Annotated in this window: 54 protein-coding genes (1 of these 54 only partly in view); 32 read left to right on the plus strand and 22 right to left on the minus strand. The window is 69.0% G+C overall.

All coding sequences use genetic code 11. The features are described from left to right. The 7 genes from AC1RVW_RS17530 to AC1RVW_RS17560 all read left to right on the plus strand — a co-directional run. The coding region (locus AC1RVW_RS17530; protein WP_493201409.1) for an AmpG family muropeptide MFS transporter at positions 1-1338 on the plus strand (1338 nt) is incomplete at its 5' end. 121 nt (positions 1339-1459) lie between these two features. Next, positions 1460-2668 (plus strand): beta-ketoacyl-[acyl-carrier-protein] synthase family protein, encoded by a 1209-nt coding sequence (locus AC1RVW_RS17535; protein WP_493201411.1) that lies wholly within the window; start codon positions 1460-1462, stop codon positions 2666-2668. Next, on the plus strand, positions 2665-3507 hold the full coding sequence (locus AC1RVW_RS17540) for a beta-ketoacyl synthase chain length factor (protein ID WP_106936087.1): 843 nt from the start codon (positions 2665-2667) through the stop codon (positions 3505-3507). Before AC1RVW_RS17535 ends, AC1RVW_RS17540 begins: the two co-directional genes overlap by 4 nt. Positions 3508-3509: 2 nt before the next feature. Next, complete coding sequence (locus AC1RVW_RS17545; RefSeq protein ID WP_493201413.1) at positions 3510-5162, plus strand: NAD(P)/FAD-dependent oxidoreductase; 1653 nt, start codon at positions 3510-3512, stop codon at positions 5160-5162. Between the two features lie 53 nt (positions 5163-5215). Then, complete coding sequence (locus AC1RVW_RS17550) at positions 5216-5938, plus strand: response regulator (RefSeq protein WP_081270008.1); 723 nt, start codon at positions 5216-5218, stop codon at positions 5936-5938. A gap of 10 nt (positions 5939-5948) precedes the next feature. Beyond that, positions 5949-7148: an ATP-binding protein gene (locus tag AC1RVW_RS17555; RefSeq protein ID WP_081270009.1), complete on the plus strand. Its 1200-nt coding sequence runs from the start codon at positions 5949-5951 to the stop codon at positions 7146-7148. 71 nt (positions 7149-7219) lie between these two features. Continuing rightward, the gene (locus AC1RVW_RS17560) at positions 7220-8467 is read left to right on the plus strand and encodes an O-antigen ligase family protein (protein ID WP_493201416.1); all 1248 of its coding nucleotides are present in this window, start codon (positions 7220-7222) and stop codon (positions 8465-8467) included. A gap of 63 nt (positions 8468-8530) precedes the next feature. On the opposite strand, the gene AC1RVW_RS17565 is transcribed toward AC1RVW_RS17560, so the two are convergent. The 3 genes from AC1RVW_RS17565 to AC1RVW_RS17575 all read right to left on the minus strand — a co-directional run bounded on the left by AC1RVW_RS17565 (position 8531) and on the right by AC1RVW_RS17575 (position 11356). Next, positions 8531-10012: a hypothetical protein gene (locus AC1RVW_RS17565; RefSeq protein WP_493201418.1), complete on the minus strand. Its 1482-nt coding sequence runs from the start codon at positions 10010-10012 to the stop codon at positions 8531-8533. Between the two features lie 172 nt (positions 10013-10184). After that, the gene (locus AC1RVW_RS17570; RefSeq protein ID WP_081270012.1) at positions 10185-10394 is read right to left on the minus strand and encodes a zinc-finger domain-containing protein; all 210 of its coding nucleotides are present in this window, start codon (positions 10392-10394) and stop codon (positions 10185-10187) included. An 8-nt stretch (positions 10395-10402) separates the two neighbouring features. Continuing rightward, positions 10403-11356, minus strand: a complete 954-nt coding sequence (locus tag AC1RVW_RS17575) for a branched-chain amino acid transaminase (RefSeq protein ID WP_081270013.1) — start codon at positions 11354-11356, stop codon at positions 10403-10405. A 118-nt stretch (positions 11357-11474) separates the two neighbouring features. Between AC1RVW_RS17575 and AC1RVW_RS17580 the strand changes: the two genes are divergently transcribed. Next, complete coding sequence (locus AC1RVW_RS17580; RefSeq protein WP_081270014.1) at positions 11475-12491, plus strand: recombination-associated protein RdgC; 1017 nt, start codon at positions 11475-11477, stop codon at positions 12489-12491. 15 nt (positions 12492-12506) lie between these two features. Here AC1RVW_RS17580 and AC1RVW_RS17585 read toward each other — a convergent pair whose 3' ends face one another. Together AC1RVW_RS17585 and AC1RVW_RS17590 are read right to left on the minus strand one after the other, a co-directional pair. Beyond that, positions 12507-13718, minus strand: a complete 1212-nt coding sequence (locus tag AC1RVW_RS17585; RefSeq protein WP_493201421.1) for a M20 aminoacylase family protein — start codon at positions 13716-13718, stop codon at positions 12507-12509. A gap of 29 nt (positions 13719-13747) precedes the next feature. Then, complete coding sequence (locus AC1RVW_RS17590) at positions 13748-15064, minus strand: MFS transporter (protein WP_493201423.1); 1317 nt, start codon at positions 15062-15064, stop codon at positions 13748-13750. A gap of 192 nt (positions 15065-15256) precedes the next feature. On the opposite strand from AC1RVW_RS17590, the gene AC1RVW_RS17595 reads away from it, so the two are divergent. Beyond that, a complete protein-coding gene (locus tag AC1RVW_RS17595; protein ID WP_081270017.1) occupies positions 15257-16204 on the plus strand; it encodes a LysR family transcriptional regulator in 948 nt (315 codons plus the stop codon). Between the two features lie 6 nt (positions 16205-16210). Here AC1RVW_RS17595 and AC1RVW_RS17600 read toward each other — a convergent pair whose 3' ends face one another. After that, the gene (locus AC1RVW_RS17600) at positions 16211-16648 is read right to left on the minus strand and encodes a glycerate kinase (RefSeq protein WP_493201425.1); all 438 of its coding nucleotides are present in this window, start codon (positions 16646-16648) and stop codon (positions 16211-16213) included. Between the two features lie 184 nt (positions 16649-16832). Between AC1RVW_RS17600 and AC1RVW_RS17605 the strand changes: the two genes are divergently transcribed. Beyond that, a complete protein-coding gene (locus AC1RVW_RS17605) occupies positions 16833-17288 on the plus strand; it encodes a hypothetical protein (RefSeq protein ID WP_285411623.1) in 456 nt (151 codons plus the stop codon). 62 nt (positions 17289-17350) lie between these two features. Here the strand turns inward: AC1RVW_RS17605 and AC1RVW_RS17610 are convergent, their stop codons facing one another. The 3 genes from AC1RVW_RS17610 to AC1RVW_RS17620 are packed head-to-tail and all read right to left on the minus strand — an operon-like array spanning position 17351 to position 21357. Next, a complete protein-coding gene (locus AC1RVW_RS17610) occupies positions 17351-18865 on the minus strand; it encodes a BCCT family transporter (RefSeq protein WP_081270020.1) in 1515 nt (504 codons plus the stop codon). 36 nt (positions 18866-18901) lie between these two features. Next, positions 18902-20296: a DNA repair protein RadA gene (radA, locus tag AC1RVW_RS17615; protein ID WP_493201428.1), complete on the minus strand. Its 1395-nt coding sequence runs from the start codon at positions 20294-20296 to the stop codon at positions 18902-18904. Between the two features lie 32 nt (positions 20297-20328). Continuing rightward, positions 20329-21357, minus strand: a complete 1029-nt coding sequence (locus AC1RVW_RS17620) for a Bug family tripartite tricarboxylate transporter substrate binding protein (RefSeq protein ID WP_493201430.1) — start codon at positions 21355-21357, stop codon at positions 20329-20331. A gap of 107 nt (positions 21358-21464) precedes the next feature. Here AC1RVW_RS17620 and AC1RVW_RS17625 point away from each other — a divergent pair, with 107 nt between their 5' ends. From AC1RVW_RS17625 to AC1RVW_RS17705, 17 genes are all read left to right on the plus strand, one after another. Next, the gene (locus AC1RVW_RS17625; RefSeq protein ID WP_493201432.1) at positions 21465-21971 is read left to right on the plus strand and encodes a MarR family winged helix-turn-helix transcriptional regulator; all 507 of its coding nucleotides are present in this window, start codon (positions 21465-21467) and stop codon (positions 21969-21971) included. Between the two features lie 148 nt (positions 21972-22119). Beyond that, a complete protein-coding gene (hpaR, locus tag AC1RVW_RS17630; protein WP_081270024.1) occupies positions 22120-22557 on the plus strand; it encodes a homoprotocatechuate degradation operon regulator HpaR in 438 nt (145 codons plus the stop codon). Further along, a complete protein-coding gene (locus AC1RVW_RS17635) occupies positions 22554-23186 on the plus strand; it encodes a fumarylacetoacetate hydrolase family protein (protein WP_493201434.1) in 633 nt (210 codons plus the stop codon). The genes hpaR and AC1RVW_RS17635 overlap by 4 nt, the downstream gene beginning before the upstream one ends. Next, positions 23183-23965, plus strand: coding sequence for a fumarylacetoacetate hydrolase family protein (locus tag AC1RVW_RS17640; RefSeq protein ID WP_493201436.1), 783 nt, complete (start codon positions 23183-23185; stop codon positions 23963-23965). Before AC1RVW_RS17635 ends, AC1RVW_RS17640 begins: the two co-directional genes overlap by 4 nt. Further along, positions 23962-25425 carry a 5-carboxymethyl-2-hydroxymuconate semialdehyde dehydrogenase gene (hpaE, locus tag AC1RVW_RS17645; RefSeq protein ID WP_493201438.1) on the plus strand — a complete coding sequence of 488 codons (1464 nt, stop codon included), beginning with the start codon at positions 23962-23964 and terminating at the stop codon, positions 25423-25425. Before AC1RVW_RS17640 ends, hpaE begins: the two co-directional genes overlap by 4 nt. A 2-nt stretch (positions 25426-25427) precedes the next feature. Then, the gene (locus tag AC1RVW_RS17650) at positions 25428-26396 is read left to right on the plus strand and encodes a tripartite tricarboxylate transporter substrate binding protein (protein WP_493201484.1); all 969 of its coding nucleotides are present in this window, start codon (positions 25428-25430) and stop codon (positions 26394-26396) included. A gap of 3 nt (positions 26397-26399) precedes the next feature. Next, positions 26400-26735, plus strand: a complete 336-nt coding sequence (locus AC1RVW_RS17655) for an aromatic ring-opening dioxygenase subunit LigA (protein WP_493201440.1) — start codon at positions 26400-26402, stop codon at positions 26733-26735. Between the two features lie 85 nt (positions 26736-26820). Continuing rightward, positions 26821-27648: a DODA-type extradiol aromatic ring-opening family dioxygenase gene (locus tag AC1RVW_RS17660; protein WP_493201442.1), complete on the plus strand. Its 828-nt coding sequence runs from the start codon at positions 26821-26823 to the stop codon at positions 27646-27648. A 25-nt stretch (positions 27649-27673) separates the two neighbouring features. Then, positions 27674-28081, plus strand: coding sequence for a 5-carboxymethyl-2-hydroxymuconate Delta-isomerase (locus AC1RVW_RS17665; RefSeq protein WP_493201444.1), 408 nt, complete (start codon positions 27674-27676; stop codon positions 28079-28081). A gap of 13 nt (positions 28082-28094) precedes the next feature. After that, positions 28095-28898, plus strand: a complete 804-nt coding sequence (hpaH, locus tag AC1RVW_RS17670) for a 2-oxo-hept-4-ene-1,7-dioate hydratase (RefSeq protein ID WP_493201445.1) — start codon at positions 28095-28097, stop codon at positions 28896-28898. 11 nt (positions 28899-28909) lie between these two features. After that, positions 28910-29731 (plus strand): 4-hydroxy-2-oxoheptanedioate aldolase, encoded by an 822-nt coding sequence (hpaI, locus tag AC1RVW_RS17675; protein WP_493201447.1) that lies wholly within the window; start codon positions 28910-28912, stop codon positions 29729-29731. Between the two features lie 27 nt (positions 29732-29758). After that, positions 29759-30229 (plus strand): nuclear transport factor 2 family protein, encoded by a 471-nt coding sequence (locus AC1RVW_RS17680; protein ID WP_493201449.1) that lies wholly within the window; start codon positions 29759-29761, stop codon positions 30227-30229. A gap of 40 nt (positions 30230-30269) precedes the next feature. Next, positions 30270-32003: a dihydroxy-acid dehydratase gene (gene ilvD, locus AC1RVW_RS17685; protein ID WP_493201451.1), complete on the plus strand. Its 1734-nt coding sequence runs from the start codon at positions 30270-30272 to the stop codon at positions 32001-32003. 36 nt (positions 32004-32039) lie between these two features. Then, complete coding sequence (locus tag AC1RVW_RS17690; protein ID WP_081270038.1) at positions 32040-33035, plus strand: Bug family tripartite tricarboxylate transporter substrate binding protein; 996 nt, start codon at positions 32040-32042, stop codon at positions 33033-33035. 141 nt (positions 33036-33176) lie between these two features. Next, positions 33177-33968: a class II aldolase/adducin family protein gene (locus AC1RVW_RS17695; protein WP_081270039.1), complete on the plus strand. Its 792-nt coding sequence runs from the start codon at positions 33177-33179 to the stop codon at positions 33966-33968. A gap of 18 nt (positions 33969-33986) precedes the next feature. Next, entirely contained in the window at positions 33987-34976 is a 990-nt protein-coding gene (locus tag AC1RVW_RS17700) for a 2-dehydropantoate 2-reductase (protein ID WP_493201452.1), read from the plus strand. Positions 34977-35069: 93 nt separating this feature from the next. Further along, positions 35070-36083, plus strand: a complete 1014-nt coding sequence (locus AC1RVW_RS17705) for a MerR family transcriptional regulator (RefSeq protein WP_493201454.1) — start codon at positions 35070-35072, stop codon at positions 36081-36083. Between the two features lies 1 nt (position 36084). On the opposite strand, the gene AC1RVW_RS17710 is transcribed toward AC1RVW_RS17705, so the two are convergent. After that, on the minus strand, positions 36085-36999 hold the full coding sequence (locus AC1RVW_RS17710; RefSeq protein ID WP_493201456.1) for a DMT family transporter: 915 nt from the start codon (positions 36997-36999) through the stop codon (positions 36085-36087). A 94-nt stretch (positions 37000-37093) separates the two neighbouring features. On the opposite strand from AC1RVW_RS17710, the gene AC1RVW_RS17715 reads away from it, so the two are divergent. After that, positions 37094-38041, plus strand: coding sequence for a LysR family transcriptional regulator (locus tag AC1RVW_RS17715; protein ID WP_493201458.1), 948 nt, complete (start codon positions 37094-37096; stop codon positions 38039-38041). Here the strand turns inward: AC1RVW_RS17715 and AC1RVW_RS17720 are convergent. Continuing rightward, the gene (locus AC1RVW_RS17720) at positions 37995-38768 is read right to left on the minus strand and encodes a hypothetical protein (RefSeq protein WP_493201460.1); all 774 of its coding nucleotides are present in this window, start codon (positions 38766-38768) and stop codon (positions 37995-37997) included. The two genes, AC1RVW_RS17715 and AC1RVW_RS17720, sit on opposite strands and share 47 nt — an antisense overlap. Beyond that, positions 38765-39868 (minus strand): alanine racemase, encoded by a 1104-nt coding sequence (gene alr / locus AC1RVW_RS17725; protein WP_493201462.1) that lies wholly within the window; start codon positions 39866-39868, stop codon positions 38765-38767. The genes AC1RVW_RS17720 and alr overlap by 4 nt, the downstream gene beginning before the upstream one ends. 178 nt (positions 39869-40046) lie before the next feature. On the opposite strand from alr, the gene lplT reads away from it, so the two are divergent. From lplT to AC1RVW_RS17740, 3 genes are all read left to right on the plus strand, one after another. Continuing rightward, on the plus strand, positions 40047-41351 hold the full coding sequence (gene lplT / locus AC1RVW_RS17730) for a lysophospholipid transporter LplT (RefSeq protein ID WP_081270045.1): 1305 nt from the start codon (positions 40047-40049) through the stop codon (positions 41349-41351). 112 nt (positions 41352-41463) lie between these two features. Continuing rightward, complete coding sequence (locus AC1RVW_RS17735; RefSeq protein ID WP_106936114.1) at positions 41464-42354, plus strand: DMT family transporter; 891 nt, start codon at positions 41464-41466, stop codon at positions 42352-42354. A gap of 12 nt (positions 42355-42366) precedes the next feature. Next, positions 42367-42858, plus strand: a complete 492-nt coding sequence (locus AC1RVW_RS17740; RefSeq protein ID WP_081270047.1) for a glutathione peroxidase — start codon at positions 42367-42369, stop codon at positions 42856-42858. Positions 42859-42873: 15 nt separating this feature from the next. Here the strand turns inward: AC1RVW_RS17740 and AC1RVW_RS17745 are convergent, their stop codons facing one another. The 9 genes from AC1RVW_RS17745 to AC1RVW_RS17785 all read right to left on the minus strand — a co-directional run bounded on the left by AC1RVW_RS17745 (position 42874) and on the right by AC1RVW_RS17785 (position 52474). Then, positions 42874-43320, minus strand: a complete 447-nt coding sequence (locus tag AC1RVW_RS17745) for a carboxypeptidase regulatory-like domain-containing protein (protein ID WP_493201465.1) — start codon at positions 43318-43320, stop codon at positions 42874-42876. Between the two features lie 89 nt (positions 43321-43409). After that, positions 43410-44642 (minus strand): glycolate oxidase subunit GlcF, encoded by a 1233-nt coding sequence (gene glcF, locus AC1RVW_RS17750; RefSeq protein ID WP_493201466.1) that lies wholly within the window; start codon positions 44640-44642, stop codon positions 43410-43412. Between the two features lie 17 nt (positions 44643-44659). Next, the gene (gene glcE, locus AC1RVW_RS17755) at positions 44660-45772 is read right to left on the minus strand and encodes a glycolate oxidase subunit GlcE (RefSeq protein WP_493201468.1); all 1113 of its coding nucleotides are present in this window, start codon (positions 45770-45772) and stop codon (positions 44660-44662) included. Positions 45773-46085: 313 nt separating this feature from the next. Next, positions 46086-47588 (minus strand): FAD-linked oxidase C-terminal domain-containing protein, encoded by a 1503-nt coding sequence (locus AC1RVW_RS17760; RefSeq protein WP_493201470.1) that lies wholly within the window; start codon positions 47586-47588, stop codon positions 46086-46088. 119 nt (positions 47589-47707) lie between these two features. Then, on the minus strand, positions 47708-48592 hold the full coding sequence (locus AC1RVW_RS17765; RefSeq protein WP_493201472.1) for a LysR substrate-binding domain-containing protein: 885 nt from the start codon (positions 48590-48592) through the stop codon (positions 47708-47710). A gap of 26 nt (positions 48593-48618) precedes the next feature. Next, positions 48619-49551 carry an SMP-30/gluconolactonase/LRE family protein gene (locus tag AC1RVW_RS17770; protein ID WP_106936120.1) on the minus strand — a complete coding sequence of 311 codons (933 nt, stop codon included), beginning with the start codon at positions 49549-49551 and terminating at the stop codon, positions 48619-48621. 184 nt (positions 49552-49735) lie between these two features. Continuing rightward, positions 49736-51172 carry an ammonium transporter gene (locus AC1RVW_RS17775; protein ID WP_106936121.1) on the minus strand — a complete coding sequence of 479 codons (1437 nt, stop codon included), beginning with the start codon at positions 51170-51172 and terminating at the stop codon, positions 49736-49738. 29 nt (positions 51173-51201) lie between these two features. Continuing rightward, positions 51202-51540, minus strand: coding sequence for a P-II family nitrogen regulator (gene glnK, locus AC1RVW_RS17780; protein ID WP_007833403.1), 339 nt, complete (start codon positions 51538-51540; stop codon positions 51202-51204). 67 nt (positions 51541-51607) lie between these two features. Next, a complete protein-coding gene (locus tag AC1RVW_RS17785) occupies positions 51608-52474 on the minus strand; it encodes a TorF family putative porin (protein ID WP_081268199.1) in 867 nt (288 codons plus the stop codon). Positions 52475-52690: 216 nt separating this feature from the next. On the opposite strand from AC1RVW_RS17785, the gene AC1RVW_RS17790 reads away from it, so the two are divergent. Next, positions 52691-54232: a YifB family Mg chelatase-like AAA ATPase gene (locus AC1RVW_RS17790; protein WP_493201476.1), complete on the plus strand. Its 1542-nt coding sequence runs from the start codon at positions 52691-52693 to the stop codon at positions 54230-54232. A gap of 25 nt (positions 54233-54257) precedes the next feature. On the opposite strand, the gene AC1RVW_RS17795 is transcribed toward AC1RVW_RS17790, so the two are convergent. Next, on the minus strand, positions 54258-55851 hold the 3' portion of the coding sequence (locus tag AC1RVW_RS17795; RefSeq protein ID WP_493201478.1) for a serine/threonine protein kinase. Its footprint extends 368 nt past the window's final position; only the last 1594 of its 1962 coding nucleotides appear in the window; its start codon lies beyond the right edge, outside the window; it ends in the stop codon at positions 54258-54260.

Below are 55851 nucleotides of genomic sequence, written 5' to 3' on the forward strand. Positions count from 1 at the left end.
CCCCCTTCCCCGCCCTGGCGCGACGCCCTCAAGGTCTACCTGGAGCCCGCCACGCTGCGCATGCTGGCGCTGGGCTTCTCGGCCGGGCTGCCGCTGCTGCTGGTGCTGGGCACGCTGAGCTTTCGCCTGCGCGAGGCCGGCATCGACCGCACCACCATCGGCTACCTGAGCTGGGTCGGGCTGGCCTACGGCTTCAAGTGGGTCTGGGCGCCGCTGGTCGACCGGCTGCCGCTGCCGCCGCTGACCACGCTGCTGGGGCGCCGGCGCGGCTGGCTGCTGCTGGCGCAGGGGCTGGTCATCACGGGGCTGGTCGGCATGGCCATGAACGACCCGCGCCTGGGCCTCACGCCGCTGATCTGGTGCGCGCTGCTGGTGGCCTTCGGCTCGGCCACGCAGGACATCGCGCTCGACGCCTTCCGCATCGAATCGGCCGAGCCGCGCAAGCAGGCCGCGATGGCCGCCGCCTACCAGACGGGCTACCGCCTGGCGATGATCTGGGCCGGTGCCGGCGTGCTGTGGGTCGCGGCCTGGGCCGAGGTGGCGCCCGCCGTGGCCGCCACCGGCGCGGCCGCTTACCAGGACGGCGCCTGGAAGACCGCCTACCTGGTGATGGCGGCTTCGATGGCGATCGGCGTGTTCACGGTGCTGCTGTCGCCCGAGCCGGTGCCGCGCCTGCTGCCCAAGGCCCGCAACGCGGCCGAGTGGCTGCGCAGCGCGCTGATCGAGCCCTTTGCCGATTTCATCGGCCGCTACAAATGGCACGCGGTGCTGATCCTTTCGCTGATCGCCGTCTACCGCATCAGCGACGTGGTGATGGGCATCATGGCCAACCCGTTCTACGTGGACATGGGCTTCACCAAGGACGAGGTGGCCACGGTCAGCAAGATCTACGGCGTGGTCATGACGCTGGTGGGCGCCTTCGTGGGCGGCGTGCTGTCGATGCGCCTGGGCGTGATGCGGGTGCTGATGATGGGCGCCGTGCTCAGCGCCGCAAGCAACCTGCTCTACGCCTGGCTGGCGACGCGCGGGCACGACACCACGGCGCTGATCGCGGTGGTGTCGGCCGACAACCTGGCCGGCGGCATCGCCTCGGCGGCCTTCATCGCCTATCTGTCGAGCCTCACCAACATCAGCTATTCGGCCACGCAATACGCGCTGTTCAGCTCTCTCATGCTGCTGCTGCCGAAATTCATCGCCGGCTATTCGGGTGCCTTCGTCGACGCCTACGGCTACAGCAACTTCTTCGTCGCCACCGCGCTGCTGGGCGTGCCGGTGCTGGTGCTGGTGGCGCTGGCCTCGCGGCTCACGATCATCACGAGCCCCACGGAGCGTCAATAGGGCCGGGGCCTTATAGGAATCCGCCGACGCGCCACGGCGCCTGCTACTGTTAGGCTGTTCCACGTTTACATTCGCCTTTTCCCTTGGTTGTTTCCAGTTGTCAGCAAGCCCGCAAAAGATCGTGCCGTCCCGAATCCCCCCTCTTCAAATCAGCGCCTACACGGCGACCTCGGCCGTCGGCGTCGGCAAGGAAGCGCTCGCTGACGCGCTGGCGCAGTCGCGCAGCGGCCTGCGCGCCAACGACTTCGGCGACGACCCGCTGCCCACGTGGATCGGCCGCGTCGACGGCCTGGAAGAAGTCCGCCTGCCCGAATCGCTCGCCCACTGGGACTGCCGCAACAACCGGCTCGCCTGGCTGGGCCTGCATGCCGACGGCTTCATCGAGGCGGTGTCGGCTGCGCGCGAGAAGTACGGCGCGTCGCGCGTCGCGCTGATCCTGGGCACCTCGACCGCGAGCATCGGCGAGACCGAGCTGGCCTACACCCAGCTCGACGCCGAAGGCATGTTCCCGCCCGACCAGCGCCGCAGCGCGGTGCACACGCCGCATTCGATGGCCCTGTTCGTGCAAGAGGTGCTGGGCATCAGCGGCCCGAGCGAGACCATTTCCACCGCCTGCTCTTCGAGCGCCAAGGTGTTCGCCTCGGCCGAGCGGATGATCCGGCTGGGCCTGGCCGACGCGGCCGTGGTCGGCGGCGCGGACACGCTGTGCGGCAGCGTGCTGTTCGGCTTCAATTCGCTCGAACTGGTGTCGAGCGAACCGTGCCGGCCCTTCGACGCCGGCCGCAAGGGCATCAGCCTGGGCGAGGCCGCGGGCTTCGCGCTGGTGGAACGCGTGCAGGCGGGCGCCGATGCGTCCCCGCTGCACCTGCTGGGCTACGGCGAGGCGAGCGACGCGCACCACATGTCCACCCCGCACCCCGAGGGCCTGGGTGCCGAGCGCGCGCTCGACGAGGCGCTGGCGCGCGCCGGCCTCGCTCCCGAGGCCATCGACTACATCAACATGCACGGCACCGCGAGCCAGAAGAACGACGAGGTCGAGGGCGCGCTGGTGGCGCGCCGCTTCCCGGCCGGCACGCACGCCAGCTCGACCAAGGGCTTCATGGGCCACACGCTGGGCGCGGCGGGCATCGTCGAGGCCGTCATCAGCCTGCTGGCGATCGAGCGCGGCCTGAAGCCGGGCACGGTCAACACCCGCACGCTGGACGAGGCCTTCGGCCCGCAGATCAAGCTCGAGCCGGCGCACGGCGAGGTGCGCTACGCGCTGTCCAACTCCTTCGGCTTCGGCGGCAACAACTGCTCGCTGGTGTTCGGCAAGGCGGCGGCAGCATGAGCACGAGCACGACCGCCACCATGCCGCCGACCCTGTACATCGAAGGCCCCGCCTTCTGGACCCCCACCCTGCCCGGCTGGGATGCCGCGCGCGCCGCTTTCCGCGGCGAAGGCGCGCTGGCCGACCCTCCCGCCAAGCGCCCCGCGCCGCAGGTGCTGGCGCCGGCCGAGCGGCGCCGCGCGCCCGACACGGTGGCGCTGGCCCTCGAAGTGGCCGCCGCCGCCATGGCCGGCGCGGGCCGCAACGCGGCCGACGTGCCCTGCGTGTTCACCTCGGCGCACGGCGACCTGTCGATCAACGACTACATGTGCGGCACGCTGGCGTCCGACCCCAAGATGCTGTCGCCCACCAAGTTCCACAACTCGGTGCACAACGCGGCCGTGGGCTACTGGACCATCGGCACCGGCTGCATGGCGGCGAGCAACGCGGTATCGGCCTTCGAACACAGCTTCGCCTCGGGCCTGCTCGAGGCGGCGGTGCAATGCGCGGCCGACCAGGAACCGGTGCTGCTGGTGGGCTACGACACGCCCACCGTCGGCGCGCTCACCTCGGTGACCGACAGCCGCGGCCTGCTGGCGGTGGCGCTGGTGCTCGCGCCCGCGCCCAGCGAGCGCACGGTGGCGGTGCTGCAGTGGTCGCTGGACGGCAGCGCCACGCAGGCCACACCGCCGCAGTCTGACGCGGCGAAATCGCTGGCCGGCATCAACCCGATGGCCGACGCGCTGACCCTCTTCGAATCGCTGGCACGGCTGGACGCGGGCACGCCCGCGCCGGTGGCGCTGCCGCTGTCCCCCACCCTTTCACTTCGGCTGCAGCTGCAGCCCATCGACCGGAGCTGACCATGACCGACACTGCGCCCGACACTTTTGACGCAGTGATCATGGGGGGCGGGCTCGCGGGCCTCACGCTGGCGCTGCAGCTGCGCCAGCGCTTTGCCGACCTGCGCGTGCTGGTGCTGGAGCGCCGCGCGCACCCGGTGCCGCACGCGGCGCACAAGGTGGGCGAGTCGTCGGTGGAGATCGGCGCGCACTACTTCGACACGGTGCTGGGCCTGAAGGCCCACATGGACGCCGAGCAGCTGCGCAAGTTCGGCTTTCGCTTCTTCTTCAGCGAGGGCCGCAGCGACATCGACAAGGTGACCGAGATCGGCGCGAGCCGCTACCTGTCGGTGCCCAGCTACCAGATCGACCGCGGCATCTTCGAGAACTTCCTGGCCGAGGAGGCCGTGCGGCGCGGGGTGCAATTCGTGGACGGCGCGCTGGTGCGACGCATCACGCTGGCCGACGACCCGGCCACGCCGCACCGCATCGAATGGACCCGCGGCGAGCACACGCACCATGCGCAGGCCCGCTGGGTGATCGACGCCTGCGGGCGCGCCGGCATGCTCAAGCGCAAGCTGGGCCTGGCCGAGTCGAACGCGCACGACGTCAACGCGGTGTGGTTTCGCATCGGCGAGCGCATCGCCATCGACGAATGGAGCGACAACGAAGCCTGGCGCACGCGCTGCGACCCGCAGGCGCGCTGGCTGTCGACCAACCACCTGGTGGGCGCGGGCTACTGGGCCTGGCTGATCCCGCTGGCCTCGGGCTCGCACTCGGTGGGCATCGTGGCCGACCCGAAGCTGCACCCGCTGGACACCATCGACACCTTCGACAAGGCGATGGCGTGGTTCGCCACCTACCAGCCGCGGCTGTTCGAGGCGCTGGACGGCAAGCGCCACCTGCTGCAGGACTTCGCCTTCCTCAAGCACTTCTCGCACGGCTGCAAGCAGGTGTTCTCGGGGCGCCAGCGCTGGGCGATGACCGGCGAGGCGGGGCTGTTCCTCGACCCGTTCTATTCGCCGGGCAGCGACTTCATCGCCATCGGCAACACCTACATCACCGACCTGATCGCACAGGACCGCGCGGGCCGCCCGATCGACAAGCGCGCGCAGCTGTACGACCAGCTCTACCACTCGTTCTACGAAAGCACGCTGGCGCTCTACCAGGACCAGTACCCGCTGTTCGGCGACCCCGAGGTGCTGCCGGTGAAGGTGATCTGGGACTACGCCTACTACTGGGGCGTGCTGTCGCAGATCTTCTTCCAGCACCGCCTGACCGACCTGCACGCGCTGGGCAGCCTGAAAGCCGAGCTGCAGCATTGCCAGCGGCTGAATCTCGAGGTGCAGGCGCTGATGCGCCGCTGGTCGGCCAGCAGCCGGCGCGCCAACCCGGCCGTGATGCTCGACCAGGCCGCGATGCCGTGGTTCGCCGAGCTCAACCGCAGCCTGCGCGACATGCTGGACGACGCCGCCTTCCGCGCGCGCATCCGCGCCTCCACCGCGCAGCTGCGGCAGCTGGCCGGCGAGGTGCTGGCGCGCGCGCGCGCCGCCGACCCCGGCGTGGACGCCGGCGCCCTGCCCGCGCTGCTGGAGGAGAACCTCGGCCTCCCTCCCGTGAGCGCCGACGCCGGCGCCATGCTTTTCGAAGCCGATACGGTTGACGCCGCCGGCTGAGGTTTACCCAACTTTACGGAGCGTTCAAGCCTGCTTGCCGCCCGTGGACGACCATGAAGCGCATGAGCACCCCCCAACTCCTGATGATCGAAGACGACACCCGCCTGGCACACATGGTGGGCGAATACCTGACGCAGTCGGGTTTCGGCTTCAACCACGCAGGCGACGGCGCCACGGGCCTGGAGCAGTTGCAGCAGCACGCGCCCGACCTCGTGATCCTCGACCTGATGCTGCCCGACACCGACGGCCTGGAGGTCTGCCGCCGCATCCGCGCGCTGCCAGGGCCCATCTCCAAGGTGTCGGTGCTGATGCTGACGGCCAAGGGCGACCCCATGGACCGCATCATCGGCCTGGAGATCGGCGCCGACGACTACCTGCCCAAGCCCTTCGAGCCGCGTGAGCTGCTGGCGCGCATCCGCGCGGTGCTGCGCCGGCGCAGCGAGAACGCCACCGAGGCCGAGGTGTCCACCGTGATGCGCTTCGGCACGCTGGAAATCGACCGCAACGCGCGCACCGTGTCGGTGGCCGGCGCGCTGGCCGACCTCACCTCGTACCAGTTCGACCTGCTGGTGGCCATGGCCGAGCGCGCGGGCCGCGTGCTCACGCGCGACCAGATCATGGAAGCCGTGCGCGGCCGCGAGCTGGAAGCCTTCGACCGCTCCATCGACGTGCACATGGGCCGCATCCGCGCCGCCATCGAGGTCGATGCCAAGAACCCGAAGCGCATCCTGACGGTGCGCGGCGTGGGCTACGTTTTCGCGAAACAGCAAGACTGAGCGGCAATAGATGCTGCGCAGCCTTTATTCCCGCCACCTCTACGTGCGCATATGGCTCGCGGTGGTGGGCGGCGTCGTCATCCTCACGCTGATGGCCAACTGGATCGTGCGCGAAGCGGCACAGGCCGAGCGCGAACGGCTGGCACCGGTGCCGCGCGAGGTGATCGTGCTCGACGCGCAGGACCGGAAGATCGGCACCGGCACCGCGCTGCGCGTGCCGGGCCAGGGGCTGGAGTTCGACGTGACGCTCAGCGACGGCAAGGACATCACGCTGCGCGTGGCGCCGCGCGAGCGGCCGACGGGCGCATCCGGCTTCGCGCCGTGGCGCACGCCCTTCGGGCTGGGCTGGATGATCGCGCTGGTGGGGGTGGCGGTGGCGCTGGGCGTCTACCCGATCGTGCGGCGCATCACGCAGCGGCTGGAATCGCTGCAGCGCGGCGTGCAGCGGTGGGGCGAGGGCGATCTCTCGGTGCGTGTGACCGAAGAAGGGCAGGACGAAGTGGCTGATCTCTCCAAACGATTCAACGCGTCGGCCGAGCGCATCGAACAGCTGGTGCGTTCGCACAAGTCGCTGCTGGCCAACGCCTCGCACGAGCTGCGTTCGCCGCTCACCCGCATCCGCATGGGCCTGGAGCTGATGGGCGAGCGCCCGAGCGCCACGGCGCGCGAGGAAATCTCGCGCAACATCGGCGAGCTCGACCAGCTCATCGACGAGATCCTGCTGGCCAGCCGGCTCGACGCCAGCGAGGCCGACATGGGCACCATCGAGCCGGTGGACCTGACCGGCCTGGCGGCCGAGGAATGCGCTCAGGTGAATGCCGAGCTCGACCTGGCCGAAGGCACCGACAACGCGAACCTGACGGTGCCGGGCGTGTCGCGCCTGCTGCGCCGCGCCATCCGCAACCTGCTGGAAAACGCCCGCCGCTACGGCGCGGGCGAAATCGCGGTGGAACTGGGCAGCGCCGACGGCTTTGCAACGGTGCGCGTCAACGACCGCGGCCCGGGCGTGCCGGCGGCGCTGCGCGAACGCATCTTCGAGCCCTTCTACCGGCTGCCCGGCGCCAGCGAGCGCAACGGCGGCGTCGGGCTGGGGCTGTCGCTGGTGAAGTCGATCGCCGAGCGGCACGGCGGCACGGTGCGCTGCGAAGACCGCCCGGGCGGCGGCGCGAGCTTCGTCATCCGCCTGCCCACCACAGCGCGCGGGCACTGAATCCATTGAGCCCGGCACGGCCGGGGCGAAGTCAGGCTCGGCTGGCGGGGGCCACCTAAAATCCCGCCCCTATGCAGAGATCGCACATCGTTCGGCCCGCGGCCATGTTCTGGGGGCTGGTGGTGTTCATGCCGGTCGGCGTCACCTATCTATCGGCCTTGCTGCTGCTCGCCACCATGCTGGTGGCCGGCGGAGGGCGGGAGCGCCTGGCGCGGCTTCGCGCCAATCCGCTGTGGTGGCCGGTCATGGCCTACCTGGCCTGGATGCTGATCGTGCTGGCCATCAGGCCGCACTACCCCGAAACCCCCTCCAACCTGTTCCACGGGCTGCGCATCGGCGTGACGATGCTGATGGCCATGGCGCTCACGCGCGAGGAAGCCCTCTGGGCGCTGCGCGGCTTCCTGCTGATCGCGGCGCTCAACGTGCTGCTGGTCATCTTCTTCTATGCGGTGGGCGGCTTCCACATCTGGTTGCCGCTGCGCGCGGTGGTCATGGAGGTGGGCAACAAGTCGATCAGCAACGCGCTGCTGTTCAGCGTGGTGGCCTCCACGGCGGCGGTCTGGGGCATCGCGCAGATCGCGGCGCACCGGCCGCTGCGCGCCATTCCCGCGTTCGTGCTGGTGCTCGGGCTGGGGCTGGTGGTGGCCTTGCCGCTGACCTCGCGCACCTCGGTGCTCGCGCTGCTGCTGGTGATTCCGGCGGTGTGCGTCCACCAGTGGCGCAACCACCTGAAGATGCTGGTGGGCGCGCTGGTGCTCGGCACCGTGGTGCTAGGCGCCGGGCTCTACCAGCTGCCGCAGCTGCAGAAGAAGGTCGAGACCGGCGTGCAGGAACTTGAAGAGGCGCAGGCCGGCGCAGTCTTCAAGGGCAGCTGGGTCATCCGCTACTACATGTACCGGGACACCGGCCTCATGATCGCCGACCGCCCGCTCGCGGGCTGGGGCATCGGCGGCTGGACCGAGCAGTGGCACAAGCGCGGCCCCGCGCTCTTCGCCGATTCGAACATGCCGCACAACGACTTCCTGTGGGTGGGCGCGCAAGGCGGCGTGCCCGCGCTGCTGAGCCTGCTGGTCATCATGATGGCGGCCGTGTGGCAGGCGTGGAAACGGCCGGACATGGCCGGCCGCTACGCGCTGGGCGCCACGCTCATCGCGCTGATCGCGTCGAGCGTCAACTCGGCGCTGCGCGACGCGCAGATCGGCCTGGCGCTGCTGTGGATCGCGATGGTCTACCTGCGGCTCGCGCAGGAAAGGCAGGACCCGGACCCGTGGCGCGGCCTGTGGCCGCGGCGGCTGACGAACCCGAGCGAAACACCGTAATCCATCCGAGTGCTCCCGCCGCCCTCCCGCGGCAAGCACGGGATTCGGCCGGCCGGCAGTTCGCTACCCGAAGCGGAAGGTCTGCTTGCGCTTCGCCTCCACCTTCACGCGCTTGAAGCTCCATAGCGACGCGGTGGTGCTACCGCTGTCGCCCAGGACCAGGATCGGCCCCGTGTAAGCCGCGCCGCACACCGCAGGCGCCGAGCCCGGCAGCGCCGCGTTGGTGGCGCAGCTGGCGTCGGCCGAGGCGTTGCGCGGCATGCCGCCATCCCCCGTGATGCCGTCGACGATGCAGGCGTCGGGGTAGGCCGTGTAATCGAAGCCTTCGAGCGTCTCGCTGCCGTTGTAGGCAGGGTTGACCGCCACCGTGCCCACCGGCGTGCCGCCGGAGATGCGCCAGCCCGGCGTGGCCGGCGTGATGGCGATCGAACTGAACTCGCTGGTCGAGATCGCGTTCGTCGCCTGCATGAAGTGGTAGTACGTGTCGAAGATCAGGATGCGGCGGCGCGCACGAACGTCCGCCAGCGTGGCGTTGGCCGGCAGGGGCGTGGCGTCGCAGTGCAGGTCGACCGTGAAGTTGAGGTATGCATACGGCAGCCCCTGCCCGATGCCGCCGGCATCGCCCTTGAGCTCGAGCTCGATGCGCTTCAGATCGCTCACTTTCGTGCCCGCCAGGCCCGGCAGTTGCAGCACGGCCTTGTTGCCCGCGCCGCCGCCCACATAGGCACCGACCGCGTTGGAACCCGCGTCCAGCCTCATCGACAGCACGCCCGCGGCGCTGGCCAGGTGCGCCTTGTTGAGCTGCGGCTGCGCCGCGAGCTCGTCCGGCTTGAAGGTGTGCGTGAGCGGCAGGTCGAAGCCGTCGTCTTCGGCTGCGGCGATCAGCGCGGCGACGAGGCCGTCGAGCGTGGTGTCGCCATCGGCCAGCGATTGCGCCAGGTGCTCGAGCAGGTCATCGTAGGCGTCGCCCGCAACGGCCTTGAATTCGTCCGTGAAGGGGTTCGGCGCGAATGCGCCGTAGCCCGACTCGTTCAGCAGCGCGACGATATCGGCCTGGGCCGCGTCGAGCTTGCCCGCCAGCGCTGCCAGCGCGGCGAGCCCGGCCTGTTCGATGCCGCCGGGCGCCATGCCGGCCGCGCGCGCCAGGATCAGTTCGGTCAGCGGCGTGATGTTGACGTAGCCCGCCGCGCGCAGCATGGAGTGCAGCTTCTGCCCGGCGGCCAGCGAACCGCCCGAGGCCGTGACTAGGCAGGGGAACACAGGTGCATCGAGCTTGGCGGACCACTTGCCGTCGGCGGCCGTGGTGGCCGTGCCGGAGGTGCCGTTCGCGCAGCGCAGCGCCACGTTGCTGCCGGATGCCGGCGCGCCCGTGGCCACGGTGCCGGAGACGGCGACGCTGGTGTCGGCCGCAGGCGGCGTGGTGGGGGAGCCACCACCGGAAGGAAGCAGGCTGAAGCCGCTGCTGCTGCCGCCGCCTCCGCAGGCCGAAAGGCCCAACGCGAGCACGAGCGTGCCAGTGGCAAAACTGAAAGATCTGATCCCCACAATCGACTCCTCACCTGGTCTGAACGCCAGTGGGTCGATGCTAGAAACGGGCCCCGCGGGGCACCATCACCGGGATCCGTAGTTCGAAGGCGGGAACACCCGCGGTTCAAACCGGAGAGTCAGCAGGCCGGAGCCGGCGCGCCGTGCGGCGGCTCCGCGCGAGCGTCAGGCGTCAGTGCCGCGCCGACACCGTTTCGCCGGCCTTCAGGCGATACACCGTGCCGCAGTACGGGCACTTGGCTTCGCCGGTGCGCGCCACGTCGAGGTAGACCTTCGGGTGGCTGTTCCAGAGCTTCATGTCGGCCTTGGGGCTGGGGCAGAAAACACCGCCCTGATGATTGAGCTCCTTGGCCAGGAGTTCGACGACTGCATTGGTGGACATGGTTTTTTTCAGACTTTCGTGAGCCAGTGGGCGTACTTGGGGTTCTTGCCGTTCACGATGTCGAAGAAGGCAGACTGGATTTTCTCGGTGATCGGGCCACGGGCGCCGCCGTCGCCGCGGTTGCCGATCTCGACGCGGTCGAGTTCGCGGATGGGCGTGACCTCAGCGGCCGTGCCGGTGAAGAAGGCCTCGTCGGCGATGTAGACCTCGTCGCGCGTGATGCGCTTTTGCACCAGCTCGAGGCCCAGGTCCTTGCACACGTGCAGGATGGTGTTGCGGGTGATGCCGTTGAGCGCGCCGGCCGACAGGTCGGGCGTGTACACCACGCCGCCCTTGACCACGAAGATGTTCTCGCCCGCGCCTTCCGACACGAAGCCGCTCGCGTCGAGCAGCAGTGCTTCGTCGTAGCCGTCGTCCAGGGCTTCCATGTTGGCCAGGATCGAATTGGTGTAGTTGCTCACCGTCTTGGCCTGCGTCATCGTGATGTTGACGTGGTGGCGGGTGTAGCTGGAGGTCTTCACGCGGATGCCGCGCTTCATGCCTTCTTCGCCCAGGTAGGCGCCCCAGGACCAGGCCGCGACCATGGCGTGGATCTTGTTGCCCTTGGGGCTCACGCCCAGCTTCTCGGAGCCGATCCAGATGAGGGGGCGCAGGTAGCAGCTCTCGAGCTTGTTCTCGCGAACCACCTGTTTCTGGGCCTCGTTGAGCTGTTCCTGCGTGAACGGGATCTTCATGCGCAGGATCTTGGCGCTGTTGAACAGGCGCTCGGTGTGCTCGGCCAGCCGGAAGATGGCCGTGCCGCCGTCCGCCGTCTTGTAGGCGCGCACGCCCTCGAAGGCGCCGCAACCGTAGTGCAGCGTGTGGCTCAGCACGTGGATCTTGGCGTCGCGCCAGTCCACGAGTTCGCCGTCCATCCAGATCTTGCCGTCACGGTCGTCCAGCGAGGGGGGGATCGAGCTCATTTCCTGATTCCTTTGGGAGCGATGGGGGAAGTCGCAAAAGCTTTCGATTTTACGGCCGGCCCCGGAACGGGGTGCCTGACAATGGCTGGTTGTCCAAACCAGTGGAAAAAGGGTTTCCGTGTCCGTATTCAAGAACGTCATCGTCTATCGCATCGAACCTGCCTGGTCCCAAACACTGGCCGAGGCGGAAGAAGGGCTCGGAAAGCAGCGCTTCGTGCCCTGCGGCCCCTCGCAGGAAAAGTCCGCCGGCTGGGTCGAGCCCCGCGGCGAGGCCAACGGCCCGCTGGTCGAATCCATCGACGGCCAGTGGCTGGTCGAATACATGATCGAGAGCAAGCAGGTGCCCGGCTCCGTGGTGCGCCGCAAGCTCGACGAGCGCTGCGCCCACATCGAGGCCACCACCGGCCGCAAGCCCGGCAAGAAGGAAAAGAAAGAGCTGAAGGAAGACATCACGCTCGAGCTGCTGCCGATGGCCTTCACCCGCAGCGCGCGCGTGACGGTGTGGATCGACAAGGCGGAGAACCGCCTGGTCATCAACAGCGGCAATGCATCGCGCGCCGACGAGGTCGTCACCAGCCTCGTTAAGTCGCTCGACGGCTTCGCGGTGGCCCTCATCAACACGCAGATCGAGCCGGCCGCGGCCATGGCCAACTGGCTGCTGACGCAGGAGCCGCCGGCCGGCTTCACCATCGACCGCGAGTGCGAGCTCAAGGCCTCCGACGACTCCAAGGCCGTGGTGCGCTACGCCAAGCACCCGCTGGACATCGACGAAGTCAAGCAGCACATCACCGACGGCAAGCGCCCCACGCGGCTCGCACTGACCTGGGACGACCGCGTGTCCTTCGAGCTCACGCACGGGCTGCTGATCCGCAAGATCACCTTCCTGGAAGGCACGGGCGACGGCGCCGCCGGCGGCAAGAAGGAAGACAACTTCGACGCCGACGTGGCCATCGCCACGGGCGAGCTGGGCCAGCTGGTGCCGGCGCTGCTTGATGCGCTGGGCGGCGAGGCCGCGTTCTCGGCCGCACCGGCGGACGACTCGGTGAAGCCTGCAACCGCACCTGCAGCAGCGCCCGCCACGACGGCACCGGCAGACGCGGCAGACGCGGCAGAGGAAGAAGACGCGCCGTTCTGACGCGTCGCGGAAAGCTCAGGCGACCAGGTAAGTCTGCGCGAGGCGCACCCAGCAGGCGGCTCCCAGCGGCAGCACCTGGTCGTTGAAGTCGTAGCCGGGGTTGTGCACCATGCAGCCCCCGAACTCGCCCTCCCCGTTGCCGAGCATGAAGTAGCAGCCCGGCAGCGCGGCTAGCATCCAGGCGAAGTCCTCGCTGCCCGCGAAGCCGCGGGGCACCTGCGTGAGCACGTTCGACTCGCCCACGATCTCGGTGCACACCTGCGCCATCAGCCGCGTCTCGGCCGCGGTGTTGACCACCGGCGGCACCAGCTGGCGGTAGTCGATCTCGGCCTCCACGCCGTGCGCCTGCGCGGTGAGGCTCACGATCTCGCGGATGCGCTGCTCGACCAGCGCGCGCGTCTCGGGCCGCGCCGCGCGCACGTTCAGGCCCAGCGACACCGACTGCGGAATCACGTTGTGCGTGGCGCCGCCGCGGATGAAGCCGACCGACACCACCGCCGTGTCGTCGGGCGCCACGTTGCGCGCCACCACCGTCTGCAGCGCCGTCACCACCGCCGCGGCCGCGGCGACGGGGTCGCGCGCGCGATGCGGCATGGCACCGTGCCCGCCCACGCCCTTGATGGTGACGTCGGCCACGTCGGACGACAGCGTGACCGGGCCCTCCACCGCCAGCACCGTGCCCACAGGCACGCCGGGCGCGTTGTGCAGCGCGTACACCGCATCGCAGGGGAAGCGCTCGAACAGGCCGTCCTCGATCATCGCGCGCGCGCCGCAGAGGTTTTCCTCGTCGGGCTGGAAGATCAGGTTCAGCGTGCCGTCGAAGCTGCGCGCCGCCGCCAGCGCCTTGGCCGCGGCCAGCAGGATGGCCGTGTGGCCGTCGTGGCCGCAGGCGTGCATGCGGCCGGGGTTGCGGCTCGCATACGGCAGGCCCGTGGCCTCTACGATGGGCAGCGCGTCCATGTCGGCGCGGATGCCCAGCCGGCGCGTGCCGCTGCCGAGCTTGAGCTGCGCCACGATGCCGGTCTTGCCGATGCCCGTGTGCACCTCGTAGCCCCAGCTGCGCAGCAGGTTGGCCACCAGTTCGCTGGTGGCGCTCACCTCGAAGCCGAGCTCGGGGTTGGCGTGGATCCGGCGGCGGATGTCGACGAAGGCCTGCGTGTCGACATCGGCCTGCGGCAGCAGCCGGGACAGCAGCCTGGTGGTCTGGGGGCTGAGTTCGCGTGTCATGTGATGGAAGTCGTTGTTCGTGGGGAGGGTCAATCGGCCTTGTGCTCGCGCAGGCTCAGCAGCGCGCCGAGGCTCAGCAGCCCGCAGGCCATCATGTAGAAGGCCGGCGCCATCGGGCTGCCGGTGCTGGCGAGCAGCCAGGTCACGATGAACTGCGACGAGCCGCCGAACACCGTCACGCCGATGCTGTAGACCACCGAAATGCCGCTGGCGCGCACGCCGGCCGGCAGCATCTCCAGCAGCATGAGGAACATGGGCGTGGTGCCGATGTTCACGCTCGCGGTCAGCAGCGCCGACAGGCACAGCACCAGCGGCACGCTCGGGTAGTGGCTGATCAGCCAGAACGCGGGGTACACCGCGACCACGCTGAACAGCAGCGAGCCGACGACCAGCGGCTTGCGCGCCGGCAGCCGGTCGGCCAGCCGCCCCGCCACCAGCGACACCACGAACAGCGTGATGCCGGTGACGCAGCCCGACAGCAGCGACAGCGACGGCGGCATGTGCAGCACGCGGATCATGTAGGTGGGCATGAAGAACACCACCAGGTACATCGTCGCCGTGCCCGCCGTGGTGGCCAGGATGCCCTTGAGCACCAGGCCGCCGTGGTTGCGCAGCAGCCGTCCGATGGGGCTGGACTCGTGGCTTTCGGCAACGTGCGTTTCCTCCAGCTGCGAGCGGATGTACAGCCCCACCGGCGCGATCAGCAGGCCGAGCAGGAACGGCAGGCGCCAGCCCCAGCTCTCGAGCGAAGCCTGCGGCAGCGCCGCATACAGCGCCGCGCCGGTGAGCGCGCCCAGCAGTGCCGACACGCCCTGGCTCGCGAGCTGCCAGCTGACGCGGAAGCCCCGGCCCTTCACGCCGCCGGCCTCCATCAGCATCGAGGTGGCCGCGCCCACTTCGCCGCCGAGCGAAAAGCCCTGCAGCAGGCGGCCCGCCACGATCATCAGCGAGCCGAACACGCCGGCCGAGGCATAGCTGGGCGCCAGCGCGATGCACAGCGTGCCGATCACCATGAGGCCGATGGTCAGCGTCATCGCTGCCTTGCGGCCCTTGCGGTCGGCGTAGTTGCCGATGATCACGCCGCCCAGCGGGCGCATCACGAAGCCGATGCCGAAGGTGGCCACGGCCAGCAGCAGCGAGCCGTAAGGGCTGTCGGAGGGGAAGAACAATTTGCCGATCAGCAGCGCGAAGAAGCTGTAGACGGTGAAGTCGTACATCTCCAGCGCGTTGCCCAGCGAGCAGGCGGCGATCAGGCGGAACTGGCTGTGCTTTTTTCCCGTGCCTTGCGCAGCGGTGGCCGGTGAATGGGCCCGGATCGGGCTTGCGGGCAATGCGGCTTCGCTCATCTAATGTCACTCCACGAACAGGTTGCTGGGGGTCGGACCGGCCCCTTGGCGGCGGAGTATTCAGGCAAAGCGCCCTGGCAAAGAATCACAAATTTTCATGCTGATAACCAAATGGCATCCCCGTCATAAACAGGCACGAGAAGCCATCGGGACAACCACCAAGACGCACTTTTCCATGAGACCGGCACCACGATGAAGCTGCAACAGTTGCGCGTTTTGCTGGCGGTGGCGCAGCACGGCAGCATCCACGAGGCGTCGCGCAGCCTGCACACCACGCAGCCGGCGCTGTCTAAGGCCATCTCCGAGCTGGAGCGCGAACTGGGCGTGACGCTGATGTCGCGCTCCACGCGCGGAGTGAGCCTCACGCCCTACGGCGTGGCGCTGGTCAAGCGCGCGAGCCTGGTCGAGCAGGAGCTGCGGCATGCGCTGGAAGACATCGAGGCGATCCGCGGCCACGACGAGGGACAGCTGCACATCGGCTTCACCGCGGTGGCGTCTAGCGGGCCGCTGCCCGACGCGATGGCGTCGTTCCGCCAGCGCTTTCCCAACGTGACGATGCGCGGCTTCGAGCTGCGCCCGCAGCAGATCTTCGAGGGCCTGCGCGAGGGCCGGCTCGACCTGGGGCTGATTTCCACGTGCAACGGGCCGGGCACCGGCGCCTTCCAGTGGGAGCCGCTGTTCTCGGTGGCAATGCACCTGTCGGTGCGCGCCGGCCACCCGCTGCGGCGCGTGCGCCGGCTGCAGCCGCTGGTGGACGCCGACTGGCTGGTGCTGGACCCGATCGACGACGCCGGCAGTCCGCTGGTGAGCATGATGAACATGCACGGGCTGCAGATGCCCCGGCGCATGGTGCACAGCGCATCAAACCTGCTGGGGCTGCAGCTGGCCACGCAGACCGACCTGATCAGCATGTGGTCGGACTTCGTGTTCCACGGCGCCGGGCCGCTGCGGCTGCAGCCCGGCCTGCTCGAGAAGTTGCCGATCACCGACGAGGTGCCGGACTTCGAGGTGTTCCTGGTCTACCGATCCGCAGACCTCATGACGCACGTGTGCGCCGAATTCGTGAAGGAAGCGCGCCACCACGCCAAGGCCAATCCCCCGTGGCGGCAGCCCAGTCGCAAGGGCGGCGCGGGTGCTTAGGCGAGGTCAGGCCGCGGGAGTGGCGCCGTCTTCCCCGTCGACGGGGTTCTCGGGCCGCGTCATGGTCCAGCTCTGCAGCTTGCCGCCGTTGAACACCGCATCGACGTACGAGCCGCCGCCGTCGGTCCAGCGGTACACCTCGGGCTGCGTGTCCTTGAGCGAGCGCAGTTCGCCGAGGGCGCGGGTCATGGCAATGACGTGCATCAGCGTCACGTTCGGCTTGAGCTTGGCATTGAGCATCACCGCGCTGCCGACGTAACCCACCGGCCGTTCGGCCGCACGCTTGAGCACCTGCATCGCGCGGTTGAAGTGCAGCAGCAGGAACATCACGATCGCGCCGCCGGCCAGGGCGACGCCGCCCCACCCGCCGCTGCGCCAGGCCAGCCCGAGAACGACGATGGCGCCCACGGGCACCAGAAATTTCTTGAAATTCATGGCGCGCATTGTCGCCGCCCGGCCGGGGGTGTCGGGCAAAAGGCCTCAGCCCGCGCCGCACGGCCCGACGCGGTAGCCGCCCTGGCTACCGCCAGGCGCGCAAGGCGGTACTCGCCGCGAAAAGCGCGCGCGGCGATGGGCGGCGCCGGCACATTTCACCGCACGGGCATCTGCCCGGGCCGCTGAAAAGCATATGAACATTCCGCGCTCCGTCACTTTCGTTCGTCTCACGCTCGTCACCGCGCTCGCGGGCACCGCGCTCAGCGGCTGCTACGTGGTACCGCTCGGCCAGCCCGCACCGGTGGCGCCGCCCTCGCAGGCGTATGCCGTGCCGCCGGGCCCGGTCGCGCAGACCTTCAGCGCGCGGTTGTATCCGTCGAATGCCGAAGCCGCGCGCTACGGGACCATCGCCGGCACCGTGACCAACGACATGAACGGCCGCGGCCACTTCAGCGCGCAGATCGGCAATGAACAGTTTCAGGGAGAGGCAACACGGGTCGCGGGCTCACGGGGAGCAGGCCTGGCGAACGCCGCCGGCAGCCGCGGCGGCAACCTGAGTTGCCAGTACACGATGAACTCGGCCACCTTGGGCAGCGGCCAATGCGTGCTCAACGGCGGACCGGCGTTCACGATGCACATCGGGGGTTAGGGAGGGTAGGCCCGGCGCGCCTCGCTGGCGCGCCGGGCGTTTTTTCCGGCCGCAGGGCCGGGTCACGACACGAGCTGCCGCATCTTGCGCCTCAGCTCGCGTTCGCGTTTCTGCTCGGCGTTCCAGTCGTCGCGGATGGCCAGCGTGACCGACAGCGCCATCAGCAGGATCACGAATGCGAACGGCAGGGCGAACACGATGGTCGCCGTCTGTATGGCCTTGAGGCCGCCCGCGAACAGCAGGCTCAGCGCGATGGCCGCCACCAGCACGCCCCAGGTGATCTTGACGCGGGCCGGCGGGTTCGGGTTGCCGCCGGTGCTCATGGTGCCCAGCACCAGCGTGGCGGAGTCGCCCGAGGTCACGAAGAACACGAACACCAGCAGCGTCGCGACCATCGACAGCAGCGCCCCCATGGGCATGGCCTTGAACATCACGAACATGGTGGTCGACACGTCGGCCTTCACCGCCTCGACCAGCGGCACGCCCTGGAAGATCTGGAAGTTGAGCGCCGCGCCGCCGAACACCGAGAACCATGCGAAGCCCACCAGCGTGGGCGCGATCACGGTGCCGAGGATGAACTGGCGGATCGTGCGGCCGCGCGACACGCGCGCGATGAACAGGCCCACGAACGGCGACCACGCCAGCCACCAAGCCCAGTAGAAGAGCGTCCAGTCGCCGACCCACGAGCTGTTGCGGAACGGGTTCATGCGCAGGCTCATGCGGACGAACTCGGCGATGTAGGCGCCCAGCGTGTTGGTGAAGGTCTCGACGATGGCCACCGTCGGCCCCAGGACCAGCACCACGAGCGCCAGCAACGCCGCCAGCACCAGGTTGCCCATCGACAGCCACTTCACGCCGCGCTCGACGCCGGAGACCGCCGAGGTGACGAACAGCACCGTGGTCACCACGATGATCGCCGCCTGCGTTCCCTGCCCGATCGCCGTGCCGAAGGCCGCGTGCAGGCCGCTGTTGATCTGCGTGGCGCCCATGCCCAGCGAGGCGGCCACGCCGAAGGCCGTGGCCACCACCGCCAGCACGTTGAAGGCCGGCGAAAGCCGCCGCACGAAGCGCCAGGGCAATGCCTCGGTGGCCGAACTCACCAGCGCCAGCGTCTTGCGGCGGAATGTGAAGAAGGCGATCGACAGCCCCACGATGCCGTAGATCGCCCAAGGATGCAGCCCCCAGTGGAAGAACGCATAGCGCATGGCCACGCCGGCGGCGTCGGGCGTGCCGGCGACCACGCCCGGCGGCGGATTCGCATAGTGCGAGATCGGCTCGGCCACGCCCCAGAACACCAGCCCGATGCCCATGCCGGCCGCGAAGAGCATCGAGAACCAGGCGCCGAGAGAAAACTCGGGCTCGTCGTCTTCCTCGCCCAGCTTCAGGTCGCCGAAGCGGCTGAACGCCAGGAAGAAAGCCAGCATCACCAGCCCCAGCACCACCCACAGGTAGAACCAGCCGAAGTTGCGTGTGATGCCCGACAGCGCGGTGCTGAACACGCTGTCCAGCGACGCCGGCGAGAGCAGCCCCCACAGGACCACCGCGGCGATCAGGCCGGCGGAAACAACGAGTTGCATGACGTTTTCTCCTCTCAGGGGTTGCCGGCGGATGAATCAGTCGAGGCGGCGGACCACGTCCATGGCCTCTTCGATGCGCTCGACGGCGTGGATCGTCAGCCCTTCGATTTCCTTGGTGCCCTTGCGCGGCGCATTCGCCCTGGGCACCACGGCCACGCTGAAGCCCAGCTTGGCCGCTTCGCGCAGGCGCTCCTGCCCGCGCGGCGCCGGACGCACTTCGCCGGCCAGGCCCACTTCTCCGAATGCGATGAAGCCCTTGGGCATCGGCTTGCCGCGCAGGCTGGAAGTGATGGCCAGCATCACCGCCAGGTCGGCCGCCGGCTCGCTGATGCGCACGCCGCCCACCGCGTTGACGAACACGTCCTGGTCCATGCAGGCCACGCCGGCATGGCGGTGAAGCACCGCCAGCAGCATGGCCAGGCGGTCGCGGTCCAGGCCCACCGACAGGCGGCGCGGGCTCGGGCCGCCGTTGTCGACCAGCGCCTGGATCTCGACCAGCATCGGCCGCGTGCCTTCGAGCGTGACCAGCACCACGCTGCCGGGCACCGGCTCGGCATGCTGGCTCAGGAAGATGGCGCTGGGGTTGGTCACGCCCTTCAGGCCGCGCTCGGTCATGGCGAACACGCCGATCTCGTTGACCGCGCCGAAGCGATTCTTGATGGCGCGCACCAGGCGGAAGCTTGAATGCGTGTCTCCCTCGAAGTACAGCACCGTGTCGACCATGTGCTCCAGCACGCGCGGGCCCGCCAGCGCGCCTTCTTTCGTGACATGGCCCACCAGCACCACGGCCGTGCCGCTGGTCTTGGCAAAGCGCGTGAGGTGGGCCGCGCATTCGCGCACCTGCGCCACCGACCCCGGGGCCGAGGTGAGCTGGTCGGAGTACACCGTCTGGATGGAGTCGATCACCGCGATCGCCGGGCGCGTGGCGTCGAGCGTGGCGATGATCTTCTCGAGCTGGATTTCGGCCAGCACCTGCACCTGCGAGTGGTCGAGGCCCAGCCGCCTGGAGCGCAGCGCGACCTGCGAGCCGCTTTCCTCGCCCGTCACGTAGAGCGCGTTCTGCCCCGCCCTCTGCAGCGCATCGACCGCCTGCAGCAGCAGCGTCGACTTGCCGATGCCCGGGTCGCCGCCGATCAGCGTGACGCCGCCCGAGACGATGCCGCCGCCGAGGACGCGGTCGAGCTCGTCGAGCCCGGTGGGCGTGCGCGCGACATCGGTCGCCTCGATTTCAGACAGCGTGGCGAGCTCCGATGCGCCCGCGAGCGACGCGAACTGCGTGCCGAAGCGGTTGTTGGCCGTGCCGCCGCCGGCGGGGCCCGCGACCTGTTCAATGAGTGTGTTCCACGCGCCGCAGCTCGGGCATTTGCCGAGCCACTTGGGGCTGGTGCCGCCGCATTCGCTGCAGACGAAAGTTGTTTTGTCCTTGGCCATCCTTCGAGTTTAGGTGGCCCGACAGTCGCCGCTCAGTCGTTCGCCTGGAAGTTCACTGCCTTCATGATCGCCGCCCAGCGCGCCGTGTCCTCGCGCATCGTCTTCAGCAGTGCCTCCGGCCCGTCGGCCACCGGGTACATGCCGTTCTGAAGCAGTTGCTGGCGCACCTCGCGGGAGTTCACGGCGCGCATGAATTCGGCGCGCAGCTGGTCGACCACGGGCTTGGGCGTCTTCGCCGGCGCGTAGTAGGCGAACCATGCGGTCGCGACCACGTCCTTCAGGCCGGCCTCGACGAAAGTAGGCACGGCGGGCATCAGCGGCGAACGCTTCTCGCCGCTGGTGGCGATCACCTTGACGCGGCCGCTCGGCAACATCTGAAGCGCACCGCCCACGGTGTCGAAGTAGGCGGGAACGGTGCCTCCCATCACGTCCTGGCGTGCCGGCGTGGAGCCGCGATAGGGCACGTGCACCATCGACAACCCGGTTGCGCGGTTGAGCATCTCGCCGAGGAAATGCGAAGGCGTGCCCGCGCCGTACGACGCGAAACTCGCACCTCCCGGCTGCTTCCTGGCCCAGGCGACGAACTCGGACAGCGTGCTGGCCGGCACGTCCTTGTGCACCACCAGCGCGAGCTCGAAGCGCGCCGCATTGACGATGGGCTGGAAATCCTTGATCGGGTCGTAAGACAGGCTTTTGTAGGCGCTCGGGAACATGGTCATCATGCTGGCCGTGCCCAGGAGCAGCGTGCGGCCATCGGGCGCCGAAGTCTTCACGGCTTCGACCGCAATGCGCCCGGCGGCGCCGGAGCGGTTGTCGACGATGAGCGGCCCGAGCGACTCGCGCACTTCCTGCGCGATGGCCCGCGTCAGCACGTCCTGCGTGCCGCCGGCGGGCACACCTATCAGCACGCGGATGGGGGTTCCCGGCGCGAGCGCCAGTTGTGCCGGTTGCGTCTGCTGCGCCCATGCCGCGGAGGCAAGCGGCGCGAGCGCCACGCCGCCGAGCGTGGCGAGCACGCTGCGGCGACTCGGGTGATACAGGGGCTGTGGGGTTGCTCTCATCCGTCTTGTCTCCGTTGTCGTCGGCAGTGGGTCTGCGCCAATGTGCGCGGCCACTTTAGAGCGCCGACAATTGATTCATCAAATCAATCATCGCCGGGACAAACCCTATGCACGCACCGCCGCGCACACTCGACGACCTGCTGCTCTACCGCACCAGCCGGCTGCTTTCGGTGGCGGGCAGCCTGGTCATCCGGCTGTGCGAAGGGCGCTTCGGCATCACGCGGCGCGAATGGCGGCTCATTGCCACGCTCGCGGGGCACGGTGCGCTGGGCTCGTCGCAACTGGCGGAGCAAGCGCAGCTCGACCGCGCGCGCACATCGCGCGCGGTGACTTCGCTGGTCGGCAAGGGGCTCGTTTCGCGCGAGCAGCCCGCGGGCGACCGGCGGCACGTGCTTCTCAGCCTCACCGCGCCGGGCAGGAAGCTCCACGCGCAGCTCTATCCGCTGGTGTCGTCGATCAACGCAGAACTGCTGGGCGCGCTGGAGGCCGACGAGGTGGCGCTGCTCGACAACATGCTGCAGCGCCTGCACGCGCGCGGCGAGGCGATGGTCGCAGCCGCGGCCGACCTGCCCAGGGCCGACCGGCGCCGCCGCGAAGCATCCGCCCCGCGCTGAAACGCCGCGCGATGCACAGCGCCGGCGGGCGTGCAATCTGCACGCCTCATCCGTGCATACCCTAGGTTCTTCGAATCGACGGAACCACCCACTAGGAAAGCGCCGACCATTCATTTAACATGTTAAGTAATTTCGGAAGAGACAAGCCTTGAGCACGACATTCACGCACCGCAATTTGCCGCGCCTGCTGCTGCAGGCCCGCGAAGCCGTGATGGCCCACACCCGGCCCAGCCTGCGCGAGCACGCCCTGTCCGACCAGCAATGGCGCGTGCTGCGCGTGCTGGGCGAACACGGCGCGGTCGACACCGGACGCGTGGCGCGCGAGGCCTTCATCCTCGGCCCCAGCCTCACCGGCGTGCTCGCGCGCATGGAGCGCGACAACCTCATCACCCGCGCCCGCGACCCGGCCGACCAGCGCCGCACCGTGGTCGAGGCCACGCCGCACGGCATGAAGCTGGTGAAGCGGCTGTCGACCAGCATCGAGGCGCACTACGAGTGGATGGAAACATCGCTCGGCAAGGCCAAGCTCACGCAGCTCTACGGGCTGCTCGACGAACTGATCGCACTGGAGCAACCCTCGCCATGAGCACTCCCCATTTCCTGCCCGCGGGCACGGTGTACGGCACGCTGCTGAACTTCCGCGCCGAAGTCGAGGCGCTCGCGCCGCAGATGACCCAGCCGCCCTACAAGGCACCGCCCGTTGCACCCGTGCTCTATGTGAAGACGGCCAACACCTGGAGCCCGCACGGCAGCGCCATCACGGTGCCCGCCAGTGTGCCCGAGGTGGAGATCGGCGCCAGCATCGGCATGGCGATCGGCGCCGAGGGCGACGTCGAAGGCTTCGTGCTGCTGAACGACCTGTCGATTCCGCATGCCAGCTTCTTCCGTCCGCCGGTGAAGTTCAAGTGCGTCGACGGCTTCCTCGGCATCGGGCCGGCACTGCGCGACGCGCAAGAGGTGGCGGACCCCGCCAACTTCCGCGTCGAGGTCCGCATCAACGGCGAGCTGAAGCAGTCGATCGACTTCTCTCGACTCGTGCGCCCTGCCCGGCAGTTGCTGGCCGACGTCGGCGACTTCATGACGCTCGCGCACGGCGACGTGCTGATGCTGGGCTGCGGCCCGGGCCGCCCGCTGGCGCGCGCCGGCGACCGCATCGACATTTCCGCGCCGGGCTTCGAGACCCTGAGCAACACGCTGGTGAAGGAAGCCGCATGAAGCACGCACGCGTCATCTTCGAGGGCCGCGAACACACCGGCACCGCCCACGAACTGAACGGCCAGCAGGACGCCGCCGTGCGCCTTAAAGACGGCCGCATCGTGCCGCAGGAGCAGCTCACCTGGCTGCCGCCGCTCGCGCCCACGGCACGCCCGCGCACCATCCTCGCGCTGGGCCTGAACTACGCCGACCACGCCAGGGAACTCGAGTTCAAGGCGCCCGAGGAACCGCTGGTTTTCGTCAAGGGCCAGAGCGCGCTCATCGGCCACCGCCAGCACACGCATCGCCCGGCCGACGTGCAGTTCATGCACTACGAATGCGAGCTGGCCATCGTGGTCGGCAAGACCGCGAAGAACGTGAAGCGCGACGACGCCTACGACTTCATCGGCGGCTACACCGTGGCCAACGACTACGCCATTCGCGACTACCTCGAGAACTGGTACCGCCCCAACCTGCGCGTGAAGAACCGCGACACCTGCACGCCGCTGGGCCCGTGGTTCGTCGATGCGGCCGACGTGCCCGACCCCATGGCGCTCGCGCTGCGCACCACCGTCAACGGCACGGTCACGCAGCAGGGCAACACGCGCGACATGATCTTCGACGCGCCCTTCCTCATCGAGTACTTCAGCCGCTTCATGACGCTCTCGCCGGGCGACCTGATCCTCACGGGCACGCCCGACGGCGTGGTCGACTGCAAGCCGGGCGACGTCGTCGTCACCGAGATCGAGCGCATCGGCGCGCTCATGAACACCATCGAGATAATCCAAGGAAAAGCATGAGAGTCGATCACCTGATCAACGGCAAGAGCGTCGCCGGCACCGACTACTTCGAGACCGTCAACCCCGCCACGCAGGAAGTGCTGGCCGAAGTCGCCTCCGGCGGCGAAGCCGAGGTGAACGCGGCCGTGGCCGCCGCCAAGGAAGCATTCCCCAAGTGGGCCGGGATGCCCGCGCCCGAGCGCGCCAAGCTCATCCGCAAGCTCGGCGACCTGATCGCCAAGAACGTGCCCGAGATCGCGCAGACCGAGACCAACGACTGCGGCCAGGTCATCGCGCAAACGGGCAAGCAGCTCATTCCACGCGCGGCCGACAACTTCTACTACTTCGCCGAGATGTGCACGCGCGTCGACGGCCACACCTACCCCACGCCCACGCACCTGAACTACACGCTGTTCCATCCGGTGGGCGTGTGCGCGCTCATCAGCCCGTGGAACGTGCCCTTCATGACGGCCACCTGGAAGGTCGCGCCCTGCCTGGCCTTCGGCAACACGGCCGTGCTGAAGATGAGCGAGCTGTCGCCGCTCACGGCCGCGCGGCTGGGCGAACTGGCGCTGGAGGCCGGCATTCCGCCCGGCGTGCTGAACCTGGTGCACGGCTACGGCAAGGAAGCCGGCGAGCCGCTGGTGGCCCACCCTGACGTGCGCGCCATTTCCTTCACCGGCTCCACGGCCACCGGCAACCGCATCGTGAAGAGCGCGGGCCTGAAGAAATTCAGCATGGAACTCGGCGGCAAGAGCCCCTTCGTGATCTTCGACGACGCCGACCTCGACCGCGCGCTCGACGCGGCCGTGTTCATGATCTTCAGCAACAACGGCGAGCGCTGCACGGCCGGCTCGCGGATCCTGGTGCAGCAGTCGATCTACGCCGACTTCGCCGCCAGGTTCGCCGAGCGCGCCAAGCGCATCACCGTGGGCGACCCGCTGGACGAGAAGACCATCGTCGGCCCGATGATTTCGCAGGCCCACCTGGCCAAGGTGCGCAGCTACATCGAGCTGGGCCCGAAGGAAGGCGCGACGCTGCTGTGCGGCGGCCTCGATGCGCCGGCTAACCTGCCCGAGCGCGTGAAGAAGGGCAACTACGTGGTGCCCACGGTGTTCGCCGACGTGGACAACCGCATGAAGATCGCGCAGGACGAGATCTTCGGCCCCGTGGCCTGCCTGATTCCGTTCAAGGACGAGGCCGATGCCATTCGCCTGGCCAACGACATCCAGTACGGCCTGAGCAGCTACGTGTGGACCGAGAACATCGGCAAGGCGCACCGCGTGGCCGCGGCCGTGGAAGCCGGCATGTGCTTCGTCAACAGCCAGAACGTGCGAGACCTGCGCCAGCCCTTCGGCGGCACCAAGGCCTCGGGCACGGGCCGCGAAGGCGGCACCTGGAGCTACGAGGTGTTCTGCGAGCCGAAGAACATCGCGGTGTCGATGGGCTCGCACCACATCCCGCACTGGGGCGTGGCGTGAGCATGCGACGTCGCACGCTGCTGCAAGGCGCGGCTGCACTCGCGGCCCTGCCCTCGCTGGCGCGCGCGCAGGCGGCTTGGCCCGCCAAGCCGATCCGCGTGATCGTGCCCTTCACGCCCGGCGGCACCACCGACTTCGTGGCGCGCCTGGTGGGCACGGAACTGTCGAAGACCCTCGGCCAGCCGGTGATCGTCGACAACAAGCCCGGCGCGGGCACGGTGATCGGCGTCGATGCCGCGGCCAAGGCCGCGCCCGACGGCTACACCTTCGTCTGCGTGGCCAACAGCTTCACGGCCAACCAGACGCTGATCCGCAAGCTGCCCTACGACACGCAGAAAGACCTGCGCCCGGTGGCGCTCATGGGCATGTCGGAGCACGTGCTCGCCACGCATCCGAACAGCGGCCTGAAGACCCTGGCCGACCTGCGCAACGCGGCCAAGGCCAAGCCGGGTACGCTGAGCTTCGCTTCCTTCGGCAACGGCACCTCGGCGCATCTGTCGGGCGAGATGCTCAAGCAGCAGATGGGCCTGGACATCGTGCACGTGCCCTACAAGGGCCAGGGCCCGGCGCTGACCGACCTGCTCGGCGGCCAGGTGACGATGATGTTCGGCAACTGGCCCGAGTTCCGCAGCCACGTGCAGAACGGCAAGCTCATCGCGCTGGGCATGGCGACCGCGCAGCGCTCGCAGTACGCGCCTGCCATACCCACACTGGCGGAACAGGGCGTGGCCATCGAGTCCAATTCATGGAACGGGCTGCTGGCGCCCGCCGGCACGCCCGATGCCATCGTGCAGCGCATGAACGCCGAGGTGAACCGCGCGCTCGCGGGGCAGGTGGTGGCGGACGCCTTCCACAAGGGCGGCATCGCGTCGCTGTCGGGCACGCCGGAGCGCTTTGCGGCTTTCATCCAGAGCGAGATCGCGAAGTACGGCGACGTGATCCGCAAGGCCAACATCCAGATCGAGGGCTGAACCATGAGCCTCTATGCGATGCAGAAATTCCTGTTCGCGCTCAACCGCGACCAGGACGTTCAGCGGCGCTATGCCGAAGGCGGCGACGCGCGCACCGCGCTGCTCGCCGGCTACGAGCTCGACGACGAGGAGCGCGAAGCCATCGACACCGGCGACATCGGCAAGCTCTACGTGCTCGGATGCAACGGCCAGTTGCTGATGCACTTCGCGCCGCTGCTGGGCATTGCATGGGCCGACTACCTCGAAGCCATGCGCGAAGGCGTGCGCAAGTACGGGCCGGTGCGCGCCGGCATCTACGCAATGACGACAGGAACCGACGAGAAGGTGGCAGGAATATGAAGACCCCCACGCTCCCCACCTTGTGTGGTTCGCTGCCCCCCGAGGGGGCGCTCGATGCCCTTCGGGCGGCCGGGCGGGCATCGAGATGAGCCTGGTTTTCGCAGGCGTGTGCAGCCACGCCCCCGGCATCACGGGCCGCGCCCATCTGGCCGACCCTGCCGTGAAGGACGAGTTCCACGCGCAGTTCCACCGCTTCGGCGAGGCGATGCGCGCGACGAAGCCCGACGCGGTGATCGTCATCGCGGCCGAGCACTTCGCGAACTTCTTCATGAACAACATGCCGGCCTATGCCATCGGCATGGCCGACAGCTACGAAGGCCCCATCGAGGACCCGAAGTGGCTGGGCATCGAGAAGACGAAGGTGCCCGGTGACGCCGCCCTCTCGCAGCGCCTGATCCGCGAAGTGATGCAGACGGTGGACGTGGCCTACGCGGAAGAATGGAAGTTCGACCACGGCATCATGGTGCCGCTGAACTTCCTCACGCCGAAGTTCGACACCAAGGTCATCCCCGTGAACATCAACTGCCAGGGCCCGCCGCTCACGCCGCTGCACCGCGCATGGGCCTTCGGCGAGGCATTGCGCCGCGCCTGCGACAAGGCGCCGGAACGCATCGCGCTGGTGGGCACGGGCGGCATCTCGCACTGGCCGGCCACGCCCGATTCGGGCAAGGTCAACGCCGAATGGGACGCCGAGTTCATGCGCCGCTGGTGCGCCAACGACCGCGACGCGCTGCTTTCGCAGGCCGACTACAACGACGAGGCCACCTACCGCGAAGCGGGCCAGGGCGGCTTCGAGATCCGCACCTTCCTGAGCGTGGCGGCCGCCGCGCGCGGCAAGGGCGAGATCTTCCACATGAAGGCCATTCCGATCTTCGCGGTGACCTGCACGGCCGCCGTGATGTCGGTGGAATGAACAACAAGAGGAACGGAGCCGCGACATGCCGCACCTGGTGATCCTGTACACCCCCAACCTCGAGGCCGAGACCGACATGTCGGCGCTGTGCCGCACGCTGGCCGACACCATGCTCGAGCAGCGCGACGAGGCCGGCAAGCCGGTGTTTCCCGTCGGCGGCACGCGCGTGCTGGCCTACCCCGCCGCGCACTACGCCGTGGCCGACGGCAAGGCCGACTACGCCTTCGTCTACCTGAACATCCGCATGGCCGCGGGGCGCTCCGAGGCGGTGAAGAAGAAGGCCGGCGACGCGCTCCTGGCCGACGTGCGCGCGCATTTCGCGCCCATCTTCGACAAGCGGCACATCGGCATCACGCTGCAGATCGACGAAAGCCCCGGGCAGGTGTACGACGGCAAGCACAGCAACCTGCATCCCCTGTTCAACAAGTCATAAGTAGCGAGCCGACATGCTGTCCAAAGCCACCATCGCCCAACTGGCCGCCGAACTTCACGAGAGCGAGAAGTCGCGCGTGCAGGTCGAGCATTTCTCCAAGCGCTTTCCCGAGATGACGATCGAGGACGGCTACGCCATCTCGCGCGAATGGGTGAAGAACAAGATCGCCGAAGGCCGGATCGTGAAGGGCCACAAGATCGGCCTCACGTCGCGCGCCATGCAGCAGGCCAGCCAGATCACCGAACCCGACTACGGCACGCTGCTGGACGACATGTTCTTCGAGCAGGGCGGCGACATCCCGTTCAAGCGCTTCATCGCGCCGCGCATCGAGGTGGAGCTGGCCTTCATCCTCGGCAAGCGGCTGCAGGGCCCGAACGTGACCATCTTCGACGTGCTGGCCGCCACCGACTACGTGGTGCCCGCCATCGAGATCATCGACGCGCGCATCGAGCAATTCGACCGCCACACCAAGGCCATGCGCAAGGTGTTCGACACCATCGCCGACAACGCGGCCAATGCGGGCATCGTGATGGGCGGACGGCCGGTGAAGCCCAATGCGGTCGACCTGCGCTGGGTGAGCGCGCTGCTCTACAAGAACGGCGTGATCGAGGAATCGGGCGTGGCCGCGGCCGTGCTGAACCACCCCGCCACCGGCGTGGCCTGGCTCGCCAACAAGCTCGCGCCCTGGGACGAGTGCCTGGAAGCCGGCGAGGTAGTGCTGGGCGGCTCGTTCACGCGTCCCACCAACGCGGTACCGGGCGACACCTTCCATGCCGACTACGGCCCGCTGGGCTCTATCGCCTTCCGCTTCGTCTGAAAGCCATCTTCATGCAAACACCCACCAACACCTTCAAGCAGGCCCTGCAGGCCGGCAAGCCCCAGATCGGCCTGTGGGTCGGCCTGGCCGACGGCTATGCGGCCGAGATCCTGGCCGGCACCGGCTACGACTGGCTGCTGGTCGACGGCGAGCACGCGCCCAACGACGTGCGCTCGGTGCTGCAGCAGTTGCAGGGCATCTCCAGCGCATGGTCGGCACAGGCCGAGTCGGAGCGCTCGCACCCCGTCGTGCGCATTCCGGTGGGCGACACCACGCTGATCAAGCAGTACCTGGACATCGGCGCGCAGACGCTGCTGGTACCGATGGTCGACACGGCCGAGCAGGCGGCGCGGCTGGTGCAGGGCATGCGCTATCCGCCCGAGGGCATCCGCGGCATGGGCAGCGCGCTGGCCCGCGCCTCGCGCTGGCAGGCCTACCCCGACTACCTGCACGAGGCCAACGCACAGACCTGCCTGCTGGTTCAGGCCGAGACGGTGGAGGCGATGAGGAACCTCGACGCCATCGCGGCCACGCCGGGCGTGGACGGCGTGTTCATCGGCCCGGCCGACCTGTCGGCCTCGATGGGCTTCGTGGGCCAGCCCAACCACCCCGAGGTGCAGGCCGTGATCGCCGACGCCATCGCGCGCATCCTCAAGGCCGGCAAGGCGCCGGGCATCCTGTCGACCACGGAGGAGCAGGCGCGCAAGTGGCTCGCGGCCGGCGCGCTGTTCGTGGCGGTGGGCGTGGACACCATCGTGCTGGCGGCTGCGGCGAAGCAGCTGCTGGCCAAGTACAAGACCGCGCCGGGCGCGGCCTCGCCCAGCGGCTACTGATTTCCTTCACGCACAGGAGCACCCTCGATGCAACGCATGACCTTGGCGGCCGCAGCCGCGGCAGCCACCCTGTTCCTCGCCGCCTGCGCCCCGATGGGCGCCGGCAAGCCAGGCCCCACCGCCCAGCAGGAAGCCAACCGCCAGGCCGTGCTCGCCTTCTACGAGAAGGGCCTGAACCAGAAGGACGCCGACGCGGCGCTGCAGTACGTGGGCAACCGCTACGTGCAGCACAACCCCACCGCGGCCGACGGCCCCGAGGGGTTCCGCAAGTTCGTCGCCTTCCTGCGCGAGAAATTTCCTAAATCGCACAGCGACATCAAGCGCAGCTTCGTCGACGGCGACTACGTGATCCTGCATGTGAACGCGGTGCGCGAGCCCGGCACGCGCGGCAGTGCCATCGTCGACATCTTCAAGCTGGAGAACGGCAAGATCGTCGAGCACTGGGACGTGGTGCAGCCCGTACCCGAGACCGCCGCGAACAAGAACGGCATGTTCTGACGCCCCCCCGACGACAACCCAGCCAGCCCACGCCAGCCGAATGACCACGCCCACCGACCCGACCAAGCGCTTTCGCTCCGCCACCATCCGCGAGGGCACGATCCGTGCGACCACGCGCAGCTTCCTGCATGCGCTGGGCCAGGACGACGAGGACATCGCGCGCCCGCACATCGGCGTGTTCCACACCGGCGGCGAGATGAGCCCGTGCAACCTCAACCTGCGCGAGCAGGCGCAGCACGCCAAGACCGGCATCTACGCCGGCGGCGGCACGCCGCACGAATGCCCGGTGGTGTCGATCAGCGACGGGCTGACGATGGCGCACTCGGGCATGCGCTTCTCGCTGGTCTCGCGCGAGCTGATCGCCGACAGCGTGGAAGCCTCCACGCGCGGCCACCAGTGGGACGGCATCTTCGCCATCGGCGCGTGCGACAAGAACCTGCCGGGGCTGATGATGGGCATGGTCCGCTGCAATGTGCCGAGCGTGTTCGTGCACGGCGGCTCCGCGCTGCCGGGGCAGATGCCGGGACCGGACGGGCGCGACCTGAATGTGGTCGACACCTACGAGACCATCGGCAAGGTGCTGGCCGGCACCGCCACGCACGACGAGCTCGACGCCATGAGCCGCGCCTGCCTGCCCACGGCCGGTGCCTGCGCCGGGCAGTTCACGGCCAACACCATGGGCATGGTGTCGGAAGCGCTGGGCCTGGCGCCCATCGGCTCGAGCATGGTGCCGGCGGTGTTCAGCGAGCGCGCGCCGCTGATGCGCCGCGCCGCGAAGAACCTCATGAAGGCGGTGATGGGCGACAGCCCGCTGCCGCGCGACATCGTCACGCGCAAGGCGCTGGAGAACGCCTGCGCGGTGGTGTCGGCCACGGGCGGCTCGACCAATGCCGCGCTGCACCTGCCGGCGATCGCGCATGAGGCCGGCATCAAGTTCCACCTCGACGACGTGGCCGAGATCTTCGCCCGCACGCCGCTCATCGCCGACCTGCGCCCGGGCGGCCAGTACCTGGCGCGCGACGTGTTCTACATCGGCGGCGCGGGCGTCATCCTGCGCACGCTGCTGGAGCAGGGCTTCCTGCACGGCGACGTGCTCACCTTCACCGGCCGCACGATCGCCGAGGAACTGGCCGGCGCCCTGGCGCCCGACGGCCGCGTGGTGCGCGAGGCTGGCAACCCGATCACGCGCGACGGCGGGCTGGCGGTGCTCAAGGGCAACCTCTGCCCCGACGGCGCGCTGCTCAAGACGGCGGGGCTGAAAGGCTTGGTGTTCCGCGGCCCGGCGCGCGTCTTCAATTCGGAAGAAGAAGCCCAGACCGCAGTGCAGAACCGCCTGTACGAGGCCGGCGACGTGATCGTGATCCGCAACGAAGGCCCCAGGGGCAGCCCCGGCATGCGCGAGATGCTGGGCATCACCGCGCTGCTCTACGGCCAGGGCATGGGCGACAAGGTGGCGCTGCTGACCGACGGGCGCTTCTCGGGCGCCACGCGCGGGCTGTGCATCGGCTACGCGGGGCCCGAGGCGGCGGACGGCGGGCCGATCGCGGCGCTGCGCGACGGCGACGTGATCGCCATCGACGCGCGGGCGGAGGCACGCTCGATCTCGGTCGAACTGGGCGCGCAGGAAATCGCCGCCCGGCTCGCCGGACGTGAGGTAAACGCGGGGGTCGCGCGAGGCGGCGTACTGGAAAAATACGCACTCACCGTGCGTCCTGCCCATCAGGGCGCCGTGACCCACTCGGGCGCGGTCACCTGGCTGCGCGACGAGTCCTGACCGACCCTCCATAACCAACGTCCGGAGAGAGACACCATGAGCTTCACGCGCCGCCAGATCCTGCAGACCTCCAGTGCATCCGCGCTGATGGCCAGCCTTGGCCAGAACGTCTTCGCGCAGGCGACGACACACATAGAGACCGCGACCATCGTCACCGGCTTCGCGGCCGGCGGCACGTCGGACACCACCTGCCGTCGCCTGGCGACCAAGCTCAGCCCCGAGTACGCGAAGACCGCCGTGGTCGAGAACCGCACCGGCGCGGGCGGCCAGATCGCGGTGGGCTACGTGAAGGGCCGCCCGGCCGACGGCAGCACCATCCTGCAGACGCCGACCTCGATCCTCACGATCTACCCGCACATCTACAAGAAGCTGCCGTACGACCCGGTGACTGACATCACGCCGGTGAGCCTGGCCTGCGTGTTCGACTTCGGCTTTGCCGTGGGCCCGGCCGTGCCGGCCAGCGTGAAGACCGTGCCGGAGTTCCTGGCCTGGGCCAAGGCCAACCCGGCCGGCGCCAACTACGGCTCGCCGGCATCCGGCTCCACGCCGCACTTCATCGGCGCGCTGCTGGGCAAGAAGGGCGGCGTCGAGCTCAAGCATGCGGCCTACCGCGGCACGCAGCCGGCCATGCTCGACCTGCTGGGCAGCAACATCTCCGCGGTGTCGGGCCCCATCGGCGACATCACGCAGCACCTGCCCACCGGCAAGGTGCGCATCCTGGGCGTATCGGGCGCCAAGCGCAGCCGCTTCGTGCCCGACGTGCCCACCTTCGGCGAACAGGGCCTGAAGGACATGGCGCACAGCGAGTGGTTCGCCTTCTTCCTGCCGGCCAAGGCCTCGCCCGAGCTGGTGGCGAAGCTGAACACGGCGATGAAGAACGCGCTCGCGCAGAAGGACGTGATCGACGGCCTCGGCACCTTCGGCCTGGAAGCGATGTCTTCCACGCCCGCCGAGCTGACGGAACTGTTGAAGAAGGACACCGCCAAGTGGGGCCCGATCGTGAAGGACGTCGGCTTTACAGCGGAGGGATAGGACCACCCCGTTTCTTGCTCACTTCGTGTAGCCGAATCCCCCTCAAGGGGCAACACCAGCGGCCCGGCAAAGCCGGTTCCGCGGTGTTCCCCGCGAAAGCCTCGGAAAGCACAACGAGCAAGCCATTTAAAAGGAACTGCCATGAACACTCTCGCCACCCCGGCCGCCTCGGCGCTGGTCCATCCCTCGATCCACCCCGACGAGCGCGCCGCGCGCGAGGAGCTCGCGGCCTGCTACCGCGTGTTCGCGATGCTGGGCTGGGTCGAGATGATCTACAACCACATCACGGTGCGGCTGCCCGACAGCGTGACGGGCGGCGAGAAGCAGTTCCTCATCAACCCCTTCGGCCTGCACTACAGCGAGGTCACGGCCAGCAACCTGGTGAAGATCGACCTGCGGGGTAGGGTGCTCGACGGTTCGTCTTACCCGGTGAACCCGGCCGGCTTCACGGTGCACGCGGCCATTCACGACGGCCTGCCCGGCGCGCACTGCGTGATGCACACGCACACCACCGCCGGCGTGGCCGTGGCCTGCCTGCAGGGCGGGCTGCAGCAGACCAATTTCTATACCGCCCAGCTGCACGGCATGGTGGCGTACCACGACTTCGAGGGCATCACCATCCATGCCGACGAAGGCCCGCGCCTGCTCAGGAGCATCGGCGACCGCAACGCGGTGATCCTGCGCAACCACGGCCTGCTGGCCTGGGGGCAGACGCTGCCGCAAACCTTCGCGATTTTGTGGACGCTGCAGCGCGCCTGCGAGATCCAGATGGCCACCTTCTCGATGGGCGCGGCCATTCCGGTGAGCGAGGAGATCGCGCAGCGCTGCACGCGCGACGCGCTGCAGTTCAGCCCGGAGCACGGTGCCGGGCAGGATGTGTTCAATGCGCTCGTGCGCCAGGTGGACCGCATCGACCCTTCGTACCGCAACTGAACTGAGGCGAGCTTTCCCATGAAGATTTGCATCTACGGCGCCGGTGCCATCGGCGGATGGATCGGCGCCGGCCTGGCGCAGGCCGGCCAGCGGCTGAACGTGGTGGCGCGCGGCGCGACGCTCGAGGCGCTGCGGCGCGACGGCCTGTCGCTGATGCGCGGCAGCACGGGTGGAGAGGTGCGCACGCGCGTGCCCGTCAACGCGGTGGCAGATCCGGCCGAGCTCGGCGTGCAGGACCTGGTGGTCATCGCCGTGAAGGCGCCCGCGCTGGCCGGCGTGGCCGAGCGCATCGGGCCGCTGATCGGCGCCGACACCATCGTGCTGGTGGCGATGAACGGCGTGCCGTGGTGGTTCCTGGAAGGCGGCTTCGGCGGCGAAATCACCGGCCACCGGCTCGCGGCGGTCGACCCCGAGGGCGCCATCGCCAAGGCCATTCCGTCGCGCAACGTGATCGGCTGCGTGGTGCACGCGAGCTGCTCGCTCGACGGGCCGGGCGTGGTGCGGCATCACTTCGGCAACGGGCTGATCGTGGGCGAGCCTTCGGGCGAGGCCACGCCGCGCGTGCGGAAGCTGGTGGAGCTGCTCAACGCCGCGGGCATCGACACCACGCTGTCGCCGCAGATCCAGAAGGACGTGTGGTTCAAGCTGTGGGGCAACATGACGGTGAACCCGATCAGCGCGCTGACGGGCTGCACCACCGACCTCATCATGGGCGACGACTACGTGCGCGGCTTCATTTCGGCGGTGATGCTGGAGGCCAAGGAAATCGGCCGCCGCATCGGCATCGAGATCACGCAGAGCCCGGAAGACCGGCACGCCGTCACCATGAAGCTCGGCGCGTTCAAGACGTCGATGCTGCAGGACGTGGAAGCCGGCCGCTCGGTGGAACTGGACGCGCTGGTGACCGTGGTTCGCGAGCTGGGTGAACTGACCGGCGTGGCGACGCCGTTCACCGACGCGCTGCTGGGGCTGGCGCGCCTGAGGACGCGGCAGCTCGGCCTGTACTGAGCCGATCCGGGCCCCCGTCGCAAGATCGCTTGACCCGGCCCCTGCGGCCGCCTCGATAAAGGCGCTGTCCGTTCCAAGCCAAGAGGTGATCTCGTGAATTCTCCAGCCGCCCGATTCCTGAACCCTGCCGAGGCCGCCCGGCGGCTCGGTGTTTCCGCCAAGGCGCTGCGCCTGTACGAGCAGCGCGGGCTGTTGACGCCGGCCCGCACCGAGGCCGGCTGGCGCTCCTACGGACCCGGCGAAATGGCCCGGGGCGCGGAGATCGCCGCGCTGCGCAAGCTCGGCCTGAGCCTCGCGCAGGTGGCGCGCGTGCTGCAAGGCGACGCCGCGGGACTGGAGCCGGCGCTGGCGGCGCACCAAGCGATGCTCGAGGGGCGCGTTCGCCAGCTCGGCGACACCATGGAGAAAGTGCGCGGCCTGCGTGCCGGCCTCGCGCGCGGGCAGGCGCCGGCAGCCGGCGAGCTGGCACGCCTGCTGAAGCCGGCCGAGGGGCTTTGCATCGCCTTCGACCTGCCGTGGCCCTGGGGCGGGGAGCGCTTCGAGCTGCGCGGCATACGGCCGCTGAACTACATCGTCGGCCCGTTGGGCAGCGGCAAGACACGGCTGGCGATGCGTCTGGCCGAGACCATTCCGGGCGCCACGTTCCTCGGGCTGGACCGGACGGCGAGCCCCGGCGCAACGCCTGCACCGGCAGTCGCCGAAGCACTGGCGTGGCTGGTGGAGGACGGCGCCACAGCCTCCGACGCGCTGGCCGCCCTGCTGGCCGGGCTGGCGGCAGAAGGACCCTCGGCGCTGGTGGTCGACCTGGTGGAACAGGGGCTGGACCCTGCGACCCAGCAGGCGCTCATCGCGCACCTGCGCCGGCGCGGCCCAGGCGGCAGGCCGCTCTTCATGCTCACGCGCTCCTGCGTGATCCTCGACCTGGCCGCGGTGGGCGACGACGAATCGATCATCCTCTGCCCCGCCAACCACAGCCCGCCGTCGCTCGTCGCGCCGTACCCTGGCGCCGCCGGCTACGAAGCCGTTGCCAGCTGCCTCGCCACGCCGGAAGTACGGGCGCGCACGGAGGGCGTCATCGCCTGGCGGCCGAGAAGAGAAGTGGCCTGAATCAACGGCGATCGGGTTGGGGCAGCGTCACCCACCATGCCGCCGCCACGATCAGCAAGCCCCCGGCCCATCCCCATGGCCCGATGCGCTCGCCGAACCCGTGCACCGCGATCAGCGCACCGAACACCGGCTCGCTGCCCATCAGCAGCGACACCCGGCTCGGGCTGGAGCGCGAGGCCGCATGGTTCTGCGCGAAGAATGCGAACACGGTGCACAGCAGCACCAGATACGCCATGCCCCACCAGAAAGACGCGGTGGCCGGCGGCATGTGCCACGCGCCGTTGGCCGGCGAGGCGACCAGCGCGATCGCCGCCGCGCCGAGCGCCATCACGCCGGCCTGCACCGCCGTGAGCGTCAGCGCCGGCAGCGCGTGGCGGCCGGCCAGCCGGCGCGTCAGGCACACCATCACCGCGCGCAGGAAGGCCGCGGCCACCATGAGCCCGTCGCCCCAGCCAAGCGACAGGTCGGCGGGCGAAGTAGCCGACAGCATCGCCGCGCCGAGCGCCGACAGGCCCGCCGCCCAGAACACGCGCCGCGCCGGCCGCCGGCCCAGCAGCCACCATTCGACGAAGGGCGTGATCGCCACGCACAGGCTGACGAGGAAGGCCGCGTTGCTCGCGCTGGTCAGCGACACGCCGAAGGTCTCGCACACGAAGATCGCCAGCAGGTTGGTGCCGAGCAGCCCGCCCACCGCCAGGCCCTGGCGCCATTGCGCCCCGAACAGCGGCCCGAGCGCCGGCAGCAGCACCACGAAGGTCAGCCCGAAGCGCAGCGCGATGAACTCCAGCACCGGCAACTGCTGCGTCGCCTGCTTGGCCACCGCGTAGCTGCCGCCCCAAACGGCCGCCACGAGCAGCAGCATGATCTCGGCCGAGCCGATGCCCGCTCCGAAGCCCGCCCGCGTCTTTGAATCCATACTGTCGGCCCGCCATCGATGAACAACCCAGGGGGAATTGTTCCGGGCATCAACCGGGCCGCACAGCCATCGGCCGGAACAGGACTATTGCGTCGTGGGAACGAATTCATTTCTCAAAGTGCTGCCGGAGATGGTGACCTTCCTGCGGGTCGCCGAGCTGGGCAGCTTCTCCGCGGCAGCCGATCTGCTGGGCATGACGCCGTCGGCCGCGAGCCGGCAGGTGAAGCGGCTCGAAAAGGAGATCGGCGTGCAGCTGCTGCAGCGCACCACGCGCCAGCTGAGGCTGACCGAGCCTGGCGCCGAGGCCTTCGCGCGCTGCCGAGAACTGGTGCTGGCGGCGCAGGGCACGATGGACATCGCGCAGCGCTTTTCGAAGACGCCGGCCGGGCTGGTGCGCATCAGCGCGCCGAAGGCCTTCGCGCGGCGCGTGCTGCATCCGCACATCCTCGACTTTCTCGGGCGCTACCCCGAGGTCGACGTGCAGCTCGTGGTGGCCGACCGCGACGTCGATCCGATCCGCGAGGGCGTGGACCTGGTGGTGCGGCTGACCACCGAGCCGCCCGAAGGGCTGGTGGCACGCCGGCTGATGGCGGTCGAGCACATCCTGTGCGCGGCGCCGGCCTATCTGGCGCGGCATGGCGCCATCGCGCACCCGCTCGATCTGCCGGCGCACAGCTGCCTGTCGCTGGGCGAGCACGAGCGCGACAACCACTGGCGCTTCAGGCAGGGCGACGAAGAGGCCGAGGTGGTGGTGCGCGGGCGCTATGTGTCGAACCACAGCGAGGTGCGGCTCGACGGCGCGCTCGCGGGCCTGGGCGTGGCCTGCCTGCCGGCGTTCATCGCCCGGCCGGCACTGGACGACGGCCGCGTGGTGCGGGTGCTGGCCGATTGGGAGTTCCAGGGCAACTATCGCGGGCACGCCTACATCCTGCACCCGCCCGACCGCTTCATGGCGCCCAAGTGCCGGGTGCTGATCGAGCACCTGCTGGGCGCGCTCAGTGCGTCTTCGTCAGGACGCGAACGGCCTCGGGCAGCGAGTTGACCTGCGGCATGAAGCGGTCGAGCAGCGCACCGAGCGCGACCGCGCAGATCACCGCGCCCAGCAGCGGCTTCCACGTCAGCCGCACGGCGGCCATGAGCCAGCCTTCGCGCGCCACGCGCACCGCGGCGCGCGCCGACACGTAGGAGAACGCGATCTCGATCGCCACCGCCAGCAGCGCGTCCCAGCTGAAGTACAGCAGCACCAGCGACCCCGCGCCGAGCACCACGGCCACGCAGATCAGGAAGACCGCGACGATCGGCACGACGATGATCGCGCCCTCGTCGGCACTGCCAGCGACTTCGAGCGCGCCGCCGGCCATGTCGGAAAGGCCGCCGTCCCCGCCACCACCACCACCTCCTCCTTCGTCCCCCAGGTTCACGTGGCCGTGCGAACCGCTGCCGCTGCCACCGCCGCGTCCGCCGCCGAACTCGACGTCGGGCGCATCGAGGTCGACATCCAGCGTCCGCCCCTCGACCAGCCGCTTGGCCCACCAGCGCAGCACCAGCAGGTAGCCGAGGTATCCGATGCCCAGCGTGAGGAAGTAGCGCACCGCCAGCGAATCGACGTGCAGCAGGTGCATCTGCAGCGCCGACACGCACCACATGAGCAGCAGCGTGAAGCTGCCGATCAGGATGCCGTGCGTGCGCAGGCTGTAGTTGCGGTGCAGGTCGCGTTCGACCTGCGTTTCCCAAAGGCGCACGGAGCGCCAGTTGGAAAGAACCTTCATTCGCCTTGGGTGGCGGCGGCGAAGGGCACGCGCTGGGCCACGGCGCACATGAGCTCGTAGCCGACGGTGCCGGCGGCCCGCGCGACTTCGTCGATGGGCAGCACCGCGCCGGTCTTCGCCGAGTTGCCCCACAGCGTGACCTCGCTGCCGAACCTGGCGTCGGGCACCGGCGTGAGGTCGACGGTGATCATGTCCATGCTCACGCGCCCGACCATGCGGGTGCGCACGCCGTTCACCAGCACTGGCGTGCCGGTGGTGCAGTGGCGCGGATAGCCGTCGGCATAGCCGACCGCCGCGACGCCGATGGTGAGCGGCCCCTCGGCGGTGAAGCTGGAGCCGTAGCCGATGGTGTCGCCGGCCTTCAGCGTCTGCACCCCGATGAGCTGGGTCGACAGCGTCATGGTTGGCTGCAGCTGCCAGTGCGCGGCGTCGTGTTCCGGGTAGTCGGGGGCGCTGCCGTACAGCACGATGCCGGGGCGCACCCAGTCGCCGCGCGTCAGCCTGGCGTGGCGCAGCGTGGCCGCGCTGTTGGCAATGGAGCGCTCGCCCGGCAGGTCGCGCGTGAAATGCTCGAACACCTCGAGCTGGTGGGCGATGCCGCGCGGGCCGTCGGCGTCGCTGAAGTGCGTCATGAGCGAAATCTCGTCGACCTGGGTCAGCGCATTGAGGCGGGTCCAGGCGGAGCCGAAGCGCTCGGGCGTGAAGCCCAGGCGGTTCATGCCCGAATTCATCTTCAGGAACACGCGCTGCGGCTTCAGGGTCTTGTGGGCGGCGAGCATGTCGATCTGCTCGTCGCAGTGCACCGCGTGCCACAGGTCCAGGCGCGAGCACAGCTCCAGGTCGCGCGCGTCGAACACGCCTTCGAGCAGCAGCACCGGGCCGCGCCAGCCGAGCGCGCGCACGCGTTCGGCCTCGGCCAGGTCGAGCATCGCGAAGCCGTCGGCCCCGCGCAGCCCTTCATAGACCCGCTCTATGCCATGGCCATAGGCATTGGCCTTGACGACGGCCCATACCCGGGCTTCGAGGGCCGAGCGGCGTGCGCGCTCGAGGTTGTGACGCAGCGCGTCGGTGTGGACGGTGGCGAGAATGGGGCGCGGCATGGGGGCTCTGGCAAGTCGGAGAAAATGCAGACCACGTTTTAGCACCTTCGGGAATGGGGTCGAACACCGTGGGGATGCGCAATTGCGCGCCGCACCCCCGTGCTATAACCGCCCATTCGCCTCGGACGCGACACTTTTTCACTACCGCCAGCAGACCCTCTGGCCAGCCAGCCCATCGATGAAGCGCGGTTTCTACACGATCATGTCGGCCCAGTTCTTTTCGTCGCTGGCCGACCAAGCGCTCTTCGTTGTTGCGGTCGACCTGATGCGGACTTCGGGCGCACCCGAATGGCAGCGGGCCGCACTGGTACCGATCTTCGCGGTCTTCTACGTGGTGCTCGCCCCGCTGGTGGGCGCCTTCGCCGACGCCTTGCCCAAGGGCAAGGTCATGTTCATCAGCAATGCGATCAAGGTGCTCGGCTGCCTGATGATGCTGTTCGGCTCGCACCCGCTGCTGTCCTACTCCATCGTCGGGCTGGGCGCGGCGGCGTATTCGCCGGCCAAGTACGGCATCCTGACCGAGCTGCTGCCGGCCTCCCAGCTGGTCAAGGCCAACGGCTGGATCGAGGGCCTGACCATCGCCTCGATCCTGCTGGGCATCGTGCTCGGCGGCGCGCTGGTGGGCCATGCGGTTTCCAGCAAGCTGCTGGCCTTCGACTTCCCGTTCATCGACACCGGCATCAACTCGCCGGCCGAGGCGGCGATCACGGTGCTGATCTTCGTCTACGCGCTGGCCGCGTGGTTCAACACGCGCATTCCGCACACCGGTGTCGAGATGCGCCCGCTGCGCTCGAACCCCGAGCACGGCCTGGCGCGCAACATCGCCGCGCTGCTGCCCGACTTCTGGCACTGCAACGCCCGCCTCTGGCGCGACCGCCTCGGCCAGATCTCGCTGGCCACCACCACGCTCTTCTGGGGCGCGGGCGGCAACCTCAAGTACATCGTGCTGGCGTGGGCCGCGCTGGCGCTGGACTACAACACCACCCAGGCCTCGGCGCTGACCGGCGTGGTGACCATCGGCACCGCCGTGGGCGCCATCGTGGCGTCGATGCGCATGCGGCTGGACATGGCCACCCGCGTGATCCCCATGGGCATCGCGATGGGGCTGATGGTGATCGCGATGAACTTCATCGGCAACGTCTGGCTGGCGGTGCCGTTCCTCATCATGCTGGGCGGCCTCGGCGGCTTCCTGGTGGTGCCGATGAACGCGCTGCTGCAGCACCGCGGCCACAACCTGATGGGCGCCGGCCGCTCCATCGCGGTGCAGAACTTCAACGAGCAGGCCTGCATCCTGCTGCTGGGCGCCTTCTACAGCGTGTGCACCGGCCTGGGCCTGTCGGCCTACGGCGCGATCAGCGCATTCGGCCTCGTGGTGGCCGGCTGCATGTGGATCATCAAGCGCTGGCACGAGAACAACCTGAAGAAGTACCCGGAAGAAGTCGAGCACCTGCTGGCCATCGCCCGCAGCGACAAGCATCATTGAACTCCCCCAGGCTGCGCGCACTTCGTGTCGCTTCGCCTACCCCCTCGCCCGGGGCAACACCGGCGGCCCGGCAAAGCCGGTTCCGCGGTGTTCCTGAGAAATACGCGCCGTCATGCCCGCCCTCGCACTGATGTTCAATGCCTTCGTCTGGGGCGTTGCCTGGTTTCCGTTCCGCCAGATGGCCGGCCATGGGCTGCATCCGCTGTGGACCACCTGCCTGATCTACCTGGCCATCGCGGTCGTGATGGGCCTCGTGCGGCGCCACGCCTGGCGGGGCTTCGCGGCTTTTCCGGGGCTGGTGCTGCTGGGGCTGGCGGCCGGGCTCACCAACGTGGGCTTCAACTGGGCGGTGACGCAGGGCGACGTGGTACGCGTGGTGCTGCTGTTCTACCTGATGCCGCTGTGGAGCGTGCTGCTGGGCTGGCTGCTGCTGGGCGAGCGGCCCACCGGCGGCGCGCTGGCGCGGGTGGCGCTGGCGCTCACCGGCGTGGTGGTGGTGCTGAAGGCGCCGGGCACCGACTGGCCGGTGCCGTCGAGCCTGCCCGACTGGCTGGGCGTGGGCGCCGGCTTCAGCTTCGCGGTGACCAACATCGTGCTGCGCCGCCTGCGCGCGGCGCCGGGCGAATCGCGCGCGCTCGCCATGTTCTGCGGCTGCTCCGCAGTGGCGGGCGTGGCGGCACTGGCGGGCACGGCCTTCGGCGCCATCGATTCGCCGATGCTGGCGTCGCCCGGCTGGCTCGGCTGGGCCGCGCTGCTGGGCACGGGCTTCATCGTCGCCAACGTGTGCCTGCAATACGGCGCGTCGCGGCTGGCGGCCAGCGCCACCTCGGTGATCATGCTGTCGGAAGTGCTGTTCGCGAGCGTGTCGTCGGTGGCGCTGGGCGCGGCCACGCTGGACTCGCGCATCCTGATGGGCGGCGCGCTGATCGTGCTGGGCGCCCTCTGGTCGGCGTTTGCGCGAACGCCCGTGCCGCGCGATGATCGCGCTCCCGCTCCCACCTGAGGAAAAACCCGCATGACCAGCATCTACGACTTCGAGGCCAACCAGATCGACGGCAAGCCGGTGAAGCTCTCCGCCTTCAAGGGCAAGGTGCTGCTGATCGTGAACACGGCCAGCAAATGCGGCTTCACGCCGCAGTTCGCCGGCCTCGAGGCGCTGCACGAAAAATACGCGGACCAGGGGCTCACGGTGCTGGGCTTCCCGTCGAACCAGTTCGGCTCGCAGGACCCGGGCACCAACGAGGAAATCGGCGCCTTCTGCACCAGGAACTACGGCGTGAGCTTTCCGATGATGGAGAAAATCGACGTCAACGGCAGCAATGCCGCGCCGCTGTACCAGTGGCTCACCAAGGAAAAGCCGGGCCTGCTGGGCAGCACGGCCATCAAGTGGAACTTCACGAAGTTCCTGGTCGGGCGCGACGGCACCGTGCTCAAGCGCTATGCGCCGCTCGACACGCCGGCTTCGCTCACGCGCGACGTGGAAGCGGCATTGGCGGCGGCGGGCTGACCCGGCCGCAATCCGTCAGAAGCGGAAATCGGCGGTCTTGGAGCCGCCGCTCCCCACCGTCACCGTCTGGGACTTCGCGGCGCCACCGGCCGTGGATGCATCGATGACATAGCGCCCGGCGGGCACGTCGACCAGGCAGACCGGGCCGTTGGCGCGGAACGCCAGCGCCGCGGCGTTGCTGGCGTCGCCGCCCTTGATCGTGACGTCCACATTCGCCAGGTAGGCGCCGTCGGCACGTGCGAACAGCAGCGCCAGCGGATGTTCCTTCATGGCGGCGCGCATCGCCTGCGATTCGTCCGAGCCGATACCGCCGCACACATAGCGTGCCGAGCCGGCGCCCTGCCACGCCGGCATGGCGCCCTGTGCCTGCGCCGCCACGGCGCCGGCTACGCAGATGCCCGCGAGCAGCGCGCGCCGCAGCAGCCTGGAAGAAGAAACGAGGGGGGCGGAAACATGGGACATGGCACTGGCTCCTTGCGAAATCGGTGCCGCCATGATGCGCCGCCACGCGCCTTCGCGCGAGTCGGACCGCGCCCTCCCCTGCTGTGCGATCAGGCCGCGTCCAGCGCGGCGTCCAGCAGCTCGATCCAGTGCCGCACCGGCGTGTCGCCGCTGCCGCTTTGCAGGTGCGTGATGCAGCCGATGTTGGCCGAGGCGATGACGCTCGGCTGCAGCTGCTTCAGGTGCCCGAGCTTGCGGTCGCGCAGCGGGTAGGCCAGCTCGGGCTGCAGCACCGAGTAAGTGCCGGCCGAGCCGCAGCACAGGTGCGATTCGTTCATGGCCACGCGCATGTCGAAGCCCAGCGCGCGCAGCTGCGTCTCGACGCCGCCGCGCAGCTTCTGGCCGTGCTGCAGCGTGCAGGGCGGGTGATAGGCCACCACGCCCGCAGGCGCCTTCACGCGGGCCTTTAGCAAGGGCACGAGGTCGGGCAGCAGCTCGCTCAGGTCGCGCGTGAGTTCGCTGATGCGCGCGGCCTTCAGCGCGTAGGCCGTGTCGTGCTGGAGGATGTGGCCGTACTCGCGCACGGTGACGCCGCAGCCCGATGCGTTCATGACGATGGCCTCGACCTCGTTGCGCTCCACGAAGGGCCACCAGGCGTCGATGTTGGCGCGCATCTGCGCCTTGCCGCCGTCCTGGTCGTTCAGGTGGAACTTCACCGCGCCGCAGCAGCCGGCTTCGGGCGCAATCAGCGCCTGGATGCCGGCCGCGTCGAGCACGCGCGCGGTGGCGCTGTTGATGTTCGGCATCATCGACGGCTGCACGCAGCCCGCGAGCATGAGCACCTTGCGCGCATGCGTGGCGGTGGGCCAGGCACCGGCTTCCTGCTTCGCGGGCACCTTGGCCTTCAGGGCCTCGGGCAGCAGGCCGCGCACAGCCTGGCCGAGCTTCATCGCGGGGCCGAAGAGCGGCGACGGCAGGCCTTCCTTCAACAGCCAGCGCTTCGCAGATTCGGCCGCGGGGCGCGGCACTTTCTCGTCGACGATCCTGCGGCCGATGTCGACGAGGTGGCCGTACTGCACGCCGCTCGGGCAAGTGCTCTCGCAATTGCGGCAGGTGAGGCAGCGGTCGAGGTGCAGCTGCGTGCTGCGCGTCGGCGCCTTGCCTTCGAGCACCTGCTTGATGAGGTAGATGCGCCCGCGCGGTCCGTCGAGCTCGTCGCCGAGCAGCTGGTAGGTCGGGCAGGTGGCGGTGCAGAAGCCGCAGTGCACGCATTTGCGCAGCTTGGCTTCGGCCTCGCGGCCCTCGTCGGTGCCGCGGAATTCGGGGGCGAGTTCGGTTTGCATGGTTGTTCTTGTCGTGCTCAGGAGGACGCGAGCAGGCGGCCGCGATGAAAGAGGCCGTGCGGATCGAACTCGCGCATCAGCGCGCGCTGGATGCGTTCGATGGGCGCGCTCATGCTGTCGAAACGCGGCTCGTGGCTTTGCGCGGCAGCGGCGGGCAGGCGAAACAGCGTGGCATGGCCGCCCGCCGCGCGTGCGATCTCGCGGATGCGCGCGGCCTGCCCGGGCGGCGCCTTGTACCAGCGCTGGCCGCCGTGCCATTCGATGAGCGGCGCGGCGGCGCCGTCGAGCGCCAGCACGGGCGCGGTCTGCGGCACGCTGAGGCGCCATAGCGCATCGCCGCCTTCGTCGGCGGAGAACCACGGCAGCTGCTGGTCGCGCAGCGACTGCCAGTCGGCGGCCGCGCGCAGGTCGTCCTTGCGCTCGCCGCCCAGATGCGCGCATGCGGCCTCCACGGCGGCGACGGCGCCGCGCAGCCGCAGGTACAGCGCGCCCGCGCCGGCGTATTCGAACCAGCAGCTCGCATTCAGCGGCAGCGGCCGGCCGCCCCATTCGTTGAGCAGCCGCAGCGCATCGGCCTGGCCGCAGGCGAATTCGAGCGTGGCTTCGGCCGGCGGAACCGGCAGCACCTTGAGGCTCACCTCCGCGATCACGCCCAGCGTGCCGAGCGAGCCCGCGAGCACGCGCGACACGTCATAGCCCGCGACGTTCTTCATCACCTGCCCGCCGAAGCTCAGCACCTCGCCGCGTCCGTTGACGAGCGTGGCGCCGAGTACGTAGTCGCGCACTGCCCCGACGCTGGCTCGCGCAGGCCCGCTGAGCCCCGCCGCGACCATGCCGCCGACGGTTCCGTCGTTGCCGAAGCGAGGCGGTTCGAAAGGCAGGCACTGGCCTTTTTCGGCGAGTGCCGCTTCGAGTTCGGCAAGCGGCGTTCCGGCCCGCACGGTGACGACCAGTTCGCTCGGTTCGTAGCTGGTGATGCCGGTGAGCGAGCGCGTGTCGAGCACCTCGCCTTGCGGTGCTTCGCCGTAGAAGTCCTTCGTGCCGCCGCCGCGAATGGACAGGGGCGTGGCTTGTGTCGCGGCGGCACGGATGCGCTCTACTAGTTGGTGAAGTGCTGTGTCGATGCTCATCGGGCTTGTTGTCTTTGATGTTGTTGTTTCGGGCGAGTGCACAGGCCACCGGGTACTCCCCTCCGCGAATGTCCCCCGCCTTCGGCTCCTCCTTTATTTCGCTGCGGGGAGCACCCGGCGCCCTGTGCACAACGAGCGCTGCCGTTGTGCCTTTCGATCAACGCGTGCTCTGAATGATCACGCTGGCGGGGTACCTTGCGCAGCGAAATAAAGGAGGAGGCCGCAGGCCGGGGGACATTCGCGGAGCAAGGTACCCCGTCGGCGTGAGCGCGCCCCGAACGAGCCCGACAAGAAAAAACAAGACAACCCCTCATCAGAACCTCGGCAGATCCGGATGCGACAACTTCCCCCCTCGCACCACCTGCTTGCCGTACTCGGCACAGCGCTGCAGCGTGGGGATCACCTTGCCGGGGTTCAGCATCCCTTCGGGATCGAACGCGCGCTTCACCCCGAACATCTGCTCGTTCTCCGCCGCAGTGAACTGTACGCACATGCTGTTGAGCTTCTCCACGCCCACGCCATGCTCGCCCGACACCGTGCCGCCCATGGCTACGCTGGTCTCCAGGATGTCCGCGCCGAAGAGCTCGCAGCGGTGCAGCTCGTCGGGGTCGTTGGCGTCGAACAGCACCAGCGGGTGCAGGTTGCCATCGCCCGCGTGGAACACGTTGCAGCAACGGAGGTTGTATTTTTTCTCCATCTCCTGGATGGCCAGAAGGATGTCGGCGAGCCGCTTGCGCGGAATCGTCGAGTCGAGGCACATGTAGTCCGGGCTGATGCGGCCCGAGGCGGGAAACGCGTTCTTGCGCCCGCTCCAGAACTTCATGCGCTCTTCCTCGCTGTTGCTGCAGGCGATGGCGGTGGCGCCGCAGCCGCGCAGCACGGCGGTCATGCGGCCGATTTCTTCTTCCACCTCCTCGGGCGTGCCGTCCGATTCGCACAGCAGGATGGCGGCGGCGTCGAGGTCGTAGCCCGCGCGCACGAAGTCTTCGACCGCGGCGGTCATGGGCTTGTCCATCATTTCCAGCCCCGCCGGGATGATGCCCGCCGCGATCACCGCGGCCACCGCGTCGCCGGCCTTTCGCACGTCGTCGAAGCTGGCCATGATGCAGCGCGCGAGCTGCGGCTTGGGCACCAGCTTGACGGTGACCTCGGTGGTCACGGCCAGCATGCCCTCGCTGCCGATGACCAGCGCGAGCAGGTCGAGCCCCGGTGCGTCGAGCGCCTCCCCGCCGAACTCGATAGGCTCGCCCTCGGCCGTGAAGCCGCGCACGCGCAGCACGTTGTGCAGGGTCAGGCCGTACTTGAGGCAGTGCACGCCGCCCGAGTTCTCGGCCACGTTGCCGCCGATGGTGCAGGCGATCTGGCTGGACGGATCGGGCGCGTAATAGAGGTTGAAGGGCGCCGCAGCCTCGCTGATGGCCAGGTTGCGCACGCCGCACTGCACCACCGCCGTGCGGCTCACCGGGTCGATCTTCAGGACGCGGTTGAACTTGGCGAGCGACATCGTCACGCCCATGGTGTGCGGCATGGCGCCGCCCGAGAGCCCGGTGCCCGCGCCGCGCGCCACCACGGGCACGCCGAGCTGGTGGCAGGTCTTGAGCACGGCGGCCACCTGCGCCTCGGTCTCGGGCAGGGCCACCACCAGCGGACGGGCGCGGTAGGCGGTGAGGCCGTCGCACTCGTAGGGCGTGGTGTCTTCGTCGTGCCAGATCAGCGCGTGGGCGGGCAGGTGCGCCTGCAGCGCGCGGACCACCTGGGACTGGCGCTCCGTTTTCTGTAGCGAATCGTGTTGCGTGGGGGTGAGCGGCGCGTTCATCGGCGGGCCTCTTTTCTTCTGTTCGCGGATGTCTCGGGTGTACCGCACTCTACGGACATTCCGGCAGCCCCGGGTTGATGGATTTTTGCCGGGTGCTTGAGAGAACTTTGCCGGTGGCGTCAGCGCAGGCTCTGTTCGAGCCAGTCGGCGAAGGCCGCGCACTCCCAGCGTTCCAGCGTGCCCGGCTGCCAGCAGATGTAGTGCCGGTGCGGCGACGCCACCGCCTGGTCGGACAACGCCACCAGCCGCCCCGACTCGAACCACGCCGCGCCCATCTTCTGGCGCACCAGCGCCACGCCGAAGCCGCTGGCAGCGGCGTCGTACACCAGCCCCAGGTCGTTGAACTGCGAGCCGACGTGGGGCTCGGGCTGGTCGAGCCCGCAGCTCGCGAACCAGGTGCCCCAGGGCTCGAGCGGGCTGCGGATCAGCCGCGCGCTTGCGATCTCGGCCGCGCTGCGAAAGCCGTGGAACGGCCCGAACTCGTTGAGGTAGCTCGGGCTGCAGGCGGGCACCACCTGCTCCTCGAGCACGAGGCGATGCTCGCAGTCGGCGTACCCGCCGGGGCCGTAGCGCACCTCCAGGTCGGCCTGCTCGGCCGTCACGTCGAGCAGCGGAATGGACACCTGCAGCACCAGTTCGATGTCGGGATAGATGTTGCGGAACAGCTCGAGCCGGGGCATGAGGAACTGCCGGCTGAAGGTCGGCGTGACGGCGATGCGAAGGCGCGTCGCGCGCTGAGCCGCGCCGCCGCCCAACGGCGTGGCCTGCAGTGCGGCAAGCCCGGTGCGCACGTTCGCAAGATAGGCCGCGCCGTCGGCCGTGAGGCTGAAGTCGCTGCGCCCGAACAGCTTGAAGCCCACGTGCGCCTCGAGCTGGCGGATGCGGTGGCTCACCGCGCTGGGCGTGACGCACAGCTCGTCGGCCGCGCGGCCCGCATGCCGCAGCCGCGCCACCGCCTCGAAGGTCAGCAGGCACTGGATCGGCGGAATGTGCTGCAGAGCCATGCGCGCCTGAGAACCCTCTTCGGCCTTCAGTCTTCGAAGAAGCTCACCGGCAGTCCCGGCGTGTCGACCCGCATCGCGATCACCATGCCCGAGGCCGGGCGCTGCGCGATCTCGTCGGCCGGGCGGCCCTTGCGGGCGCTGGTGACGAACAGCGTCTTCAGGTCGTCGCCGCCGAAGCAGGGCATGGTCGGGCACTGCACCGGTACTGCGACGGAGGCCACGCGCTCGCCCGAGGGCGAAAAACGCAGCAGCTGCGCGCCTTCGAACATGGCCACCCAGTAGTGGCCCTGCGCATCGATGGTGGCGCCGTCGGGGCGGCCGTCGTAGTGCAGCGGCGACGCGGGCGTCCAGCCTTCGGGCTTGGCGCCGAACTGCTGGAACACTCGCACATGCGAGAGCGAATTGGCCTCGGCGTCCCAGTCCCATGCATGCACCACGTGCGCCGCGGTGTCCGCCCAGTAGAGGGTGCGGGCGTCGGGCGAGAAGGCGAGGCCGTTGGCGGTGGTGGCCTGGTTGGCCATCTGCGTGATGGTGGGCGAGATGCCGGTGTCGCTGCGCGCGTCGAGGCAGTAGAGCGCGGCGTTGGGCCGGTCCTTGGCCTCGTTGAGCGAGCCGCCCCAGAAGCGGCCCAGCGCGTCGCACTTGCCGTCGTTGAAGCGCATGGTGCGCACGTCGTGCTCCACGCGCGCCATCGCGGCCAGCTCGCCGCCCCATTCGCGCGCACGGTAGATGCCGTCGCGCAGCGCAATGACGAGGCCGCCGCGCCGCGCCGGCGCCATGCAGCCGGGCTCGGTGGGCAGGGCCCAGCGCTCGACCGTGGCGCCCGGCGTGCCGATGTCGCCGCGCGTTCGCAGCACGGCGCGGCCGGGAATGTCGAGCCAGTAGAGCGATCGTTCCTGAGGGTGCCAGAACGGCGATTCGCCGAGCTCGCAGAGGCTGTCTTCGATGGAGGTCCACATGGTGGGCCGATTGTGCTCCCGCCCATTGCGCAGGCGGGCAAAAAAAAGCCCGCCGGCGCCGGAGCGCTTGCGGGCTGAACATCCAAAGGAGACCTCGCTTGAAAAACTTGTTCTTCAGTTCAGTAGCACCGCGGAACCGGCTCTGCCGGGCCGCAGGTGCTGCCCCCTGCAAGGGGGCTTCGGTTTACCTGTTATATGCGGTTTCGCCGTGGGAAGAAATGTCGAGGCCTTCGCGCTCTTCTTCTTCCGACACACGCAGGCCGAGGGTCAGGTCGGCGATCTTGTAGGCGATGAAGGCCACCACGCCGGACCACACGACCGTGAGCGCCACGCTCTTGATCTGGATCCAGACTTGCGCGCCCATCGAGAAGGTGTCGGGCGTCGCGCCGCCGGTGCCGCCGAGGCCCTTGGCCGCGAACACGCCGGTCAGGATGGCACCCAGGATACCGCCCACGCCGTGCACGCCGAACACGTCGAACGCGTCGTCCGCACCCAGCATGCGCTTCAGGCCGCCCACACCCCACAGGCAGACCAGGCCGGCCAGCAGGCCCAGCACGATCGAACCCATCGGGCCGACGAAACCGGCGGCAGGCGTGACGGCCACGAGGCCGGCGACGGCACCGGATGCTGCACCCAGCATCGAGGCCTTGCCCTTGTGCAGGCTCTCGCCCAGGATCCACGACAGCGCGGCGGCAGCGGTGGCGAGCACCGTGTTGATGAAGGCCAGGCCGGCCAGGGCGTTGGCGGCACCAGCCGAGCCGGCGTTGAAGCCGAACCAGCCGACCCACAGCAGCGAAGCGCCGACCATGGTGAGCGTGAGCGAGTGAGGCGTGAACGCTTCCTTGCCGTAGCCGACGCGCTTGCCGACCATGTAGGCACCCACGAGACCGGCCACACCGGCGTTGATGTGCACCACGGTGCCGCCGGCGAAGTCCAGCGCGCCGTCCTTGCCCAGCAGGCCGCCGCCCCACACGATGTGGGCGATCGGCACGTAGCTGAAGGTGAACCAAAGCACCGAGAACAGCAGCACGGCCGAGAACTTGGCGCGCTCCGCGAAGGCGCCGACGATCAGCGCCACGGTGATGGCCGCGAACGTGCCCTGGAAGGCGACGAACACGTATTCGGGAATGGTGGTCAGCGCACCGAAGGTTTCCTGCGTGATGCCCTTCATGAAGATCTTGTCGAATCCTCCGAAGAAGTTGCCGTCACCCGAGAAGGCCAGGCTGTAGCCGTAGACGGCCCACAGGATGCTGATGAGCGAGAAGATCACGAAGACCTGCATCAGCACCGACAGCATGTTCTTCGAACGGCCCAGGCCGCCGTAGAACAGCGCGAGGCCGGGGATGGTCATCAGGATCACGAGGAGGGTCGAAGTCAGCATCCAGGCGGTGTCGCCGGAGTCGATCTTCGGAGCCGGCGCAGCGGCGGGCGCTGCCGCGGGCGCCGCTGCGGCGGGTGCCGCGGCTGCATCGGCCGGAGCCGCCGCGGCGGGCGCTGCCGCTGCGGGAGCCGTTGCGGCCGGTGCCTCGGCAGCAGGCGCTGCCGGGGTCTGTGCGAAGCCGGAAGTACCGGCGGCAAGCACGCTCAAGCCGAGCGCAAGAGAGACAAGCAGTTTTTTCATAATCGTTGTTCTTTCGGGCCAGGACTCGATCAGAGGGCTTCGCGGCCCGTTTCGCCGGTGCGGATGCGAACGACCTGCTCGAGGTTGTAGACAAAAATCTTGCCGTCGCCGATCTTGCCGGTACGGGCGGCGCCTTCGACGGCTTCGATCACGCGATCCACGAGGTCGTCGGAGACGGCCGCCTCGATCTTCACCTTGGGCAGGAAGTCGACCACGTACTCCGCGCCGCGGTAGAGCTCGGTGTGGCCCTTCTGGCGTCCGAAGCCCTTCACCTCGGTGACGGTGATCCCCTGCACGCCGATGGCCGACAGTGCTTCGCGCACCTCGTCGAGCTTGAACGGTTTGATGATGGCTGTGACCAGCTTCATGAGTTTTCTCCTTTGGATGGAAATGAAACGATGCGGCAGCTTGGGCCGCATCTCGTTGTTCTGCTGCTTACAGCGTCTTCGTCAGCGTGAGGATGAAGCGCGCCTTGTTCGGCGAGTAGGTGGTCTGGCCGATGGGGCCGAAGCCGAGGTCGATGCCCGGGTTGGACACCGCGAGGTACGAGCTCTTCTTGTTGGCGCCCTGCACCGAGCCGGTCAGCGACAGGCCGTTGCCGAAGTCGTAGCTCGCGCCCACGTTGTAGTCCACGTAGCTCTTGTAGCCCAGGCTGCGGATGTCGCTGGACATGTTGGTGTAGCCCACGGCCGCCTTCAGCGTGACCTTGGGCACGATTTCCTTGCTGTACGACAGGTTCAGGTAGCCGGTGTTGGTGCCCTTCAGGCCCGAGCCGGCCTTGTTGCCGGCGTAGCCGAAGTAGTCCTTCGACACGGTGTGCGAGTACTTGGCGGTGAACGAACCGAAGGTTTCGTTGGCATAGGTCGCGCCGACGTACAGCTCGGTGGTGTTGCCCGCCGAGTTGCCCGGGTAGATGTAGGTGAGCGCACCCACGTCCATGTCGAGCGGGCCGGCCTTGAACTTGTAGCCGCCGTAGATGTCGCTCTCGATGCTGTTGCCCTTCTGCCAGTTGACGCTGGAGTTCCAGTTGCCCACGTAGAAGCCGCTGCTGCCGAAGGCGTAGTCGAAGCCGCCCTGGATCGCGGGCTTGAAGCCCTTGGTCTTGGCGTAGTCGTTCTTGCCGATCATGTCCTGGTCCTGGCCGCGGAACTTGTAGTTCGTGGTCAGCGAGACGTTGCCCGTGAAATCCGGGGCGGGCGCGGCGGCCGGGGCATCGGTCGTCGCCTGGGCCAGGGCTGCGCCCGAAGCGGTCAATGCAGCGGCCAGAACGATCATCGCCTTGGCGGCGGTACGGTGCGTCATCGGGAAACTCCTCGCAAGTGTGTTGTTGGACCTGAGAGGCTCAAAGCAGGGAGCGTGCCAAACTGCACAAATACCTGTGCCCCATGCGACTCGCCCGCGTCGTGTTGTGAGCGAAATCGTTACAACGCTTGTTTCGAGCGGTTGCGGCTTTCAACAGGTTCGCACCACCGCGGACACACCACAGATGGACGCACCATCTTGGGGACAGGGAGAGAAATGAGTTTGTCTTTGGTGCAGGGCCGAGCCTTGCTGGGGCTGGAAGCGGCCAGTGTCACGGTCGAGGTGCATCTGGCCAACGGCCTGCCCAGCTTCACGCTGGTCGGCCTGGCGGAAACCGAGGTCAAGGAAGCCCGCGAACGCGTGCGCTCGGCCATCCAGAACGCGGGGCTCGAATACCCCAACAACAAGAAGATAGTGGTGAACCTGGCCCCCGCGGACCTGCCCAAGGACTCCGGGCGCTTCGACCTGCCCATCGCGCTGGGCATCCTCGCGGCCAGCGGGCAGATCGACGGCGCCAGGCTGGCCGGACACGAGTTCGCGGGCGAACTGTCGCTCTCGGGCGAGCTGAGGCCGGTGCGCGGCGCCCTGGCCATGGCGCTGGCCCTGCACACGCGCGGCGTGGCGACGCGGCTGGTGCTGCCCCTGGACAGTGCGCACGAGGCCGCCCTGGTGCCCGACGGCGAGGTCTATGGCGCACGGCATCTGCTGGATGTGGTGCGGCAGTTCGTGGTCGACACCGAGGCCGCCTCGCAATGGCCCGATCCGCCGCCCGACGGCTGGGCGCGGATCCGTGCGGCGCCCGGCGCCAGCGCACCGCGCTACGCCGACCTGGCCGACGTCAAGGGGCACGCGGGCGCCAAACGCGCGCTGGAAATCGCCGCGGCCGGCGGCCACAGCCTGCTGATGATGGGCGAGCCGGGATCGGGCAAGTCGATGCTCGCGCAGCGCTTCGCGGGGCTGCTGCCGGCCATGAGCATCGAGGAGGCGCTCGAGAGCGCGGCGGTGGCCAGCCTGGGCGGCCGCTTCGCGACGGAGCGCTGGATGCTCCGGCCCACGTCTGCGCCGCATCACACGTCCAGCGCGGTGGCACTCGTAGGTGGCGGTTCTCCGCCCCGGCCCGGAGAGATCTCGCGCGCGCACCACGGCGTTCTCTTCCTGGACGAGTTTCCGGAATTCGCCCGCTCGGCGCTGGAGGCGCTGCGGGAGCCGCTGGAAACCGGCACCATCACCATTGCCCGCGCCGCCCGGAGTGCCGAATTCCCGGCCAGATTCCAGTTGATCGCCGCGATGAACCCCTGCCCTTGCGGCTACCTGGGTTCCTCAAAAGCCTGCCGCTGCACGCCCGACCAGATCTCGCGCTACCAGGGCAAGCTCAGCGGCCCGCTGCTCGACCGCATCGACCTGCACATCGAGGTGCCCGCGGTGTCGGCGCAGCAACTGCTAGACGCGCCCCCCGGCGAATCGACGGAGAGCATCCGCGGCCGGGTGATCGCCGCGCGCGAACGTGCGATGCAGCGCCAGGGGTACGCCAACCAGTCGCTGCAGGGCAGCGCGATCGACCAGCACGCCGGCCTCGACGATGCGGCCCGCAAGTTCATGTTCAACGCGGCGGCCAAGCTGGGATGGTCCGCGCGCAGCACGCACCGCGCGCTGAAGGTGGCACGCACGATCGCGGACCTGGGGTCGGCGCAGGCGGTGCAGGTGGAGCATCTGGCGGAGGCGGTGCAGTACCGGCGGGCGCTGCGGGGCAGCGCCTGAAGAATCCGGAGGCAGCTGCAGCCCGCTACTTGAACTCGTGACTCACCACAGGCGCCGACTTGCTGTCCTGCACGGTCACCCGTTGCCGATACACCTCGAGGTCGCCGTTGCGCACCTCGATGTTGTAGATGCCGGGACGCAGCGGCAGCGACTTGAGCGGCGGGCTCACGCCGCGGTCGGCGCCGTCCACGAAGACCTGGCCCCAGGGGCGGATGTTGAGCACCACGCGGCCCATGCCCGGTGCGGCGGCGGTCGCGTCGGGCGCGGCCGGCACCGTGGGTGGAGACAGCCGGTTCAGCTCGGCAATGGCGTTGCGGGCGTCGCGGGCGTGCAACCCTCGGCGGTAGCGGCGCAGGTAGGCCTCGTAGCCTTCGCGTGTGTTCTCGGCCTGGGCCAGGCTCCAGTCTTCCGCCTCGGCGGTCGCGAGCGCCGTATCGGCCGGCGTCGTGGCCGGCGGATTGACCGGCACGTTCTCGATCGGCGTCAGCGGTGCGCCGGCCGGCGTGGCAGGCGTTGCGGCCGGCGCACCGGCGACCGTGGTGCCGGCGCTGCCGCCACCAGCAGCAGGGGCCGTCGTCGGCCCTCCATCGGTGACGGGCGGAGTGGTGGCTGCTGCCGGCGTGCCCGATGCGGCACCGGCATCGGTGGCCGGCGGAGGCATCACCGCGGGCGGCGACGTGTTGCTCGACATCGGCGAAGCCGGCGGCGGCACCGGCACCATCGCGGTGGAGGTTTGCTGCGGCTTCATGCCGGAGGTCAGGCGCAGCCCGATCCAGCCACCCACGGCCACGAGTGCGAACACCAGCACACCCACCATGACCCAGGGCGGACGGCGCGACGACGCCGCTTTCTGCGTCCTGGTCTTCTTCACTGCCGGCGCCGGTGTCGGTGCCGGGGCCGGCGCCTCGACGGCAGCCACCGGCAAGGGCTCCAGCGGCACCGGCGCCGACATCGGCGAGAACTGCTGCGGCACGAGCGGCGGAGGCGGAGGTGTCGACGACACGGGCGCCGTGGGAATGATCACCGCCGGCACGCCCAGGCCGCTCACATAGATGTCGCCCAGCTTGACCAGCCCCAGTTCCGCGGCGAAGGCGGCCACGGTCTGCGTGCGGTCCTTGCTGTGCACGGCCAGGGTGTGGTCGACGGCGGCGCAGAAGCCCGGGCTCAGGTCGTCGCGGCCCATCGAAGACAGCGGCACGTAGGCGTCCTGCACGCTGCGCACCACGGCCGAGGGCGGCGGATGGCCGGTCACGGCACGGTAGAGCACGGCGCCCAGCGCGTACAGGTCGGTCCAGGGGCCCTGCAGCAGGGTGTTGTCGTCGGCGTACTGCTCGATGGGCGAGTAGCCCGACTTCACCATCACCGCCACCTCGTCGACCAGGTCGGCAATGGACTTTCGCGCCGCGCCGAAATCGAGCAGCACCGGCAGGTCGTCGGGCTGGATGAAGATGTTGTCGGGCGCGATGTCGCGGTGGAAGCACTGGCTGCGGTGCAGCGTCTCCAGTGCCCCCAGCAGCGGCCCCAGCATGCCGAGCAGCCAGGCCTCGTTGATGCGGCCGGGTTCGTCTTCGGCAAGGCGCCTCAGGGTGCGGCCCTTGTAGAGCTGGATCGCCATGTAG

It is taken from the genome of Variovorax sp. MPBD4-3 (genome assembly GCF_058809745.1).

Bases quoted from the DNA above. Each gene is read 5' to 3' on its own strand.
- AC1RVW_RS17540 (WP_106936087.1), top strand. From the start codon at position 2,665: ATGAGCACGAGCACGACCGCCACCATGCCGCCGACCCTGTACATCGAA.
- AC1RVW_RS17545 (WP_493201413.1), top strand. From the start codon at position 3,510: ATGACCGACACTGCGCCCGACACTTTTGACGCAGTGATCATGGGGGGC.
- AC1RVW_RS17550 (WP_081270008.1), top strand. From the start codon at position 5,216: ATGAAGCGCATGAGCACCCCCCAACTCCTGATGATCGAAGACGACACC.
- AC1RVW_RS17555 (WP_081270009.1), top strand. From the start codon at position 5,949: ATGCTGCGCAGCCTTTATTCCCGCCACCTCTACGTGCGCATATGGCTC.
- AC1RVW_RS17560 (WP_493201416.1), top strand. From the start codon at position 7,220: ATGCAGAGATCGCACATCGTTCGGCCCGCGGCCATGTTCTGGGGGCTG.
- AC1RVW_RS17570 (WP_081270012.1), bottom strand. From the start codon at position 10,394: ATGTCCACCAATGCAGTCGTCGAACTCCTGGCCAAGGAGCTCAATCAT.
- AC1RVW_RS17575 (WP_081270013.1), bottom strand. From the start codon at position 11,356: ATGAGCTCGATCCCCCCCTCGCTGGACGACCGTGACGGCAAGATCTGG.
- AC1RVW_RS17585 (WP_493201421.1), bottom strand. From the start codon at position 13,718: ATGACACGCGAACTCAGCCCCCAGACCACCAGGCTGCTGTCCCGGCTG.
- AC1RVW_RS17590 (WP_493201423.1), bottom strand. From the start codon at position 15,064: ATGAGCGAAGCCGCATTGCCCGCAAGCCCGATCCGGGCCCATTCACCG.
- AC1RVW_RS17595 (WP_081270017.1), top strand. From the start codon at position 15,257: ATGAAGCTGCAACAGTTGCGCGTTTTGCTGGCGGTGGCGCAGCACGGC.
- AC1RVW_RS17600 (WP_493201425.1), bottom strand. From the start codon at position 16,648: ATGCGCGCCATGAATTTCAAGAAATTTCTGGTGCCCGTGGGCGCCATC.
- AC1RVW_RS17605 (WP_285411623.1), top strand. From the start codon at position 16,833: ATGAACATTCCGCGCTCCGTCACTTTCGTTCGTCTCACGCTCGTCACC.
- AC1RVW_RS17610 (WP_081270020.1), bottom strand. From the start codon at position 18,865: ATGCAACTCGTTGTTTCCGCCGGCCTGATCGCCGCGGTGGTCCTGTGG.
- radA (WP_493201428.1), bottom strand. From the start codon at position 20,296: ATGGCCAAGGACAAAACAACTTTCGTCTGCAGCGAATGCGGCGGCACC.
- AC1RVW_RS17620 (WP_493201430.1), bottom strand. From the start codon at position 21,357: ATGAGAGCAACCCCACAGCCCCTGTATCACCCGAGTCGCCGCAGCGTG.
- AC1RVW_RS17625 (WP_493201432.1), top strand. From the start codon at position 21,465: ATGCACGCACCGCCGCGCACACTCGACGACCTGCTGCTCTACCGCACC.
- AC1RVW_RS17635 (WP_493201434.1), top strand. From the start codon at position 22,554: ATGAGCACTCCCCATTTCCTGCCCGCGGGCACGGTGTACGGCACGCTG.
- AC1RVW_RS17640 (WP_493201436.1), top strand. From the start codon at position 23,183: ATGAAGCACGCACGCGTCATCTTCGAGGGCCGCGAACACACCGGCACC.
- hpaE (WP_493201438.1), top strand. From the start codon at position 23,962: ATGAGAGTCGATCACCTGATCAACGGCAAGAGCGTCGCCGGCACCGAC.
- AC1RVW_RS17650 (WP_493201484.1), top strand. From the start codon at position 25,428: ATGCGACGTCGCACGCTGCTGCAAGGCGCGGCTGCACTCGCGGCCCTG.
- AC1RVW_RS17655 (WP_493201440.1), top strand. From the start codon at position 26,400: ATGAGCCTCTATGCGATGCAGAAATTCCTGTTCGCGCTCAACCGCGAC.
- AC1RVW_RS17660 (WP_493201442.1), top strand. From the start codon at position 26,821: ATGAGCCTGGTTTTCGCAGGCGTGTGCAGCCACGCCCCCGGCATCACG.
- AC1RVW_RS17665 (WP_493201444.1), top strand. From the start codon at position 27,674: ATGCCGCACCTGGTGATCCTGTACACCCCCAACCTCGAGGCCGAGACC.
- hpaH (WP_493201445.1), top strand. From the start codon at position 28,095: ATGCTGTCCAAAGCCACCATCGCCCAACTGGCCGCCGAACTTCACGAG.
- hpaI (WP_493201447.1), top strand. From the start codon at position 28,910: ATGCAAACACCCACCAACACCTTCAAGCAGGCCCTGCAGGCCGGCAAG.
- AC1RVW_RS17680 (WP_493201449.1), top strand. From the start codon at position 29,759: ATGCAACGCATGACCTTGGCGGCCGCAGCCGCGGCAGCCACCCTGTTC.
- ilvD (WP_493201451.1), top strand. From the start codon at position 30,270: ATGACCACGCCCACCGACCCGACCAAGCGCTTTCGCTCCGCCACCATC.
- AC1RVW_RS17690 (WP_081270038.1), top strand. From the start codon at position 32,040: ATGAGCTTCACGCGCCGCCAGATCCTGCAGACCTCCAGTGCATCCGCG.
- AC1RVW_RS17695 (WP_081270039.1), top strand. From the start codon at position 33,177: ATGAACACTCTCGCCACCCCGGCCGCCTCGGCGCTGGTCCATCCCTCG.
- AC1RVW_RS17700 (WP_493201452.1), top strand. From the start codon at position 33,987: ATGAAGATTTGCATCTACGGCGCCGGTGCCATCGGCGGATGGATCGGC.
- AC1RVW_RS17710 (WP_493201456.1), bottom strand. From the start codon at position 36,999: ATGGATTCAAAGACGCGGGCGGGCTTCGGAGCGGGCATCGGCTCGGCC.
- AC1RVW_RS17720 (WP_493201460.1), bottom strand. From the start codon at position 38,768: ATGAAGGTTCTTTCCAACTGGCGCTCCGTGCGCCTTTGGGAAACGCAG.
- alr (WP_493201462.1), bottom strand. From the start codon at position 39,868: ATGCCGCGCCCCATTCTCGCCACCGTCCACACCGACGCGCTGCGTCAC.
- lplT (WP_081270045.1), top strand. From the start codon at position 40,047: ATGAAGCGCGGTTTCTACACGATCATGTCGGCCCAGTTCTTTTCGTCG.
- AC1RVW_RS17735 (WP_106936114.1), top strand. From the start codon at position 41,464: ATGCCCGCCCTCGCACTGATGTTCAATGCCTTCGTCTGGGGCGTTGCC.
- AC1RVW_RS17740 (WP_081270047.1), top strand. From the start codon at position 42,367: ATGACCAGCATCTACGACTTCGAGGCCAACCAGATCGACGGCAAGCCG.
- AC1RVW_RS17745 (WP_493201465.1), bottom strand. From the start codon at position 43,320: ATGTCCCATGTTTCCGCCCCCCTCGTTTCTTCTTCCAGGCTGCTGCGG.
- glcF (WP_493201466.1), bottom strand. From the start codon at position 44,642: ATGCAAACCGAACTCGCCCCCGAATTCCGCGGCACCGACGAGGGCCGC.
- glcE (WP_493201468.1), bottom strand. From the start codon at position 45,772: ATGAGCATCGACACAGCACTTCACCAACTAGTAGAGCGCATCCGTGCC.
- AC1RVW_RS17760 (WP_493201470.1), bottom strand. From the start codon at position 47,588: ATGAACGCGCCGCTCACCCCCACGCAACACGATTCGCTACAGAAAACG.
- AC1RVW_RS17765 (WP_493201472.1), bottom strand. From the start codon at position 48,592: ATGGCTCTGCAGCACATTCCGCCGATCCAGTGCCTGCTGACCTTCGAG.
- AC1RVW_RS17770 (WP_106936120.1), bottom strand. From the start codon at position 49,551: ATGTGGACCTCCATCGAAGACAGCCTCTGCGAGCTCGGCGAATCGCCG.
- AC1RVW_RS17775 (WP_106936121.1), bottom strand. From the start codon at position 51,172: ATGAAAAAACTGCTTGTCTCTCTTGCGCTCGGCTTGAGCGTGCTTGCC.
- glnK (WP_007833403.1), bottom strand. From the start codon at position 51,540: ATGAAGCTGGTCACAGCCATCATCAAACCGTTCAAGCTCGACGAGGTG.
- AC1RVW_RS17785 (WP_081268199.1), bottom strand. From the start codon at position 52,474: ATGACGCACCGTACCGCCGCCAAGGCGATGATCGTTCTGGCCGCTGCA.
- AC1RVW_RS17790 (WP_493201476.1), top strand. From the start codon at position 52,691: ATGAGTTTGTCTTTGGTGCAGGGCCGAGCCTTGCTGGGGCTGGAAGCG.